Genomic DNA, 53938 nt, shown 5'->3' with positions numbered 1-53938 from the left:
AGGGCCCCAAGGGCACCCTGGCCCTCCAGATGCGCGACGAGATCAGCTACACGCTGGAAAATGACGGCATCTCCATTCAGCCCGCTAACAAGACCAAGGCGGCGCGCGCCTTCTGGGGCATGCAGCGGACGCTGGTGCAGAACCTGATCACCGGCGTGACGGAGGGCTTCTCCAAGAAGCTGCTGATCACCGGTGTCGGCTACCGCGCCAACTCGCAGGGCAAGAACCTGAAGTTGCAGCTCGGCTATTCGCACGACGTCGATTACGCGATTCCGGAAGGCATCGAGATCAAGACCCCGGATAACACCACGGTCGAGATCAGCGGCATCGACAAGCAGAAGGTCGGTCAGGTAGCGGCCGAGATCCGTCGCTGGCGTAAGCCCGAACCCTATAAGGGCAAGGGCATCAAATACGCCGGCGAATTCATCTTCCGCAAGGAAGGGAAGAAGAAGTAAGATGGCAAAGCTTTCCCTCTTCGCGCGGCGTCGTCGCCGCGTCCGCACCGCGCTCAAGGCTGTTTCGGGTCACAAGCCCCGTCTGAGCGTCCACCGTTCGGGCCGTCACATCTACGCCCAGGTCATCGACGATGCGCAGGGCAAGACCCTGGCCGCCGCGTCGACCCTGGACAAGGATGTCGGCTCCAAGGCTCTGGGCAAGACTGGCGCCAGTGCTGAAGCCGCTGCCGAAGTCGGCAAGCGCGTCGCCGCTGCGGCGACCGCTGCCGGCGTCACCCGCGTCGTGTTCGACCGTGGTGGCTTCCTGTTCCATGGCCGCGTCAAGGCGCTGGCCGACGCGGCTCGTGAAGCCGGGCTGGAGTTCTGATCATGGCTGACGAAAACACCAACGAAGTCGTCGCACCCGTCGAGGGTGCCGAAGCGACTGCACCGACCGAAGGTCGTGGTCCCGCGCGTGGCCGTGGCAACCGCGGCGGCGGTGGCGGCAATCGTAACGATCGTGGAGGCGGCCGTGGCGGTCGTCGCGACGATCGTCGGGGCGGCAACCGTGACGAAGATCAGGGCGAAGAACTGATCGAGAAGCTGGTTCACATCAACCGCGTCTCCAAGACCGTCAAGGGCGGCAAGCGCTTCGGTTTCGCGGCGCTGGTCGTCGTGGGCGATGGCAAGGGCCGTGCAGGCTTTGGCCATGGCAAGGCGCGCGAAGTGCCTGAAGCCATCAGCAAGGCGACCGCCGCTGCCAAGAAGGCGATGGTCCGCGTTCCGCTGAAGGAAGGCCGTACGCTGCATCATGATGGCCTGGGCCATTTCGGTGCTGGCAAGGTGACGGTTCGTTCGGCCCCGGCCGGTACGGGCATCATCGCGGGCGGTCCGATGCGCGCCGTGTTCGAAAGCCTCGGCGTCGCTGACGTCGTGACCAAGTCGAACGGCACGTCCAACCCTTATAACATGATCCGTGCGACCTTCGCGGCGCTGGTCGAACAGACCAGCCCCAAGTCGGTGGCGCAGCGCCGTGGCAAGAAGGTCGCCGACCTTCTGCGTCGTGGTGGTGCGTCCGCTGACGTCGCGCAGGCTGATGCCGAAGCGATTGCGGAGTAACTGATATGGCGAAGATCAAGATCAAGCAGATCGGTTCGCCGATCCGCCGCCCCGCCGACCAGAAGAAGATTCTGATCGGTCTGGGCCTTGGCAAGATGCACCGCGTGGTGGAACTTGAAGACACGGCGGAAGTCCGCGGTGCGATCAAGAAGCTGCCGCATATGGTGGCGGTCGTCGAAGGCTGAGCCTTCCGACCCGATGAAAAGAGGCGAAGGAGGGGGCGACCCCTCTTTCGTTTTTTTCAGAGGCGCGCTAAAGGCGCGCTTCTGAAAATCCCAGCATAGGCTGGGATCTCATGCCGGATGGCGCGTCCTTGCAAGAGGAAACCCCCGGTTCTCACTGGCTGGCAGCATCCGCAAGGGGGCGTCCAGATCAACCCGGCCCCAGCCTCCGCTGGGGCATCGGCATGATTGTCCCAAGGGCAATCATGCCTCGCGCGAACCAAGCGAAAGCGAGTGCACGATATGACTTTCAGATTGAACGACATCCGCGACAATGATGGCGCCCGCAAGGGCCGTATGCGCGTTGGACGCGGCATCGGCTCTGGCAAGGGCAAGACCGCCGGTCGCGGCCAGAAGGGCGCCAAGGCGCGTTCGGGCGTCGCCATCAACGGCTTCGAGGGTGGCCAGATGCCGCTCCACATGCGTATCCCGAAGCGTGGCTTCAACAACATCTTCGCGAACGATTATGCGATCGTGAACCTGGGCGCCATCCAGAAGGCGATCGATGCCGGCAAGCTAGACGCCGCCGCGACCATCGACCAGGCCGCGCTGAACGCCGCCAACCTGACCCGCGGTGGCAAGGACGGCGTCCGTCTGCTCGCCAAGGGTGAACTGACCGCCAAGGTCAGCTTCCTGGTCGCCGGCGCGTCGCAGAGCGCAATCGACGCCGTGGCGAAGGCCGGTGGCAATGTCGACGTGATCGAAGTCGTTCCGGCCGCCGACAAGGCGAAGGCCAAGAAGGGCACCACCCTGGCCGCCAAGAAGGCCGCCCATAAGGGCTGATCTGCCTTTCGCAGGCTTGCAAGCCCAGACTTGCAACAACGGCCCCGCTGCCCGATATGGGTTGGCGGGGTCATGCGTATCGGGGGACATCCATTTGTCGCACTGGCGGCAACTCCCCGTTCGACACGCTGAACCCGTCCCGCTAAGGGATGAGCGATTCCGCTCCGGGGCTTGATGCCTCGGCCAGAGTGATTTGAAGGGCAGCCACCATGGCATCGAGAGCCGACCAGCTCGCATCCAATCTCAGCCTCGCAAAGTTCAGCCAGGCGACCGACCTCAAGAAGCGCCTGTGGTTCACGCTGGGCGCCTTGATCGTGTTCCGTTTCCTCAGTTTCGTGCCGCTGCCCGGCGTCGATCCGACTGCGTTGTCGCAGCTGTATAGCCAGACGAACGGCGGCATCCTCGACATCTTCAACACCTTTTCGGGTGGGTCGCTGTCGCGCATGAGTCTGATCGCGCTGGGCGTCATGCCCTATATCACCGCGTCGATCGTGGTACAGTTGGGCGCCAGCCTCTCGCCGCAACTTGCGGCGATCAAGAAGGAAGGCGAAAGCGGGCGCAAGAAGCTGAACCAGTGGACCCGCTACGGCACGGTCGGCCTGACCGCGGTGCAGGGCTATTTCATTGCCGTTGGGCTTGAAAGCTTTGGTGCCCAGTCGGGCGTCGCGGCGGTGATCGAGCCTGGTGTGCTGTTCCGTCTGACCGCGGTCGTATCGCTGATCGGCGGCACCATGTTCCTGATGTGGCTGGGTGAGCAGATCACCTCGCGCGGGATCGGCAATGGTGTCTCGCTCATCATCATGGCGGGCATCGTCGCCCAGCTGCCGGTGACGCTCAGCAACCTGTTCAAGTCGGGTAGCGAAGGGTCGATTTCCGGCCTGCTCATCATGTTCGTCCTGGTGATGGCCGTCGGCCTTATCCTGTTGATCTGTTTCATGGAGCGCGCGCAGCGTCGGGTGCTGATCCAATATCCCAAGCGCCAGACCCGCCAGGGTTTGATGCAGGCCGATCGCAGCCATCTCCCGCTCAAGGTCAACACCGCCGGCGTCATCCCGCCGATCTTCGCGTCGTCGTTGCTGTTGATGCCGCTGACCATCTCGCAATTTGCGGGGCAGACGGTCGCGGGCGAAAGCAAGTGGGGCGATTTCGTCCTGACGCTGAACCAGTATCTGTCGCATGGCAGCCCGGTCTATATGGGGCTTTACGGCCTGGGCATCGTCTTCTTCTGCTTCTTCTATACCGCCGTGGTGTTCAACCCGGAAGAGACGGCCGATAATCTCAAGCGCAATGGCGGCTTCATTCCGGGCATCCGTCCGGGCAAGAATACCGAACATTATCTGGATTATGTGCTGACGCGCATCACCGTCATCGGCGCGGCCTATCTGGCGTTCATCTGCCTGGTGCCGGAATTTGCCATCGCGCGGGCGGGCATTCCCTTCTACCTTGGTGGGACTAGCTTGTTGATCGTCGTCAATGTTACGGTCGATACCGTGACCCAGATTCAAAGCCATCTGCTGGCTCACCAATATGGCGATCTGATCAAGAAGGCGAAGCTCAAGGGTCGCCTGCGCTAAGGCGACCACCAACAAGGGCGCACAACAGGGGAGTATGCGCGCAATGAACATCATTCTGCTTGGCCCGCCGGGGGCGGGCAAGGGAACGCAGGCGAGTCGACTGGTCGAACAGCGCGGCATGGTGCAGCTGTCCACGGGCGACATGCTGCGCGCCGCGGTGAAGGCGGGAACGCCGGTCGGGCTGCAGGCCAAGGCGCTGATGGAATCGGGCGCGCTGGTCCCCGATGAAGTGGTGTCGGGCATCATCGGCGAAGCGCTCGACGCGCTGGCACCGGAGACGGGCGTCATTTTCGACGGCTATCCGCGGACGGAGGCCCAGGCCCATTCGCTCGACACCATCCTGTCGGACCGCAGCCGCACGCTGGACCATGTGATCGAGCTGGAAGTGGACGAGGACGCGCTGGTCGAGCGCATCACCGGCCGCTTCACCTGCGGCACCTGTGGTGCGGGCTATCATGACCTGTTCCACAAGCCCAAGGTCGAGAATACGTGCGACAAATGCGGCGGTCACGAGTTCAAGCGCCGGCCGGACGATAATGAGGACACCGTGCGCACGCGCATGGCCGAATATCGCGCCAAGACCGCGCCGATCCTGCCGATCTACGAAGCGCGCGCTATCGTGTCGCGGGTCGATGGCATGGCCGACATGGGCGATGTGAGCGCGGCGATCGCGGCCATATTGGACGGCGAGCCGGCTTGAGCTAATCTTCTCCCTTCGAACGAGGGGAGGGGACAGACATGCGCATGATCGGACTATTGGGATGGGCTGGTGCGGCGATGGCCGCGCCGGCCCATTCTGCCGTTACGGCGACCAGCGACGTCGGTTTCGTCACCGAAAGCGAAGTCGAGATCGCAGCGGACGCCGACGCCGTATATGCGCTGTTAGTGACGCCGGGGCGCTGGTGGGCCGAAGCCCAAAGCTATAGCGGCGATACGGCAAATATGACGATCGATGCCCGCGCCGGCTGCTTCTTCTGCGAAACGCTTCCGGGCAAAAGCGAGGCGGCCGGCTCGGTCGAGCATGGGCGCGTCGTCTATGTGGTTCCGGGCCGACAATTGCGCCTATCGGGCGCGCTGGGGCCTTTGCAGGCCGATGCGGCGATCCGCACCCTCGACCTTGTGCTCACGCCGTCTGGGAAGGGGACGAAGGTCCGCATCACCTATGTCGTCGGTGGCTATCTGCGCACCCGGCCCGCCCAGATCGCGCCGCTGGTCGATCAGGTGCTGGACGAACAGTTGCAGGGCCTGAAACGGGCGGCCGAGGCGCCGCCGCCCTGATCCGGCGCGGGTCGGCAGGGTGGCGCATCGAACCGATCACAACCCTCTGGAAAAGAAACAGCAAAGAAAAGCGTATCCGCCGCCGCCATTAACCACGATCTTAACGGATTCATTGCTCCGTTGTTGCTAATAGGCGCCATGGACGGATCGCTGCGCGCTCGTGGCCGCTTGACGGAATTGGATGCCTTGCGCGGGGTCGGGGCACTGTGCGTGCTGATTTTCCATTATTCGACCCGCTTCCACGAACTGTTTCCGCAAGCGTCGCATGTGCCGTTCAGCTTTCCGGGCGGCAATTATCGCGTGCTGCTGTTCTTCACCATTTCCGGTTTCGCGATCTTCTTCACGCTAGATCGCATCCGCACTGTCGCCGACTTCATCGTCAACCGCTTCGCGCGGCTTTATCCCGCCTATCTGGTGGCGATGCTGATGACGCTGGGCATCGAATATCTGGCGCACGCGACGCAATTGCTGGTCGGGCCGGTCGCGATCCTCGCCAATTTCACCATGCTACAGGGCTTCGCCTTCATGCCGGAGGTGGACGGCGCTTATTGGACGCTGACGGTCGAGATCGCCTTTTACGCCTGCATGGTCGCGATCTGGAAGTTTGTCGGTATCCGGCGGCTGGAGCCAGTGCTGGCGCTGTGGCTGGCGGTGCGCTGGCTGTTCTGGCTGTGGCCGGAAATGCCGGAACGGATTATCATGCTGCTGGTGCTGCGCTACACCCCGTTCTTCGTCATCGGGATGCTGGCCTACCGCCTATGGTCGGGGCAGCGCAGCCTGATGCAGCAGGCCCCCTATGCGGCGCTCGCGCTGCTGTCGATCGCGACCATGGAGACATGGGACGTGACGATCGTGGGCGGCGTGCTGATGGCCGCCTTCCTCGCGCTGATCCATGGACGGCTGCGCTTCCTCAGCGTGCAACCGCTGATATGGCTGGGGGGGATCAGCTACAGCTTCTACCTCATTCACCAGCATGTCGGCTTCGTGGTGATGCTGGAATTCGCCAAGGCGGGCTATAGTCCCTGGCTGGGCTTCGCTGCAGCCTTCACCGTGGCGCTGACATTGGGCACGGTCATCAACCGGATGGTGGAACGGCCCGCCGGCGAGGCGATCATCGCCTGGTGGAAGCGCCGCCGCGAGGCCCGATTGGCGATAACGAGCGCGGCGACCAGTCAGGGCTGAATGAGAAGGGCGCCGCCGTCTCCGGCCGCGCCCTTCCCGATAGCTGCACTGTGGCCTTATTGCGCGAGGGGCGCCGCGGCGGCCGCATTTTCGGGCAGGCCGCCCATCTGCGTCACCATCTTGGTATAGGCGTCCAGATAGGCCAGCACGATCACCTGGCCGATATCGGTATTCTGGTAGCCCCCGCCACCGACCGCGGCGAGGCCGCCCATCCAGCCCAAACCGCCGCCGCCGCCGAAGCTGAGATCGGATTTACGGAAATAGCCCTCGGCCATCACCTCTTCTTCGGTGGTGCGGGCGTTGACGACGGAGAGCATGACATTGGCCTCGCTCTTCTTGATCGAGATGCCGCCCAGCAGCGCGCCACCCACGCGACCGCCCAGCATTCCGCCCAGCATCCCGCCAATGGCGTTGCCGCCGCTATTCTTGTTGGTGGTGACGATGTCAGGCTGGATGAAATAATCCGCCGCCTTCACCTGGCCCTTGCCCAGATTCGATCCGGCCTGCAATTCGCCCGAATCCGCCATGGCGCGTTCCAGATTGCGGCTCGCCATGGAGCGGCCACGATTGACCAGGCCAAAGCAGCCCGATTGCTGGACGAACAGCTTGATGATCGCTTCGGGGCTGCCCAGGCTGAGTTCCCGCCACCATTGATTGTCTGGCTCGACGATCGCGACCGTGCCCAACCGCTTGGTGCAGCGGGGAATTTCCATTTGCTTCTTGGTCTGGGCCTGACGGCCGGACGACCCTTTTTTATCTTCCGCCATCGCCTGCGGCATCGCCAGCGTCAGGCACAGCGACGCAGCGGCCAGCATCTTCAATCCACGCATTTCAACAACCCCGTTCCTAGACTGAGAGAATGTCATGCGGCCCCGATTATTTTGTCGATAGCCTATCACAGCCGCCTGCCGCTTCCAAGCAAGGCGGTTGTGGATGACGGCGCTTGTCATCGACGCGCGCGATCCTGCTGACAGCGCAGAGAATCGCTGCTATCGGCGCGCAATGACCGATCTCAGCCATATTCGCAATTTTTCCATCATCGCCCATATCGACCATGGCAAGTCCACGCTCGCCGACCGCCTGATCCAGCGCACGGGCGGCCTCACCGACCGTGAGATGAGCGCGCAAGTCCTTGATAATATGGACATTGAAAAAGAACGCGGGATCACCATCAAAGCGCAGACGGTGCGTCTGGACTATGTCGCGCAGGATGGGCAGCTGTATGAGCTGAACCTGATGGACACGCCGGGCCATGTCGACTTCGCTTATGAAGTGTCGCGGTCGCTCGCCGCGTGCGAAGGCGCTCTGCTGGTCGTGGACGCGGCGCAGGGCGTGGAAGCGCAAACGCTGGCGAACGTCTATCAGTCGATCGAGCATGATCATGAGATCGTGCCGGTGCTCAACAAGATCGACCTGCCCGCCGCCGAACCGGAAAAGGTGCGCAAGGAAATCGAGGACGTCATCGGCCTCGACGCATCCGAAGCGGTCCTGGCCAGCGCCAAGTCGGGCATCGGCATCGACGAAATCCTCGAAGCCATCGTCAAGAAAATCCCGCCGCCCAAGGGGGACCGCGACGCGCCGCTGGAAGCGATGCTGGTCGATAGCTGGTATGACCCCTATCTGGGCGTCGTCATCCTGGTCCGCGTGGTCAATGGCGTCATCAGGAAGGGCCAGGCGATCAAGTTCATGATCGGCGGCACCGAACATCTGATCGACCGGGTGGGCTGCATGCGGCCCAAGATCGAAACGCTGCCCGAACTGGCGGCGGGCGAGATCGGTTTCATCACCGCGCAGATCAAGGACATTACCGAAACCCGCGTCGGCGACACTATCACCACGGTCAAGAATGGCGCGGCCAAGCCGCTGCCGGGCTTCAAGGAAGTGCAGCCGGTGGTCTTTTGCGGACTGTTCCCGGTGGACGCGAATGATTTCGACAAGCTGCGCGATTCGATCAGCAAGCTGCGCCTGAACGACGCCAGCTTTTCGTTTGAGATGGAAAGCAGCGCGGCGCTGGGCTTCGGCTTCCGCTGCGGGTTCTTAGGGTTGCTCCATCTGGAGATCATTCAGGAGCGGCTGACCCGCGAATATGACCTGGACCTTATCACCACCGCGCCGTCGGTGGTGTACAAGATCCAGCTGACCTATGGTGCGGGCGAGATCGAGTTGCACAATCCGGCCGACATGCCCGATCCGACCAAGATCGCTGACATAGAGGAGCCATGGATCGAGGCGATCATCTATTGCCCCGACGAATATCTCGGCTCCATCCTGAAACTGTGTCAGGATCGGCGCGGCATCCAGAAGAACCTGACCTATGTCGGCGGCCGCGCGCAGGTGACCTATGAACTGCCGCTCAACGAAGTGGTGTTCGATTTTTACGATCGGCTCAAATCCATCAGCCGCGGCTATGCCAGCTTCGACTATCACCAGATCGGTTATCGCGAGGGCGACCTGGTCAAGATGAGCATCATGGTCAATTCAGAGCCGGTCGATGCGCTCTCCATGATCGTCCATCGCGGCACCGCCGAATCGCGCGGCCGTGGCATGTGCGAGCGCTTGAAAGACCTGATCCCCCGCCACCTGTTCAAGATCCCGATCCAGGCAGCGATCGGCGGCAAGGTGATCGCGCGCGAAACGATCGCCGCGATGCGCAAGGATGTGACCGCCAAATGCTATGGCGGCGACATCAGCCGCAAGAAGAAGCTGCTCGACAAGCAGAAGGAAGGCAAGAAGCGGATGCGCGAATATGGCTCCGTCCAGATTCCGCAGGAAGCCTTCATCGCCGCGCTGCGCATGGGCGACGAGAACTGATAGACCCGCACGCCGCCATCGCCGGGCAAGTCGCCCGGATCGAACGGGCGGCGGCGTTTCTGGCCAATGGCATGTCATTGGGCGTGTGTCCGCAAGCGGCTGGGCGACGGCGTGACGCCATGCCCGCCAAGCTGATCGGCAATGGCTTGCGCGAACTCGACCTGTTCCTGACCGACCTGATCGTGGAGGCGGGACGGGTGCACCGGCTGGGCGCGGCCGCGGGGCGCGATCCGGGCATTCATCCGGGCCGCCGCATCTACAGCGCGGCCGAAGCCTGGCGTCGCACCGGGCCGCAACTGGGGCTGGGGGAGGACGCGCAGGCGCGGTTGCGCCAAATGCGCGCGGCGCAGAACCGCCATTGTTTTGGACGCCTGCGCGGCGAAGGGGCCGAGGCCGCGATGCAGCGCGCCTGCGCCGACTATGCGCGGCTGGCGGGCGATGTGCTGGCGGCGATCAGGGCGCGTGGGGGGTAGGACCTTATATGCGGACCGGCGACATTTCCCGGTCCGTGCGGCGATCAGCCGGCGCACCAGTCGATAGGCTTGCGCGACCAGGCTTTGGCCTGGCCCTTGAGGATCATCAACTGACCGATCGACACGCCGTCGCGGAGCAGCAGCCGGGCGGACGGGTCGGTATCAGCGGTATCGGGCCGGGCCTCGAACGCGCCGCCGTTCAGCATGGCGGCCAGCACGGCGCGACCCTTTTGCGCGCGGTCGGCTTCGGCCGGGCAGCGGGCGTCGGTTGCGCTGGGAACGCTGATGTCGGCGATATGATAGCGGCGGCCGCGCCAGGCATAGGCGTTGGCGGACAGGACGCAGGCGTCGCCCGTAGCATCGTCGCACAGCGCGAACTGGTCGTTGATGGTCATGGGCGCGGCGGATGCCTTCATGGGGTCGCCGGGGGCGGGCAGGATCTTGGCGAGCAGCAACGCCACGGCCGCGGCGAGCCCCAGTGCGACCAGCAGCATGCCAAGCGGCACGACGCGCGTGCGCGTTTCCTGCTTGTCGTTCAGCCAGGCGCCGCTCTCGTCCGGGTGGCGATCGCCGACGTCGTACAGATTGCGTGCCATGATTCGTCCCAAATGGAGCAGCCGCTTTACCATCGCTTATGGAAAATTTCGGTTAACCAGTTGCAGCGTCGATTGGGGGCCGCGTGCGCCTTTGTCGGACTGGCCGGTTGACTGGCCAGTTGACGGAACCGCCGGGCCATGGTCAAGTCGCGGGCTGTAGCGACGGAGGCGGCGTGAGCGATACCTGGTTGTATGACGAGCATCCCGCGATGTTCCGGGCGCATCCTTTCCTGTTCCTGCTGCTGCTGGTTTCGGTGGTCGGCATCGTCGCGATCGCGATCTGGTGGGTGCTGCACAAGGGCGAGCGGCTGGCGCTGAGCGAGCGGGACGTGCTGCTGGAGCGCGGGTTGCTGGCCAAGCAGCGGACCGAGATTGCGCTGTCCTCCATCCGGTCGGTGCGCATCACCCAAAGCCTGGGCCAGCGCCTCTTCGGCGTCGGCCATGTCGAGTTGTTCAGCGCCGGGGACATGGCGGAAATCGCGATCAAGAACATGCCGCGGCCCGACCGTATCCGCGCGATCGCGGCCGCGCGCAACGTCGATCTGCTGCCGCAAAGATAGACTATTTCGTCCAGCCCCTTGACTTGAGCCGATTTATTTCAACGATAGGGTAATAAAAGAGGGGCCGCAGAGCCTCAATTCGCAAGAGGACGCCATGTCAGGAACGTCCGTTCACAAAGGGGTGAACGGCGGGATAAGGGGTCGTCTTCCATGGTTGGCTTGCGAGTGATGCCGTCTTTGCCGGATCTTACGGCCGAGCAGCGCGCCGAAATCCGCCACGCTTGCGGCTTCGCCTGCGTGCGGTGCGGCGTCACCATCTATCGCTATTTGGGGCTGCCGGACGGGCCTGGGGCGACGTTGCTGTGCCCGACCTGCCATGGGCTAGTGGAGGAGGGGCGCTTGACCGCGACCCAGGTGCAAAGCTTCCACGCCAATCCGGTCGTGCGCCAGCGGCATTTCGCGCGCGATCGACTGCCCTTTTCCGCGGAACTGCCGCAACTGATAGTGGGCGGATCGCGGTTGCTGCGCGACACGCCGATCCCGATCACGCTGGAGGGCGAACCGATCCTGATCTTCGCGCCGCCGCGCCGGACCAATGGCGCGACGCGGATCAGCGTGCGGCTGGGGTCGCCCGAGGGCGTGGCGACGCAGATCATCGACGGCAATGAATGGAAGCCGACCGATGGCAGCTGGCATTTCCTGCTGCGCGGCGACCGATACAGCATGATGGCGGCGCGGGGCGACGGGCTGGCGGTGCTGCGGATCGTGGCGCGCAATCGGATCGCGGTGGAACATCTGCGCACCACGATCAAAGGCCGCCGGCTGGAGGTGACGCCCGACTGGCTGGAGATTGACGGCAAGCGCCATGTCGACCGGATCGGCAGCGGGACGCTGATCGGGCTGGAGCTTTAGGGCGCAGCCTGCGCTTTCGGGCGCGGGCGGAAGTCCAGTGCGACCGGCCGCATGACGCCGTCGGCGCGGACCCGGACGCGGACCAGCCCTTGCAGGCGCGGGTCGGCCAGCTTGCGGGAAAGGGCGATCGCCTGGGCCTGCGAGGCGTAGAAGATGCCGCTCTCCAGGCCGCGGACTTCCTGTCGCGTGCCCAATGTCGCGCGCAGGATGATGGCGCAGCCCTTCGTCTCGCTGGGCAGGAATCGGTCCGCTATGTGCGTCAAAGGCCGCACCGATTGGATATGCGGGGTAGCGCCGATTACGCACAGCGCGTCCATCATGCGCGGATAGGATTGGTCAGGCTCCAGCGCCATCGGCCAAGCATAGCGATATTGCACATAATGGCCGCGCAGCAGGTCGCGTGGGTCATAGCCCTCGATCGGGATCAGCCAGTCCTGCCCCTGCTGCGCCTGCTGGTGGGTCACGGCCCAGCTGGCGGCCAGGGCGGCGAGCGGCAGCAGCAGCGCGGCGGCGAGGATAAGGTGGTGGCGGGTTGGCGTCATGGATCCTCTCCGCGCGTCGGGGCGTAGCGGCGAGAAAGGCGGATCGTGGCCCAGGCGACGGCCATGGCGAACAGGCCCGACAGGATCAGCCCCACGCCGCTGCCCAGCAAATCGTCATTCAGTTCGAAGCTGAGGATGATGATGCGCAGCGCGACCAGCGCGACGGCCGCCTGGAAGATGCGCCGCCAGCGGGCATGGATCGCGCCGGCGGCGACCGCGCCCCAGAGCGCGAGGAAGAACAGGCTGGCGATCCAGGCGCGGGCGGTGCCGTGCAGGTCGGGCAGCAGCGCCTGGCCCAGATGCAGCACGGCCGCGACCACCAGCAGCCCTGCGGTCGCCCGGCCCGACGCAGTGCGCCGCGCATAAGCGATCGCCGCACCGGCGCAGAGCAGGGCGAGGCTTTGGATCGCGGCGCTGCCGGGCAGGACCGCGCTGTCGCTGTCCCAGCCACGCAGCAGCAGGACGATGCTGATGCCCGCGAAGATCGTCGCGACGGCCATCTGTTCGATCAGCCGCCAGAAAGGGGGGCGATCGCTCCTGTTGCGGATCAGTGCGGCTGCGCCAGCGACCAGGATCGGTGGGCAGGCGATCAGCCCCCAATAGAGCGACGGATAGGGTGGATCGGTCCGCCAGAATAGCCACCCAAGACGCCCATGATCGTCGGCGTGCGCCCATAGCGTGCCGAGCAGCCCCGCCATCCACAGGCCCGCAACCGGCCAGCCGCGCCCGAACAATAGTAGCAGCGGCGAGAAGAGTAGCAGCCAGGCGAGCAGCGGCTGCCATAGCGGCGAACTGGTCTGGTAGACCTGCCCCAGATGGCCGAAAAAGGTGAGGCCCAGCATCGAAGCGACGAAGAGCAGCGCGTCGCTGACCATGGCGTTCATGCCGCCATTGGGCAATCGCCAGCCGATCCATGCGGCGAGTGCGGCCAGGATCGCGCCGTGGATCGCCAGCCGCGCCGTGCCGGGGATGGCATCCCAATTGGCGGCGACGATCGACACCAGCCCCAGCCCGATCGTCAATGCCCCCAGCCCGACGATCGCCCAGACGCCGATCGGCCGGCTATGCGCGGTTTCCCACGCGCCGATCGCGCTGGCGGTATCGGCATCGATCAGCCCCGCCGCCTGCCATGCCCTGAGTTTCCGTTCCGACATGGCGGGGAGAGTAGGGCCGCTGGCGCGGAGGGCAATGGGGTTGTTGGGGGCGGGGAGCGACAACGAGGCGGTTGCTTATGGGGCCAGTCTGTGAGCCGCCAGAAGCGGGCGCTCAGCAGACGGTTTGCATGACTGACAGGCGGGTGCCCCCTACCGGCACCCCAGCGACGGCTGGGGTCTCAGGCGACGATGCGATGCGGTTGGGTCAGTACCAAGCCGAGCCGCCGCGTGCCCCCGCACGAGACCCCAGCGTTGGCCTACGGCCGCCCTTCGGGTCGCTGGGGTGACGGGATTTTTACGTCGCCTTTCGCTTGAAGTCGCGCGAAGCGGAATGCCAGTAAACCAATCTCGATCGTCATACGCTCGACCAATTTGCGCCCCAAACTCACCTCTCACGGTATCACCAACTCCATCCCCGCCTTCACCCGATCAAGCGCCAGGAAGCTGTGGAAGCTGGCGACAAAGTCCGTGTCTGACAGCAGGCGGCGGGTGGTCGCGTCGTAATGGCGCATGTCGGGCGACACGATCAGCAGGATGAAACTGCAACCGCCCGTCACATAATAGCATTGTTGCACCGCCGGATCGGCGCGGAACAGGGCCTTGGCGCGGTCGACCGTGGCGGAGCGTTCGTCGGTCAGATGGACCTCCACGATCGCGGTGATGTCCAGGCTTACCGCGTCGGGATCGACGATCGCGGCGTTGCGGGCGATGATCCCGGCCTTTTCCATGGCGGCGATGCGGCGCTGGACCGCTGCGGTGGACAGGTTCACCGCTTGCGCAATGGCGCGCTGGGGCGTGCGATTGTCCCGCTGGATGATTCGCAGGATCGCGCGGTCGAACGGGTCGGGTGAGCGAGTATCGGGCATCAGCGAGTAATTGTTGCATTTGCAGGGTCAATCAAGAGCATTTTTCCCGCAGCCATGATGATAATATTCGGGACGGACTAATAGTAGGGCGGCAAAGACGGAAGATGATGACCAGGGGATCAGGCGGGATGCTGGCGGGCATTGCGTGCGGCGTGGGCGCGGGCGCGCTGTGGGGGCTGGTGTTCCTGGCACCCGAAGTGGTGCGCGGCTTCACCCCGTTGCAGCAGGCGGTCGGCCGCTATCTGGCCTATGGCGCGCTGTCGCTGATCCTGATCGCGCCGCGCTGGCGGATGTTGGCCGCGCGGATGACGCCGCGCATCCTGTGGGCGCTGGCCTGGCTCGCGCTGGCGGGCAACCTTTTCTACTATGTGCTGCTGGCGAGTGCGGTGCAGATGGGCGGCATCGCCATGACCTCGCTGGTGGTCGGCTTCCTGCCGGTGGCAGTGACGATCATCGGCAGCCGGGAGGCGGGCGCGGTGCCGCTGCGCCAGCTCGGGCCCTCTCTGCTGCTATGCGTCGCGGGCGCGCTGTGCATCGGCTGGCAGGCGGTGGTGATGCCCGGACCGGGGCCGGTCGCGACGCGGCTGGTGGGCTTTGCCTGCGCGGTCGGAGCGCTGGTGTCGTGGACCGCCTTTGCCATCGGCAATAATCACTGGCTGCGGCGGCAGGGCGATATGCCGGCGCAGGACTGGAACCTGCTGATCGGCCTGGCGACGGGATGCCAGGCGCTGCTGTTCCTGCCCGTCGTGCTGTGGCTGGGCCTGGGGCGGCATGACGCGGCTGCCTGGACGCAGTTTTTAACTGTCTCGGTCGCTGTCGCTTTGTTGGCCTCGATCGTCGGCAATGCGCTGTGGAACCGGGCGAGCCGGTTGTTGCCGCTGACCATGGTGGGGCAGATGATCCTGTTCGAAACAGCCTTTGCGTTGCTCTACGGCTTTGCGTGGGAAGGGCGCTGGCCGACCGGGCTGGAGAGCGCGGCGTTCCTGCTGGTGGTGCTGAGCGTCGTCAGTTGCATCGCGGCGCATCGGCGGCCATTGGCAAAGCTTGTCACAACCGCCTGATTGCGCGCTTTCCCCTTTGACGGATTCGCTATAGGGCGCTTTCCATGACCAATATGTTTCTTGTGATGGGCGGGGGTGCCGTGGGCGCCGCCTTGCGCTATCAGTTGGGGCGCTTTGCCGGGCAGATGGCGCCCGGTACGGCCTGGCCCTGGGGTACTTTTTCCGCCAATCTGATCGGCGGGTTCGCCATGGGGCTACTCGCGGGATGGCTGGCGCGTGGCGGCGGCGTGTCGGGCGAACCGATCCGCCTGTTGCTGGGCGTGGGCGTGCTGGGCGGCTTCACCACCTTTTCCGCGTTCAGCCTGGAAACCATGCTGATGATCCAGCGCGGCGATATCGTGCTGGCGAGCGGCTATGCGCTGGCGTCGGTGATCGGCGCGATCGTGGCGCTGGGTGTGGGCCTGGCCGTGATGCGGAGTGCCCTGGCATGAAGGGGCGTCCTCCCGCCAAGCCGGGCGCTGGCGCGACCGGTGGCAAAGGACCGCGCGACGGCAAGCCTGCGGGCCGATCCGCCAGCGGCAAGCCTTCCGACAAGCGCTTCGGCGACAAGAAGCCCGGTGACAAGAAGACCGGTGACCGCAAGTTCGACCGGAAATCCGCCGACGGCAAGCCCGGCGCGCTCGGTCGCGCCCGCGGCGGCGCAAAAGCGGCGACCGCACGCAAGGGGGAGGGCGGCAAGCCCCCGTTCAAGCCCCGCGCGAAATCCGCCGCCCCCGCCGCGGCCAAGGCTGCGCCAGCCGTGGCCAAGCCCGTCGCCGCCAAGAGCAGCGCCGGCAAGGGCGTCTCGCTCGACGTGCGCCAGTTCCGCGTGGCGGCCGACGATGACGGCATCCGTCTCGATCGCTGGTTCCAGCGGCATCTGCCCGATGTTGGCTTCAATATCGTGTCGCGCTGGTCGCGCACCGGCCAGTTGCGGGTCGATGGCGCGCGCGCCGCGCCGGGCGACCGCGTCGTCGAGGGGCAGACGATCCGCGTCCCCCCCGCCGAAGCCCGCCCGGATCTGCCTGAAAAGGTGAAGCGCGTGCGCGTCATCGATCTGACGCCCGACGAGATCGCCTATGCGCAGGAGATGGTGATCCATCGCGACGCCCAAGCGATCGTCATCAACAAGCCGCCGGGCCTGGCCACGCAGGGCGGCACCAAGACCGACGAGCATGTCGACAAGCTGCTCGACGCGCTGCTGTTCGATTCCGAGCAGCGGCCCAAGCTGGTCCACCGGCTGGACAAGGACACGTCGGGCGCGCTGCTGCTGGCGCGCACCAGCCGGTCCGCCGCGCATTTCGCCAAGGCCTTTTCCAGCCGCACCGCGCGCAAAGTCTATTGGGCGCTGGTGATCGGCGTGCCGTCGATCAATGACGGCATGATCGAACTGCCGCTCGCCAAGCAGCCAGGCACCGGCGGCGAAAAGATGCATGTGGACGAGGAAGAGGGGATGCCCGCCCGGACACGCTATCGCGTGATCGAACGCGCCGGCAACCGCGCCGCCTGGGTCGAGCTGCAACCCTATACCGGGCGCACGCATCAGTTGCGCGTTCATCTGGCGGCGATCGGCCATCCGATCGTGGGCGACGGCAAATATGGCGGCAAGGATAGCTTCCTGACCGGATCGATCAGCCGCAAGATGCATCTGCATGCGCGGCGCATCCGGGTGGATCATCCCGATGGCGGGCGGGTGGACGTGATGGCGGAATTGCCGACCCACTTCGCCAACAGCCTGGAGGATATGGGTTTCGACCTGGCCCTGGGCGACATGCCGCTGGACGACGAGATCGATCGCACCCCGACGCGCGAGGACGAGAAGAAGTTTGCGCGCCAGCACGCCAAGCAGGTGCGCAAGGATCGCAAGGGCGAGCGCCGGTCGCGGGGTGGCGGCCGGGGCGAATGACGCCGGGGGCGCCCTATCGCTGGACGGACGAGGCGGCGATGCGCGACTTCGTGGGGCAGGCGGGCTTTGGCCTGCTCTTCGTCGCTGCGCCAGACCGAGTGCATGTGGTGCATCTGCCTGTCGTCTGGCTGGACGATCGGCGGATCGGCCTGCACATCCATCGCGCCAATCCGATCGTGCGGCATCTGGACGGCAGCGATGCGCTGATCGTCGTCACGGGACCACATGGCTATGTCAGCCCGGACTGGTATGGCCTGCCCGACAAGGTGCCGACCTGGAATTATCAGTCGGTCGAACTGCGCGGGACTATCGCGCGGCTGGACCGGGACGCGACCATCGCGCAGATCGATGCGCTGAGCCATGAACAGGAGCGGCGGCTGGCCCCCAAGCCGGTCTGGACTCGCGACAAGATGGGGGCGGGCCAGTTCGACCGGCTGCTGACGGGCCTTGTCGGATTCGAAATGCGCGTGGACTCTCAGCACGGCACCGCCAAACTGGGGCAGGATAAGCCGGCGGCGGCGCGGATCGGCGTGGCCGATGCGCTGGACGCCGGTGGCAATGCTGCGCTGGCCGCACTGATGCGGGCGACCCTCGACGGACCGGGGGCGGCATGAGCAATCGCCTGGTCGTCTTCGATTGCGACGGCACGCTGGTCGATAGCCAGCACAGCATCTGCACCGCCATGACCCGTGCCTTCGAGGATGTTAAGCTGACGCCGCCCGATCGGCTCGCGATCCTGTCGGCGGTCGGCCTGTCGCTGCCTGTCGCGATGGCGCGGCTGCTGCCGGATGCGGAGGCGGACTTCCACGATCATCTGGCGGGTCGCTACAAGCTGGCGTTCCAGGCGATGCGCCGCGAACAGGGGGTACAGGAACCGCTCTATCCCGGCATGGCAGATCTGGTGGCGGATCTGGACGCGGCGGGATGGCTGTTGGGCGTGGCGACCGGCAAGTCGGACCGCGGCCTTAACCTCTGCCTCACCCATCATGGCATAATCGATCGGTTCGTGACGCTGCAAACCGCCGATCGCCATCCGTCCAAGCCGCACCCCTCGATGCTGCTGACCGCAATGGCGGACGCAGGGGCGTCGCCCGCAACCACGGTGATGATCGGCGACACTAGTTTCGACATCGCGATGGGGCTGGCCGCAGGCGTGCGCAGCATCGGCGTGGCGTGGGGCTATCATCTGCCGGGTGAACTGATCGCCGCGGGCGCCCATGTGGTGGCGATGGACAGCGCGGAATTACGCGGCCATATCGGCGCGCCATGACCGATCTTCCTCCAGCGACCCCGCCCCCACCACCGCCTTCTCCGGCCAACGCCGATTCTGTCGCGCGCCAGCGCCATTTCGCCATCGGCCTGTTCCGCCTGTCGGGCGCGTTCATCGTCATGTTCGGCTTCGTCGCGATCATGCAGCGCTTTTCTTGGGTGCAGGGCAACAGTGCCAAGGCGTTCGGCGCGATCATGGTCGTCACCGGCCTGTTTCAGTTCATCGTCGTGCCGCGCCTGCTGCTGGCGCTGTTCCGGCAGAAGCCACCGCAATGAAGCGTTTCTACAAGGATGTAACCGTCGTGGCGGACGATGGCGGTTTCGCAATCCGGCTGGATGGCCGCGCGGTCCGCACCCCGGCCCGCGCGCTTCTGGCGCTGCCCACGCCCGCGCTGGCCGATGCGGTCGCGCAGGAATGGCGGGCGCAGGGGGAGACGGTCGATCCCGCGTCCATGCCGATGACCGGCCTAGCCAACGCAGCGATCGACCATGTCGCGCCCAAGCCTGCGGTCTTTGCCGACGGGATCGCGCATTATGCGCAAACCGACCTGCTCTGCTATCGCGCCGAAGCGCCCGCGCCGCTGGTCGCGCGGCAGGCGGCGGCGTGGGAGCCGCTGCTCGACTGGGCGCGCGCGCGCTATGATGTGACATTTGCGGTGACGCAGGGGATCATCCCGGTGCCGCAGCCGCCCGAAACGCTCGCCCGGCTGGGCGCGGCGGTTGTGGCTTGCGATCCCTTCATGCTGGTTGGCCTGTCGACCCTGGTGTCGCTCAGCGGATCACTCATCTGCGGCCTGGCCATCGTGGAGGGCGGACATAACATCGACCGGGTGTGGCAGGCGGCGGAAATCGATGAGGCCTGGCAAGTCGAACTATGGGGCGAAGATACGCTGGCCGCCGCAGCCAGCGCACGCCGTACCGCCGATTTTTCCATGGCCGGCGCCTTCTGCGCGATGAGCCGTCGCTGAATTTGGCGGAACCGGGACGCAGTTTCGTTCATTCTGCCGCTATCACCGGTCCTGTATGACCGGCCGCTCATCCAACGCCCCGACCAAGGAGATTATAGCTTGGCCCCGACGTTCAAGAAACCTGTCCTGACCGCGTTGCTGGCGCTTTCCGCTGCTTTGGCATCTCCGGCGCTGGCGCAGCAGGCACCCGACGCCGCTCCGCCCGAAGCACCGCCGGAAGAGGCTGCGCCTGCCGTTGCCGAGGCACCCGTGGCACGCGATCTGACTCCGGCCGAAATCGCCGCCTTCAACAAGGCCGTGAGCGACTTCACCGCCGGGCAATCGGCCCAGCAAAAGGGCGACAATGCCACCGCCGTTGCCAAATATGACGCTGCGATCCCGGCGATCCGTACCGCGGTGGAGGCTGACCCGGCGAAGGGCGACAATGTCAATTTCCTTGCCAACGCGCTCTATGCCGATGCCGCCGCCTATGGCGCGCTGGGTCAGATGGACAAGGTGATCGCGCTGTACGGCGAATCGCTGCCGTACTGGCGCAAGGTGGTGGAGGCCAAGCCCGCCGACGCCGCGAGCCGCAACATCCTGGCCGGTATCCTGGTCCAGATGGGTAACCAGCAATTGCGCGATCATGACCGGGGCGCGGCGGACAGCTATTTTGAGGAAGCGCTGACCCTGGCCCGCCAGACCGTGACGGACCAGCCAAGCGACGCGGTGAGCAGAAATGTGCTGCTGTCCGCCTTGGTCGGTGCGAGCCAGACCTCAACCGAAGAAGGGCTGCGCGACGAAGCCATCAGCATGGGCAAGGCGATGATAGCCGACGGATCGATCGACGCGATGAACAAGCCATCGATCGAGACGATGACCGGGCCTGCATCGACGGTGGGGTGACAGTCGCACGGCTGGATTGTGGGAAAGGGCCGGGGCCATGCTCCGGCTTTTTTCGTGGTCGATTGGTCAGGGCAGGGTGTCGGACTTTTTCAAACGTCATGCCAGCCTTCGCCAGGATGATGGTGGCTCGGCCGCGACCGCGCCGTCAGCCATTCCCGATCTTGTCAGCGTAGAGCATCCGCCCCGGTCCCAACATGCCCAGTACGTGCGGCACGATATGCGGGGCGACGGCGAAGCAGCCTTCGGAACGGCCGCATTTGCCCCAGGCGGCAACATGGTCCTCGCTCACATAATCCGCGCCATGGATGACGATGGCGCGCGGTTCGGCATTGTTGTTCTGCGGGTCGAGGCCCAGCAGGCGCATCGACCGGCCATGCTGGCCGAAATACATGTCGCCCGTCTTGAACGCGCCGGACGAACTGGCGAGCGAGTTAAATTCGTTCGAGAAGCTGCGCAGCCAGCCGGAATGTTCGGGGTCCGATCCCCGACCGTGCGACACCAGATAGCTGCTGGTCTGCCCGCCGATCAGGTCGACGATATGCATCCGCGGATTTTTCGACGGGGCGTCGAAATCGACGATCGCCAGACGGTCGCGCAAAGCGAAGGCGTCAGCATGATGGTCGAGCGCTGCCCTGGCGCGTTCCAGCAGGGCGGCATAGGGCTTCTGCGCCACTGCACGCGGCGTTGCAGGTACGGTGGGGGGTGGTGGAACCGGAGCCGGACTCAGCGGTTCAGGCCCTGACGAGTACAGCGCGGCGCGACCCATGCTGTCCGACAGAAACGAAAAGGCGAGTCCGCTTAAAGCGAACTTCGTAAAATTGCGGCGATCCATATGTCGCTATATAGCAAAGCCGACGCCCCGGTCCAAGACCGGGGCGCGGCGCTTTACTCGCCCGTCTTGCTCGCTTCGTCCGCGGGCTGGCTCTGTTCGCCGCCTTCGGGCAGGCGCGACGTCATGCCGGTCGCTTCCGCATCATCCTGAATCTGCTGCAATTCCGACACCGAAGGCGGCGGTGCGGCCGGAGTCGCGACGGCATTGTTTTGCGGTTCGGGCAGGGGTGCCTCTGGCTCCTCCACGATCACATTTTCGACCGGCGGTTCGACCAGGTTATTGGTGACGCTGGCGTCGTCCTCTTCCTTCTTGCCGCAGGCGGAGAGGAGAAGGGCGCCGGCGAGGGCGGCTAAAGCAAGTTTGCGCATGGATCAGTCCTTCGATGCGATAGCAGGAGAGGGGGCAGCGGTGGGATCGGCGCGGCGGCTGGACGCTTCGATTTTCTGCGCGAGCAGCTTGTCCCAGCCATAGGGGTCGGTGCGGAAGCTGACAGTGCCGTTATTGCCGGCGAACGCGGTCCAGTAGAGCAGATAGACCGCAACCTGACTGGGCAGCGACACGCGCTGGGTCTTGCCTTCGTCGATCAGCGTCTGGATCTGGCCGTTCAAATTGGGGTCGGCCGCGACCATCAGTTCGGCCAGCGCCACCGGCTTTTCCAGGCGGATGCAGCCATGGCTGGCCAGCCGGTCATAGCTGGAGAATTTGCCCCGCGAGGGGGTGTCGTGCAGATAGACGGCGAAGGGATTGTTGAAGTCGAACTTCAGGCGGCCCAGCGCGCTGTTCGGCCCGGCGGGCTGGACGATGCGCTCGCCGCCTTCGGGCGTCTTTACGATCTTGTAACCCTGCCGCGCCAGCGCCGCCCGTCCCTTGGGGAACAACTCCCGCTTGGCGATCGACATCGGCACGTTCCACGGCGGATTGACGACGATCGAATGGATGCTGGAGGTCAGCATCGGCGTCTGGTTGGTCGGGCTGCCGGTGACGGCGCGCATCGAACTGACCGGCTGGTCGCCTTCGAACACGGTCAGCACGGCGGCGGCGATGTTCACCTGCACGCGGTTGACCGGCAGGCTGCGCGGCATCCAGCGCCAGCGTTCCATATTCGCCATGATCGCGGCGATGCGGTCATCGACGCCAACATTGAGCGCTTCCAGCGTGCGCGCGCCAAGATTGCCTGTGGGTTCCAGGCCATAGCGGCGCTGGGCGCGCTGAATCACGTCGACCAGTTTCTCGTTCGGCGTGACGGCGGGGTCTTCCAGCGCGATGCGCGCGCGCACTACATCGGGCGCTGTGGAGGCGGTCAGCGTCGGCCAGCCGCCCTTGTCGCGGATCGCCTCATATCGGGCGAGCCCCTTGCGCAGCGTGTCATAGCCCGACCATGGCGGGGTCAGGCCGGTGGACCATTGGGCCAGCCGATCCTCGCCCACCGCCTTGGCAAGGCCAGGGCGCGGATCGAAGGCGGCCGGGCGCAGCGCCCAGATTTGCAGGAAGTCTGCGGTATCGACCCGGCCGGTGCTGAGCGCCTTGGCCCGGTCAAGCAGGGCGCTGACCAGCGCATCGCCGCGTAGCGGGCCGCTCGCCTTCTGCCGGGCCATCAGGCCCTGCGCCGCGCCATTCTTCAGCCAGTCATTGGCCCATGCCTCCTGCGCCGGGGACAGCGCCGGGATCAGCACCGGGGGCGGTGGAACCGGGATGGGCTGGACAGTCGGGGCGGAGAGCGTGGGCGCGATGGCGGGGGGTGGCGTTTGCGCAACGGCGGGGAAAGCGGCAGCGCCAAGCAGCGCCAGCAGCGGGATACGGATCAGATCGGGACGGTTCATGCTGGACCAGATAGCGCAAAGCCGTCACGGTTCAAATCGCGATAGCGGAAAAGATCATGCTGCACGTTGTTCACCATCCTGCCTATGTCTCCCCTGCAACAGATGGCGGTCGCTTTCGTTTCGACAAATATGGCCTGGTGATGGACGCGCTGCGCGAAAGTGGCGTCGATTTCCAGACGGTTGAGCCTGTGCCCATGCCGCGCGCCTGGATCGAGGCGGTGCATGACCCCGCTTATGTTGCGGAGGTGATGACCCTGACGGTGCCGCCCGAAAAGGCGCGGCGGATCGGCTTTCCGGTGACGGAGCGAGTGATGCGCCGGTCGGTGCTCTCGCCTGGCGGCACTTGGGCGGCGGCGAAGCTGGCGATGGTGCATGGTTATGCCGCCAATGCCGCGGGGGGCAGTCATCATGCGCTGCACGATACCGGGGCCGGTTATTGCGTGTTCAACGATCTGGCCATCGCCGCCAACCGGTTGATTGCGGAGGGGGATGCGGCGCGCATCCTGATCCTCGACCTCGACGTGCATCAGGGGGATGGCACCGCGTCGCTGATGGCGGGGCGCGGCGACATCTTCACTCTGTCGATCCACGCCGAAAAGAATTTCCCGGTCAGGAAGGCGCGATCGACGCTCGATATCGGTCTGGACGATGGAACGGACGACGCCGCTTATCTGGCGGTGCTGGCTGATGTGCTGCCGCGCGTGCTGGACGATTTCGTACCGGACCTGATTCTCTATCAGGCGGGCGTCGATCCGCATACAGAGGACCGGTTGGGCCGGCTGGCGCTGACCGACGCGGGACTGGATGCGCGTGACCGCTATGTCATGCAGCAGGCGCGGGCACGGGGCGTGCCGATCGCCAGCACCATGGGCGGCGGCTATGGCGAAGATCGCATGGCGATCGCCCGTCGCCACGCCGCCTGCATGATCCGGCTGGCGGCGGAAGCGGCTTAGTGGAAGGTGCCGGGGTCGGCCGCGACCGCCGCGGCCTCGGCTTTCGTCTCCATCAGTTTCGCAGCGATCAGTCCGGCAAGCGCCAGCGCCACGAAGTCGCTGAAGGCGAGGTAGAGGATGTAGCCCCAGGGCGCATGATTGAACACGGCTTGGCCGATATGCAGCCATAACACGGCCGCCAGCGCGAACAGGATGGTCGCGCGCGCGCGGTCCGCAAAACCGGTCGTCACGAACCGCAGCGCCAGCGCAATCACCACGCCCACGATCAGCGCCAGGATCAGCCCGCCGATCAGCGCGCCACTGTCCATCACCGGGAAGCCGCTTTCGTTGTAAAAGATCTGCGCCACCGGCCCCTTGCCATAGAGAATGGTGCCTTGCGCGGTTGCGGGGTCGGGGATGACATAGACGCCGGTTCCGGTGGACGTCAGCGCCTGTGCCATTGCGGCCTGCAAATTGGCGCTGGCCTGTTCGTCGGTGCGGCTGAGCGCCAACGCGGACAAAGGCGTGCCCCAGAAGATGAAGCCGGTGATGAACATGGCAAGGCCGCCCAAAAGGCCGCCGATCAGAGCGCGAACCATAATGCCTCCCCCTTTTCCTGATATGAAGCTGACGCATCAACGCAGGGCGAGCAACATCTTTCCCGTTAGTCTTTCGGCCGCGCGGCCTTTTCGGCGATGCCTGACAGCCCTTCGCGGCGATCGAGTTCGTCCAGCACCGCGTCGAGCGGTATGTCGAGATCGGCCAGCAGCATAAGCAAGTGAAAGAACAAGTCGGCGCTTTCGCCGATCACCTCGCCGCGATCGCCCGCCATGGCGGCGATCACCGTCTCGACCGCTTCCTCGCCGACTTTCTGGGCGATCTTGGCGCGGCCTTTGCCACTGAGTTTGGCCACATAGGAGACCGACGGGTCGGCGCTACGCCGCCGACGGATGGTCTGTTCGAGGGTGTGAAGGGTCGCGCGCATGGCCTGCATGAAGCGGTCCGCGCGCGACCCGTCAATCGATTATTTGCGCTTGCGGCTCGCAAGGAACATGCGGCCGGCCAGGACTGCGGCGCCCATGCCGAACAGCGCCATCTGTTCCGGCTCCGGCACCGGCGTCGGCGTGCCGCCGCCCGACGAGCTGGTGGTGCCGCCCGTGCTGCTGGTCGTGGTGCCGCCACTGGACGATCCGCCGCACTTGCCGAACCAGCACCAGAAGCTGGCGTTGGCGGGCGCCGGTACGGCAGCGCCCATGAGGCCGGCAGCGCCGGCCATGAGAAGTATTTTAGGAAGTTTCATATTTCTGCACCCCGTTTGCGTTGAACCTGTGATGGTTGAACGCGACCCGCATATGGTTAAGCAGGGTTCATGCCATGGGGCGAAAATCTCAGCATTTTTGGGAATATCATGGTTAACGCCGAGGGCTGATACAGGCTTAATGTAAAGTGGATCGACGCTTCAGGCCGACCGAACCGCCACACCCGCAGCCGCAAGCGCGCGATGGGCTTCACCGATCGTGTGCTGGCCGAAATGGAAGATGGAGGCGGCCAGGACTGCGCTGGCATGGCCCCGCACCACGCCTTCGACCAAATGGTCGAGCGTGCCGACGCCGCCGCTGGCGATGACGGGAATCGATACCGCGTCGGCGATGGCGCGGGTCAGCGCCAGGTCATAGCCCTGCTTTGTGCCGTCGCCGTCCATCGATGTGACGAGCAGTTCGCCCGCGCCCAGCTCGGCCAGGCGCAGCGCATGTTCCAACGCGTCGATGCCGGTGGGCTGGCGGCCGCCATGGGTGAAGATTTCCCAGCGGCCTTCGCCTGTTTTGCGGGCATCGACCGATCCGACGATGCACTGGCTGCCGAAACGGTCGGCAATGTCGGCCACCAGTTCAGGCCGGGCCACCGCCGCGCTGTTGACCGCGACCTTGTCCGCGCCCGCAAGCAGCAGCGCGCGCGCATCGTCCGGCGTGCGCACCCCGCCGCCCACGGTGACGGGCATGAAGCAGACTTCGGCGGTGCGGCGCACGACGTCGAGGATGGTGCCGCGCGCTTCATGGGTGGCGGTGATGTCGAGGAAGCAGAGTTCGTCCGCCCCGGCCGCATCATAAAGTTTCGCTTGTTCGACCGGATCGCCGGCATCCTTCAGATCGACGAAATTGACGCCCTTGACCACGCGCCCATTGGCGACGTCCAGGCAGGGAATGACGCGGGTGCGGACGGTCATGAGACTGGTTTCCAATATCCGTTCGTTTCGAGCGAAGTCGAGAAACGCAGACGCAGCGCCAGCCGCTTCTCGACTTCGCTGGAAGCGAACGGATGGGGTTTCATGTTACTCAAGCCGCCGCCTTGGCGACCGCCAGGGCGGACTTGAGGTCCAGCCGCCCGTCATAGAGTGCGCGGCCGGTGATTACGCCCTCTATCCCTTCGTCGGCATGCAGGCTCAAGATACGGATGTCCGCGATGCCCGCCACGCCGCCGCTGGCGATCACGGGAATCGCGGTGGCGCGGGCGAGTTCGACGGTCGCGTCGATATTGCAGCCCTTCAGCATCCCATCGCGCCCGACATCGGTGAAGAGCAGGCTGGCGACGCCCGCATCCTCGAACCGGCGGGCCAGGTCGATCACCGGCATGTCGGACTTTTCCGCCCAGCCATCGGTCGCGACGAAGCCGTCGCGCGCATCTACGGCGACGACGATGCCGCCAGGAAAGTCGCGCGCCGCGGCCTTGACGAAAGCGGGGTCTTTCAGAGCCGCGGTGCCGATGACGATGCGCGAGACGCCGAGGTCGAACCAGCGCTCCACCGACTCGCGGTTGCGGATGCCGCCGCCCAACTGGACATGGCCGGGAAAGGCCTCGACGATCTTCTCGACCGCATCGGCATTGACCGCATGGCCCGCAAAGCTGCCGTCGAGGTCCACGACATGCAGATGCTGCGCGCCTGCGCCTGCGAACAACAGCGCCTGCGCGGCGGGATCGTCGCCATAAACGGTGGCGCGGTCCATGTCGCCTTCGGCCAGGCGCACGACCTGCCCGTTCTTCAGGTCGATGGCAGGAAAGACGATCAGGGACATGCAATCACCTTTGCGCGTGGGTCAGGGACGCCATGCGAGGAAACGGGACAGGAAGGAAAGGCCGTAACGCTGGCTCTTTTCCGGGTGGAACTGGCAACCGATGATGGTGTCGCGCGCGACCGCGGCCACGAGAGGTCCGCCATGGTCGGTCGTCGCGGCGATATGGGCCGGGTCGGTGGCTTCGTAATGATAGCTGTGCAGGAAATAGGCCTCGCCTGATTCCAGCAGGGGCGGTGCGCCATTCAGCACGACATCGTTCCAGCCCATATGCGGCACTTTCACGGCGGCGTCGGCTGGCTCGATCCGGCGGACGGTGCCGGGAATCCAGCCCAGCCCCGCATGTCGGCCGAACTCTTCGCCCGCATCAGCCAGCAACTGCATGCCCACGCACACGCCCAGGAAAGGCGCACCGCGCCCGTTCACGGCCTCTGTCATGGCGTCCACCATGCCGGGAATCGCCACCAGCGCGTCGCGGCAGGCCCGAAACGCGCCCACGCCCGGCAGCACGATGCGATCGGCCCTGGCCACGACATCGGCGTCGGCGGTGATGGTGACATCGTCCGCGCCTGCCTTGCGCAGCGCATTATGGACCGAATGGAGATTGCCCGCGCCATAGTCGATCAGGGCGATCATGCGAGCAGGCTATCCAGATCGACGCCCGCCGCCGCGCGCACCGGATGGAATTCGATGACTTCGGCCCTGGCGGCGCCGTTGACGACGAATGGATCGGTCGCGGCCTTCGCCTCGATCGCCGCCCGATCGCCCCGCGCCAGCAATATCCCGCCAGTGCGCGGCTCGCGGCGGCCGGCCAGCAGCAGCCAGCCATCGGCTATGCCCTGATCCAGCCAAGCCCGATGATCCGCCAGATGGCCGTCCAGCACATCGACCGGCGCCGTATAGGTCAGCGATATGATGAACATGGGTCCGGCCTTTCGTGACGCTGTTAAAGCATGCCCTTGGTCGAAGGGATCGCGTCCGCCTTGCGCGGGTCGATCTCCACCGCCTGGCGCAACGCGCGGGCCAGGCCCTTGAACGCGCTTTCGACGATATGATGATTGTTGCTGCCATAGAGCAGCTCGATATGCAGCGTGATGCCGGCGGCCTGGGCAAAGCTGTGGAAGAAATGCTCCACCATCTCCGTATCCCATTCGCCGACCTTGGTGACGGTGAAGGGCAGCTTGCACACTAGCCAGGGGCGACCCGAAATGTCGAGCGCGACGCGGCTCAGCGTCTCGTCCATCGGCGAATAGACGCTGCCGTACCGGCTGATGCCCCGCTTGTCGCCCAGCGCCTTGCCCAGCGCTTCGCCGATCGCGATCGCCGTGTCCTCGGTCGTGTGATGCTGGTCGATATGCAGGTCGCCGACCGTCTTGACGGTCATGTCGATCAGCGAATGGCGCGACAGCTGCTCGATCATATGGTCGAGGAAGCCGATGCCTGTCGATACCGTATAGAGGCCAGTCCCGTCGAGGTTGACGGTGACGTCGATTTGGGTTTCCGCCGTGTGGCGATGAATCTCGGCCGTGCGCATGGCCGCCCTATAGCGTGTAGCGCCAGCCTTGCAATCTGCTCATGCAATCTGCCGATGCAGGGTTGACCGCATGTTTCGGGCCGTTAGGACATTGCGCCATGAGTGAAGATCTGCCCGACAGCCTGATTCCCTATGACGAAATCGTGCAGGAGGCCCTGCGCGCGGTCGTCGGCCGCGTGCTGGGCGAGGTGCAGCAGTCCGGCGGCCTGCCGGGCGCGCATCATTTCTACATCACTTTCAAGACGAACGCGCCGGGCGTCGACATCCCCAAACATCTGGTCGAGCGCTTTCCGGACGAGATGACGATCGTGCTCCAGAATAAATATTGGGACTTGAAGGTCAGCGACCATCATTTCGAAGTCAGCCTGACCTTCAACCAGGTCGCGGCCCATCTCAACATCCCCTTCAGCGCGATCACCGCCTTCGTCGATCCCGCGGTCAATTTCGCGCTCCAGTTCCAGGTCGCGGCGGACGAACTGCCCGAACTGCACGAGGAAGCCGAAAATGACGGGCCTCAGGTGACGGCCGAGGATGGCTCCAACGTCGTCACGGTGGACTTCGGGAAGAAGAAATAAGGCGGCCCGTCGGCGGGGCATGCTGCGTCGTCGGCCATTGGAATTTTGCAGCCCTGCCTTACATGACAGTCTCTTGAGATTCCTTCTCAAAAGGAGACTGTCTGCATGCCCGCCACCCGCACCGAGACTGACAGCATTGGCGCTATAGAAGTTCCGGCCGACGCTTATTGGGGCGCGCAGACGCAGCGGAGCATCGAGAATTTTCCCTTCGGAGAACCTGAACGGATGCCGATCGGCATCGTCCATGCGCAGGCGATCGTGAAGCAGGCGGCGGCGCGGGTGAACGGCAAGCATGGGCTGGACGCCAGCCTCGTCGCCGGAATCGAAGATGCGGCGCAGCAGATCGTGTCAGGCGCGCTGGACGACCAGTTCCCGCTCGTCATCTGGCAGACCGGGTCGGGCACCCAGACCAACATGAATGTCAACGAGGTGATCGCCGGTTTTGCCAATGAGAAGCTGGCGGGGACGCGCGGCGGCAAGAACCCGGTCCATCCCAACGATCATGTGAATATGAGCCAGTCGTCCAACGACAGCTTCCCAACCGCGCTGCATGTCGCGACCGTGATCGCGACGCGCGACCGGCTGATCCCCGCGATCGAGAAGCTGACCGGCGCGCTGACCGCCAAGGCGCAGGCCTGGCGCCATATCGTCAAGATCGGCCGCACCCATACGCAGGATGCGACGCCGCTGACGCTGGGGCAGGAATTTTCCGGCTATGCCGCGCAATTGATCAGCGGACGGGCACGGATCGAAGGGGCGCTTAATGGCAATATCCGCAAGCTGGCGATCGGTGGCACGGCGGTCGGCACCGGCCTCAATGCGCCCGAAGGCTGGGCGGAGGACATGGTCGCGGCGATCAGCGACATTGCCGGCACGTCGTTCGAAAGCGCGCCCAATAAGTTTGAACAACTCGCCGCCAAGGATGGGCTGGTTTTCTTCGCGGGCGCTCTCAGCACGCTGGCGGTGTCGCTGACCAAGATCGCCAACGATATCCGCTTTCTGGGGTCGGGGCCGCGATCGGGGCTGGGCGAACTGGACCTGCCCGCCAACGAACCGGGCAGTTCGATCATGCCGGGCAAGGTCAACCCGACCCAGTGCGAATCGCTGACGATGGTGGCCGCGCAGGTCATCGGCAACGCGCAGGCGGTAACGATCGGGGGCATGCAGGGGCATTTCGAACTCAATGTCTTCATGCCGCTGATCGGTGCCAATGTGTTGCGCACCATCCATTTGTTGAGCGTTGGCATGGAGAGTTTTGCTGAGCGCTGCGTCGAGGGTCTGGTAGCGAACGAGACGCGGATCGCCGAGCTGGTCGATCGCTCGCTGATGCTGGTGACCGCGCTGGCACCGGAGATCGGCTATGATAGCGCTGCCGCCATCGCCAAACACGCCCACAAGACGGGGCAGACGCTGAAAGAGGCGGGGCTGGAATTGGGGCTGGTGGACGAGGCGACGTTCGACCGCCTGGTGCGGCCGGAAAATATGGTCTGATCCAGATCAACATGGCGGAACCGGCGGGCGTTCGATACATTAACCCTCTATGAAGAAAAAAGCCCTCACCCCCTCCGCCCCGCTGGTGACGATCCGTCCGCCGAAAAAGGCGGGCCTGCTGCGAAAAGCGGCGCGGGTCGGGGCCACGGTGGTCGCCGCGCGAGTGGCGGCGGGAACGGGCAAGAAGGGCGTGTTCGGCCTGATCGCGGGCGCGGGTGCCAAGCGGATCATCATGCGCTATCCCGCGGGCGCGCTGTTCGTGACCGGTGCCTATATGGTGGGCAAGCTGTATGAGGCCAAGCGCGAGGCCGAGCGCAAGAAGAACCTCAAACTGCTGCCCGACAAGAGCGGCGAGCCGATTCCGATCGAAAGCGCGCGCAAAGTCGGCCAAGCCTAAGGCCCCGCCTGCCAGTCGCGCACCGCGTCGATCGGCCAGGTGAGCATCAGGACGTTGAGCGTCAGATTGTCGCGAATGACCGACAACGCCAGCAATTCCATCGTAATGGCGAGCGCGACCGTCACCCGTACCGGCGCGCGGGCGGCGAACAGGAAGCCCAGCGTCATCATGCCGATATCGCTCATCGAATTGAGAATCGTGTCGCCCGAATAGCCGAGCGCGATCGTTGCGGTGCGATAGCGGTCGATGATGATTGGCGAATTTTCCAATAGCTCCCACGCCGATTCGATCAGCACGGAGAGGGCCAGCCGCGGTCCCAGCGGGCGATGGCGCAGTATCACGCGCGCGCCTGCATAAAAGAGGAAGCCGTGGATGATATGGCTGAGGCTGTACCAGTCGGCGATATGCTGGCTGTTGCCGCTGTCGAGCGCGGCGTGCCACAGTTCGATCCGACCGCAGGTGCAGATGGGCGGGCGGTGCATCAGGAACAGGATGATGCAGGCGGCCAGTGCGATCAGGGCGGCGGCAATGAAGCCGCGCCGGTTGGTCCTTTGTCTATGTCGCATCGTCTCTCCCCACCGCCCCCTTGCAAAATCGCGTCTCAGGCGTCACTAGCGGCCATGGCCGACACCCTTCCTTCAGAGACTCCCGATTTCAAGCGGCGGGGCGTCCTTTTCGTCCTTTCCTCCCCTTCGGGCGCGGGCAAATCCACCATCGCGCGCAAGCTGCTTGCCGCCGAACCGGACCTGTCCATGTCGGTATCCGCGACGACGCGGCCGATGCGGCCGGGGGAGGTCGATGGAAAGGATTATCATTTCGTCGATCTGGAAGAGTTTCGCCGGATGACGAGCGACCATGAATTTCTGGAATGGGCGCATGTGTTCGGCCAGCGTTACGGCACGCCGCGCGGCCCGGTCGAGGCAATGCTGAAGGCTGGCCAGGACGTGTTGTTCGACATCGACTGGCAGGGCGCGCAGCAGTTGCACCAGATTGCCGGTGGCGACGTCGTCCGCATCTTCATCCTGCCGCCCTCCATGGAGGAACTGGAGCGTCGCCTGCGTGGGCGGGCGACCGACAGCGAGGCGGTGATCGAGGGCCGCATGGCGCGCGCCGCTGGGGAGATCGCGCATTGGGACGGCTATGATTATGTGCTGTGCAATGTCGATGCCGATGATTGCTTCGCGCGGGTGCAGACCATATTGCACGCCGAACGTATGAAGCGCAGTCGGCAGACCGGGCTGATCGGGTTCATCCGCAAGCTGGGCCGTTACCACCAGGACGATTAAGCCCGATCGAACCCGGCCGGGTCCGCCCAGTCGGGATGGGTCCAGGCCATCGTCTTGAACAATGTGCCCATCTCCGCCTCGTCGGTCAGGCGGTGGCGGGCAGCCTCCACCTCCGCCACGCGGGCGGGGGCGGTGCGGGCAAGTTGGTCGGCGCGGGCGTCGATGCCCAGCTGGCGCAGATAATCGCCCTGGCCAACCGGGCCATGGACCCGCAGGCCTGCCTGGCGCGCCATATTGCCCAGCACGGTGAAATCGACATGGGTGGTGAGGTCGACTTCGCCCGGATCGGTGAAGGGATCGGCGAACTGATGCGCCTTCACCGCCTGCAATGTGTCGCCCAGCGCCGGGCCTTCATAGCCATAGTCGATGAGGATGACGGCACCGCCCTGCTTGGCGATGCGGTGGGCCAGGGCATAGGCGATGCCCGCGCCGACGATGGGCGATTCCAGGATTGCGCCTTCTGGCGCTTCGACGGCCAGCGGGGGCAGGCCCGATTCGATGCGGCGATAGCCGGGGACGGGGAGGAAGCGGCCCTCCGCCTCCCGGCTGACGACGACGCGTTCGCGCCATTCGTCCCCCACGCGGATGCACTGGCGGACCGGCAGCGCATCGAAAAATTCATTGGCGACCACCAGCAGCGGGCCGGTGTCGGGCAGGCTGTCGATGCTGTCATGATGGACGGCGTGGGGCAGCAGCGCCAACTGGCGGCCGCGCAGCGCAGGGCTGGTTTCGACCAGATGCACTTTGGGGGCGAGCGCCGCGCGCTCCATCGCCCGCAGCGCGTCGGCCGCCAGCGTGCCGCGGCCTGGACCCAGTTCGGCATAGGTGGCGTCCGGGCGGCGGCCCGACCGCATCCAGACATCGGCCAGCGCCAGGCCGACCAGTTCGCCGAACATCTGGCTGATTTCCGGCGCGGTGGTGAAATCGCCATCCGCGCCCAGGGGATCGCGGGTGGCGTAATAATGCTGGTTCGCTTCGGCGATATAATGGGCGACCGAGATCGGTCCGCCCGATGCGATCTGCCGCGCCAACCGATTCGCCAGCGGCAGATCGGTTGGCATGGAGGGTTCAGGCGACACTGTTCGCCCCGGCGATCGGTTCCACCCGCACGCGGCGGCGGCCCGAAGTGACGATGAGGTAGAGGCCGCCCAGGATCATCGGCACGCACAGCCATTGGCCCATATGCAGGCCGGTGCGGTCCGCAAATTCCATCAGCTGCGCGTCGGCCTCGCGGAAATATTCCACGCCGAAGCGGAAGCAGCCATAGCCCAGGATGAAGATGCCGACGAGCATGCCCGGCTTGTAGCGGGCGCGGGTCTTCCAGAAGGCGAAGGCAAGGATGAGGAAGAGTAGGACGCCCTCCAGCCCGGCTTCGTAGAGCTGGCTGGGATGGCGCGGCAGGTCGCCGCCGGTGGGGAAAATCATGCCCCAAGGGACGTCGGTTTCCTTGCCCCACAATTCCCCGTTCACGAAATTGGCGAGTCGGCCGAAGAACAGGCCGAAGGGCACGACGCAGGCGACATAATCATGGATGCGCAGCCAGCTGAGCTTTTCCTTCCATGCCATGTAGAGGATGCCGAGCGACACGCCGACCGCCCCGCCATGAAAGGACATGCCGCCATTCCACAGCTTGAAGATGTCGAGCGGGTGGAGAAGGATTTCGGGCTGGTAGAAGATCACATAAGCCAGCCGCCCGCCGATGATGATGCCCAGCGTCGCATAGAAGATCATGTCGTCGGCATGGCGGCGGCCCATTGGCGACCCCGGCTGCGCGACCAGTTTGAGCAGATACCAATAGCCGATCAGGATGCCCGACAGATAGGCGAGACTGTACCATTTGAGCGTAAAGAAGCCCAAGTTCAGGGCGACGGGGTCCAGCCCCAGATCTTCAAAGCGAATGGCGCCCGAAGCGGCGGCGGCAAGGTCCAGGATCAAAACGACGTCCCCTTGGGAATTGGATTGCGGGCATAGAACAAGCGGCGGCCAAGATGAAGGGGGAAGGCGGATTTGATGGCGTCGGTGCGTCGCGAAGGCGTGAGCTGGGCGTCGCGGCCGAAGTTCACACCGTTGTCGGGCTTTTGTGGGCAAAAGTACCGGCGAGGCCATCGCGACGCTATCGTGAAGCCACAGGCGGGTAACGGGGACGTCATGATCGGGGCACGCCGACGCGACGGGGACGCGCCGGGTTCGCGCCATCCGCGCGCCACGGACGCGATGGCAACGCGGCTGGCAGGCGTGGGGGGTGCCGAGGGGAAGGACTGGTCCATCGGTGAGGGTAAACCAGAGAATGGGCGAATAGGAAAGAGCGTGGCACCGACAGCGAATCTAAAGCCGCTCCATGACAGGGGGATGGTCGGAAAGCGACCCATAAGCGGCGATGTTCCCCCTCCCGCTGGCGGGCTAGGGGGTGGGCTGGACGGCGCGAAAGCCCACCCCGCTGCGACTGCGCGCGCAAGTCTCGCTGCCCCTCCCGCAAGCGGGCGGGGAAGAGAGTATTCAGTCCCCTCCCCACCCAAATCAGTCGCTCGCGCCTGCATCCTCCAGCCCCTTCGCCGCGCGCACACCCTGCCGGCCGCGCTCGGCCAGTGTGCGTTTCAGCGTATTGGGGTGCGGGGCGATCAGGAAGCCGAAGCTGACGGTGCCGGCCTTCGTTTCGACCGCGTGGTGCAGGCGGTGGGCCTGGACGATGCGCTTCATATAGGTCGAGCGGGCGACGTAGCGGTGCTTGACCCGCTGATGCACGATGATGTCGTGGAAGCCGAGATAGATGGCACCATAGGCGGCGATCCCGGCACCCATCGCGGTAGCCCAATGGCCCCAGTCCCATTGCACCCCGCCCAGCAGCAGCAGGATGGAAGGCAGGGCGAAGATCACGAAATAAAGGTCATTGGCTTCCCACAGGCCGTTGCGCGGGCGGTGGTGGCTGGCGTGGAGGAACCAGCCGGGGCCGTGCATCACCCAGCGGTGCATGACATAGGCGAACCCCTCCATCACAGCGACGGTGGCGAGGAAGATGAGGAGGAGGGCGAGGGGGGACATGGCGGCAATATAGGGGCGGCGAAGGGCGGTGGCGACCCCGTAATGATGCGGATAGTTGCCCGTTGGTGCACGGGATAAGCCGAGGAAGGCCGGCACCCGGCTTAACCGGCGGGACGGGCGCTCAGGACTGCCGCATGTCCGGGGCGTAGTGGATGACGCGCTGCGGGTAGGGAATGGCGATATTGTTGTCGCGGAACAACTGCCACACGCGGCCCAATACGTCCGACTTCACATTGCCGACGCCCCCTTCGGGATCGCTGATCCAGACGAGGATTTCATGGTCGACGCGGCTGTCGCCAAAGGCGGTGAGCCAGACATTGGGCTGGGGATTGCGCAAGACGCGGGGGCTGTCGAGGGCGGCCTGGAGCATCAGTTGCTGGGCGAGTTGCAGATCGCTGTCAAAGGCGATGCCGACGGGGATGCGCACGCGGACGTTGCGATCGGAATAGGACCAGTTCTCCACCTCCTGCGTCATCAGATTTTCGTTGGGGATCAGATGTTCCTTGCCCTCGCGCGTGATGACGGAGACGGCGCGCACGCCGATCTTGTTCACCCAGCCGAAACTGTCGCCCACGACGATGACGTCGCCCGGCTTGATCGATCGGTCCATCAGCAGGATGATGCCCGCGATCAGATTGCCGACCGTCTTTTGTAGGCCAAAGCCGATCGCGAGGCCGAACGCGCCGGAAAAGACGGCGAAGGCGGTCAGGTCGATCGCCAGCATGTCGACGCCCACGAAGAAGGCGGCGACCACGACGGCGATGGTGGCGAGTTTTTGCGCCAGCAATTTCTGGGTCGGATCGAATCCGTCGGTCTTCTGGATCGAGCGGCCGATGAGCCGGTTGGCGAGGCGGACTGCGGCGAAGAGCGCGACGCAGGTGGCCGCAATCGACAGCAGGCCGAGCAGGGTGATGCGCCGTTTGCCCAGGTCCACGCCGACCCGGTCGAGCATGTCGCCGACAGGGGCAATGCCCCCGCCGCTGCCCGACACGATGAGGATGAAGAGGATCAGGGCGAGCGGCGCGACCGCCCAGCGCGGGATGGCGAGGCCACGCAGGATGTGGATGGCGAGCAGGGCGACGGCCGCCCCCAGCACGATGCCGACGACAAGATGGGCGATCGTGCCGACCGGGAAGAGGACGAAGGCCAGCGGCAGCAGCAGCGCCGCGACGCCATGGCGCAATATGGCCCTGACATGGCCCGCTAATATATCGTTGAGCGGGGGCAGGCGCTGGCGCAGTTGCGGGGCCAGGGTGCGGCCGATGGCCCAGGCGGCGACGTAGAGAATGATGGCGATCGCCAGCGCTACGACGGGCTGGACGATGTCCGGGTCGCCCGGCAGGCGTGCGAGCAGGTGGGACAGGTCCGGGGTCATCCCCTCAGCCACCGTCGCGCACGGCGCGGAAGCGGGCAAGGCCGGCGGCGATGTCCGCGATCAGATCGGCCGGGTCTTCCAGGCCGATATGGAGGCGGATGGCGGGGCCTTGGGCGCTCCATTGCGTCGCGCTGCGATAGCGGGCGGGATCGACGGGCAGGGCCAGGCTTTCGAAGCCGCCCCAGCTATAGCCGATGCCGAAATGGGCGAGGCCGTCGATCAGGGCGGCGCGGGCCGTGTCGTCTCCGCCGTTCAGGACGAAGGTGAAGAGGCCGGTCGAGCCTGAAAAATCCCGCTGCCACAGGGCGTGGCCGGGGCAGTCGGGCAGCGCCGGGTGGAGGACGCGGGCGACGTCTGGCTGGTCTTTCAGCCATTGGGCGATGGCGATGGCGCTGTCCTGATGCTGTTGCAGCCGCAGCCCCAGCGTGCGCAGGCCGCGGCTGGCGAGCCAGGCGTCGTCGGGGCTGACCATCTGGCCGAAGACATAGGCGGTCTGGCGGATCTTCGCGAACCAGTCGGGGGTGGCGGTGACGCTGCCCATCATCACGTCGCTATGGCCGACGATATATTTGGTGCAGGCGAGGATGGATATGTCGACGCCATGGCTGAGCGCCGGGAAGTAGAGCGGCGTCGCCCAGGTATTGTCGAGCAGGGTGACGATGCCGTTCGCCTTTGCCCAGGCGGTCAGGGCGGGGACGTCCTGCACCTCGAAGGTCAGGCTGCCGGGGCTTTCAAGGAATAGGGCGCGGATCGGGCCGCCTTCAAGATAGACATCGAGTGAGACGGCTGTGGGATCATAATAGATCGTTTCGATACCGTAATTATCGAGCAATTGGGTGCAGAAATTACGGGTCGGGTCATATGCGCTGTCCACCATCAGCAGCCGGTCGCCGGGCTTCAATACCGCCATCAGCGCGCAGGCGATCGCCGCGACGCCCGACGGGTAGAGCATCGTGCCTTCCGCGCCCGGTTCCATTTCGGTGAGTGCGTCGGCGAGGCTCCAAGCCGTCGGCGTGCCCTTGCGCCCGTAGAAGAGGCGTTCGTGGGTGCTGCTGCCCGCGGCTTTGCGCAGATGGGCGACATCGTCATAGAGGATGGTCGAAGCGCGCCAGACCGGCGGGCTGACGATCGCGCCGGGCTGGCCGGGCATGCCGGTCCATTCCGGCTTGCGGCCCGCTTGCGCGAGTTTGGTCAGGGGCTTGCGTCCATCCTGCTCCGAAGCGTCGTCGCTCATGCTGCGCCGGTCGCCTTGGGCGTGGCGGGGTCGAATCCCCATTCCGACCAGCTGCCGTCATAGAGGGTGACGTCTGTGTTGCCGAGCGTTTCGAGGCCCGCGAGCAGGATGGCGGCGGTGACGCCGCTGCCGCAGGTGGTGATGACGGGGGCGGCCGGGTCGATGCCTGCGCTTTCAACCAATGTTCGCAATTCTTCGCCCGATTTCATGCTGTTGTCCGGGTTGAACAGGGCGGAGGAGGGGAGGTTGCGCGATCCGGGGATATGGCCTGACGCCATGCCGGGGCGCGGTTCGGCCTCTTGCCCGGTGAAGCGGCCCGCGCCGCGCGCGTCCAGCACCTGTTCCGCGCCGCTGGCGACATTGGCGATCAGGTCGGCCTTGGTGCGGACCTGGCCTGCGGCACGGCGCGCGACGGCGGTGCCGGGGGCCGGGGTTGCCACGCCGCTCTCCGTCGGGCGTTCCTCCGCCAGCCATTTGGGGAGGCCGCCGTCGAGGATCGCGACGGATGCCCCCAGGCCGTAGAGGCGCATCATCCACCAGCCGCGCGCGGCGCTGTGGACCGGGCTGTTGTCGTAGACGATGATGCGGCTGTCGGGATTGATCCCGAGCGCCTGGGCACGCTGCGTCATGACATCGTCGGGGGGCAACATGCCAGGGGTCGGGTCCGCCGGATCGTTCAGCGTCGGCAGGTCGAGAAAGACCGCGCCGGGGATGTGGGCGGCTTCAAACTCGGCGCGGGGGTCGCGCGGGGTGCCGGGCAGAAACAGGCTGGCGTCGAGGATGACGAGGTCGGGCTGGCCCAGCTGCGCGGCGAGCTGTGCGGTGGACAGGAAAATGGTCATGCGGCGTCCTTGCCTTCTCTTATTTTACCCATGCAATCACAGACCGTTCGCTTCGAGCGAAGTCGAGAAGCGGCTGGCGCTGTGTCGGCGTTCAGCTTCGCGGGACTTGGCCCTGCCATGTTTCTCGACTTCGTTCGAAACGAACGGGTTGCTGTTCTTTTAGGCACGGTTGCCTAAGCTGGGAAGAGGCATCAGGCCGGGGTGAGTTCCGCCGCGGCGCGGGCGGCGGGGCGGCGATATTGGCGCGGCCCCTGATCCAGGCGGAGCGGGGCGAGGCGCTGCGCGGGCGGTTCCTGTTCCTGCCCGACGATGAAGGCGCGCGCGGTGCGGCCCTGCGCCGTCGCCTCATCCTCATCCGGCCCCCAGCGATAGGCGGCGTCGAAGGCGGCGAGCGGGATCAGCAGGCTGCGCTGGCCCATCGTCACCGGTACGATCTGGTCGGGCGGCAGGCGCAATTCGCCCGCCAGCTGGAGCGTTTCGCCCGATGCGATCGATACCGCGCTATGCAGCGGCAGGCCATCCTCGCCGGTGAAGAAGCCGTTGAGCAACGCCTGCTGCTGCGCCCCGCCGGTGCCCAACAGGCCGCGCACCAGCACGTCGCGCGCCGGGCGATCGCCGCGATTGTGCAGGATCAGGCTGTAGCTGATCGTCACGCCCATCAGCGAATAGCGCGCCTGGGACACGATCAGGTCCATGGCGAGCCAGGGGCGATCGGACGCCTGCGGTGCCGGGGTGCGCGCGGTGGCCGGCGCGGCGGGCGTGACGCGGACAGTGTCGGCGGGCGCAGCAGGCGCAGCGGAAGCTTTGGGCGTGGCGACTGGCGCGGGTTCTGACGCTGGTTCGGCCAGCGGCGTTGCGGTCAGGCGGCGACGACGCAGCAGGAAGGCGGCGGCCAACACGGCCAGGGCAAGCGCGCCGCCGACGATCCATGGCCAGGACAGGGGGCTGGCGTCTTCTGTCGTGGGGGCGGTGGGGGCGGCCGGTTCCGGGTTTTCCACGGCATTGGCGGCGGGCGCGGGGAGCGGCTGCGGCGTCGGTGCAACCGGGGCACTGGCGTTGGCGGGTGCGTCGTTGGTCGCAGGCTGCGTTGGCGTGGTCGCGGCGGGCGCGGTTTCAGGCGCGCGGGCTGGTTGCGCGGGCGGCGGCGTCGCGCGGTCGGTCCGGCGTGGCGAGCGCGGCGTTTCGGCGGGCGTCGCGGACGGCGCGGGGCGCGGACGGCTGGGCTGTGGCGTCGGCTGCACAGTGGCGGGTGGCCGCGTCACCGTGGGCGCGATGACTGGGGGCGTGACCGGCTGGGTCGCGCTGGGCGTGACGGGATCGCGATAGACGTTGAGTTCCGGTCCCTGCCGGTTCGTGTTGGGCGCGGGCGTGCTGTTGGCGGGCGGCAGCTGGAAGCCGGGGGTGGTTTCCTGCGCCTGCTGCGCATGGACGGGCACGGCGGACAGTGCGGCAATGGCCAGCATGGGCGCCAGCAGCGGCGCGGCGAACGACAACGGACGAATAGGATACCCCATGGCCCTGCCAAGGCACAAGAATCGCTGAACCGCAAGTGAACAATGCGGGACGATGACATCAGGCGTGCAATCGCGTAGATGGCCGGGCATGACAGACCTTCCCACCGCGCCCCTGCATCTGGGGCAGAGCAGCGCCCTTCCCGCCAGCCCGGAAGCGGCCGTGCTGGATTATGTGGCCAATCCGCGCCCCGGCAAACCCTATCTGGTGCGATTCACCGCGCCGGAATTCACATCGCTCTGCCCGGTGACCGGCCAGCCCGACTTCGCCCATCTGGTGATCGATTATGCGCCGGGCGCGACGATCGTCGAATCGAAATCGCTCAAGCTGTTCCTGGGCGCGTTCCGCAACCATGCCGCCTTCCATGAGGATTGCACCGTGGGGATTGGCGAGCGGCTGTTCGCCGAAATGGACCCGATCTGGCTGCGCATCGGCGGATACTGGTATCCGCGCGGCGGCATCCCGATCGACGTCTTCTGGCAGTCGGGCGAGCCGCCGGCGGGGATGTGGCTGCCGGCGCAGGATGTGCCGGGGTATCGGGGGCGCGGGTAAACCTGACCTCCGTTCGTTTCGAGCGAAGTCGAGAAACGCGGCAAAGCTGCGTTCAGCGACGCTAAACGCCAGAACAGCGCTATTCGCTTCTCGACTTCGCTCGAAGCGAACGGCTGTGGCTGGGTTGGTCCTGTTTGACGAACGGGCAACAGGGTTCGACCAACGACAGTGCGACCGCGCGCCATCGCTTGACCGATGCAGCGAAACGGGTGATCCCGCGTTTATCGCGCGCGTGATAGGATATCATGCGCCCCAAGACGTGTCGGAGTCTGTTAGTCCTATGTCGCTCAAGAAAGTCCTGCCGCTGCTGATCGCGGCCGCCCCCGTCGCCCTGTTGTCGCCTGCGCTGGCCCAGACCGCGCCGACCGGCCCCGCCGCGGGCATCACCACCCAGTTGCCGCGCGGCGCTGCGCCCAGCCATTATGCGATTGAGGTGACGCCCGATGCGGCGAAGCTGACATTCACAGGCAAGGTGACGATCGACGTCAACGTCGCGACCGCGCTGCCGGCGCTGGTGCTGAATGCGGCGGACCTAACCGTCTCCACTGTCACGCTGACGCCCGTAAAGGGCAAGGCGATCAAGGGCGTGGCGAAGGTAGATGCGGATGCGCAGACCGTGAGCCTGGATTTTGGCAAGCCGATCCAGCCTGGCAGCTACAAGGTCGATATCGTTTATGCCGGCATCATCAACCAACAGGCCAACGGCCTGTTCGCGCTCGATTATACCGACAATGCAGGGGCGGCGAAGCGCGCGCTCTTCACCCAGTTCGAGGCGCCCGACGCCCGCCGGTTCGTGCCGAGCTGGGACGAGCCGAGCTATAAGGCGACGTTCGATCTGTCGGCGGTCATCCCGACGGGACAGTTGGCAGTCGGCAACATGCCGGTCAAAGCGACCAGGGATCTGGGCGGCGGCAAGAGCCTGGTGACGTTCGGCACCAGCCCGAAAATGTCCTCCTACCTGCTGTTCTTCGGCCTGGGCGAACTGGACCGCGCGACCAAGATGGCGGGCAATACCGAAGTCGGCGTGATCGTCGGCAAGGGCAATACCGGCAAGGCGCAACTGGCGCTTGATGCGTCGGCCAGCATCCTGCCCTATTTCAACGATTATTTCGGCGTCCCCTATCCGCTGCCCAAGCTGGATAATGTCGCTGGGCCGGGCCAGAGCCAGTTTTTCAGCGCGATGGAGAATTGGGGCGCGATCTTCACCTTCGAGCGCGCTTTGCTGGTCGATCCGCGCTTCACGTCGGAAGCGACCAAGCGCCGCATCTATGAAACCGTCGCGCATGAAATGGCGCATCAATGGTTCGGCGACCTCGTCACCATGGCCTGGTGGGACGATCTGTGGCTGAATGAGGGCTTCGCAAGCTGGATGGCGACCAAGGTGACCGACAAGCTGCAACCCGACTGGGAAATGCTGCTGACCCGCGTGGACGGGCGTGAGGCGGCGATGAGCCTCGATTCGCTCGCGACGACTCATGCCGTCGTGCAGAAGATCACCACCGTCGATCAGGTGAACCAGGCGTTCGACGCCATCACCTATCAAAAGGGCGAAGCGGTCATCACCATGCTGGAAGGCTATGCCGGCGAAGATGCGTGGAAGGCGGGCATCCAATCCTATATGAAGGCCCATGCTTATGGGAACACCGTGACCGACGACCTGTGGAAGGCGGTCGAGGGCGCGGGGGCCAAGGGGCTGGTGTCGATCGCGCATGATTTCACGTCGAAGCCCGGCATCCCGCTGGTCACGGTGGACAGCGCGGTCTGCAAGGGCGGATCGACCGTCCTGACACTGAGCCAGGGAGAATTTAGCCGCGACCAGAAGGGCAAGACGCCGCTGAGCTGGAACGTGCCGGTCAAGGCGCAGACCGTCGGTGGCGAAGCGCAGCGGCTGATTTTGCAGGGCAAGGGGACGGTGACGCTGCCGGGCTGCGGTGCCTATGTCGTCAATGCGGGGCAGACGGGCTATTATCGCTCGCTCTATCCGGCGGCCAATGTGAAGGCGCTGGCGAAGGATTTCACCAAGCTGGCGAGCATCGACCAGACCGGGCTGCTCGCCGACAATTTCCAGCTGGGGATGGGCGGCTATCAGCCGATCGGATTGGCGCTGGACCTGGTGGACGCTGTGCCCGCGACCGCCAGCCCCGCCGTGCTGGCGGAGGTGCCGGACTATATCAGCAGCGCCCATGCGATGCTGGAAAGCGACAAGGCGGCGCAGGCGCGGGTTGCCGCCTATGGATCGGCCAAGCTGGGACCAGTGCTGGCGGGGATCGGCTATGACGCCAAGCCGGGCGAGGCGGCGCAGGCGCCGGTGCTGCGTCAGGCGCTGGTATCCACGCTGGGCGACATGGGCGACAAGGCGGTGGTGGCGGAAGCCAATCGCCGCTTCGCCCAGCCAGCTTTGCTCGACGGGCCGCTGCGCAACACATGGCTGTCGATCATAGCGAAGAACGCCGATCAGGCGACCTGGGACAAGCTGCGCGCCATGGCCAAGGGCGCGAAGACCGACCTGGAGAAGAGCAGCACCTATGCGCTGCTGGGCGGGGCGAAGGACGAGAAGCTGGCCGCGCAGGCGCTGGACCTCGCCATGACCGACGAGCCGGGCAAGACGACGAGCGCGGCGATCATCAGCGCGGTCGGTTATGAGCATCCGATGATGGCGGTCGATTATGTGCTGGCGCACCGGACGCAATATGAGGCGATGATCGACGTGTCGGCGCGCAGCCAGGCGCTCGCCCGGTTGGGCGGCGGATCGGCCGATCCGGCGATGGCGACCAAGCTGGACGCCTATGCCACCCAATATCTGACGCCCGAATCGCGCAAGGTGGTGGATCGTTCCATCTCCGCGATCAAGACGCGGATCGAGACGCGGAGCCGGTTGCAGGCGCCGCTGACCGCCTGGTTCGCGGCCAGGAAATAAGCAGGAGGGGCGGTGGCGCGATCCACCGCCCTTTTTGACTCAGAGGATGCGGCGTTCCCGCGCGGCGCGTTCCAGATCGTCGCGGAAGGCGGGGTGGGCGATGGCGATGAGCGCGCGGGCGCGATCGGCCAGGCTCTTGCCCTTCATGTCGGCAGAGCCAAATTCGGTGACGACGATATGGGTGTCGGTGCGCGGCGTCGTGACCGGGCCGTCGAGCCAGGGGACGATGCGCGATACCGTGCCCTTGGCGGCGGTGGAGTGGCAGGCGATGATCGACCGGCCGCCCCTTGACGCATAGGCACCGCGCACGAAATCGAGCTGGCCGCCGGTGCCGCTATATTGGCGGCCGTTGACGAATTCCGAATTACAGGCGCCCGCCAGGTCCAGCTGCAGCGTAGCGTTGACCGAGAGCATGGCGTCGTTCTGCGCGATGATGTGGGGCGCATTCACATAATCGACCGGGCGGGCTTCGAGCGTCACATTGTCGTGCAGGAAATCATAGAGCGGCTGGTCGCCCATGGCGAAGGCGAAGACCGACTTGCCGGGGTGGAGGCTCTTGGCGCTGTTGTCGACCACCCCGGCCTGGATCAGGCTGACGAGGCCGGGCGAAAGAAGTTCGGTATGGATGCCAAGGCGGCGATGGCCCATCAACGCGGCGCAGACCGCGTCGGGCACCGCGCCGATGCCCATTTGCAGGCAGGCACCGTCCTCCACCATGGCGGCGATGATCGCACCGATCGCTTCGTCGGTGGCGTTGCGGGGGAGGGACGGGATCTGACAGAGCGGGACATGATGTTCGACCAGCGCCGCGACGTCCGACACATGGACCAGACAGTCGCCATGGACATAGGGCATGGCGGGATTGACCTCCACGATCAGCCGCGCGCCGCTGCGCGCTACCGCCAGCGCATAATCGGTGTCGGTGCCGAGGCTGAAATAGCCGTTGGCGTCCATCGGCGAGACGGTTGTGATGAAGCTGTCCACGCCGATATGCTCGGTCAGGGCGCGGGGTATCTGGTGGAAGGGGACCGGCAGCAATTCGGTGAGAGGTTCAACGCCGCTTGCCAACAGCGCGTCGTTGGCGCGCTCCACGCCGCCATGGAACAGGCTGATTCGGCGGATCCGGTCAGTGAGGTCGGGGGCGAGGATGGCGGCAGCGGACGCGGCGGGCGCGAGCATGGCGTAGAGGGTGGCGTCGCGCAGCGCGCCGGCGCGGACCCGGTCGGCCAGCGCCGCCGCCAGCGCTGGCGGGAAGCTGACGGCCAGGCCCGCGACGATCTTTGCGCCGTGCGGGATCAGCGCGACGGCCTGGTCCGCCGTCATCCGCTTGCCGTCATATATGCCCTTGATCGTCATGCCCTCTCCCCGGATCGTTGTGGCCTTGTCGGCTGGAGCGGGGGAGAGAGCAATCCACCATTAGTGGGAGGTCAGCGCGGCAACCCCAGCGCCTTGACGATATCGTCCCAGGCGACCAGCTTGAAATTCTGGGCCGCGGCCGCATTATGGCCGTCCTGCGCGATGAACAGCCCGCCGGGATAGGCCGGCCCGAAATCGCCCAGCATCAGTTCAATGCCGTCGGTTTCCTCCGACCCGCCAATGGTTCCATCGACCACGCGAAAGCGGCCGACATAGGAGTCGTCGCTCAGCTTGTAGACGACATAGGCATTGTCGCCCTGGCTGGAGACGAGGACATAGCCGTCCTTGTCGCCCACGGGCGCGATGGCGACGCCTTCGGCATCCATGACCAGATTCTTGCCGTCCGCTGCGGCGATTTTGGTCGGGGTGGTCGATCCGGTTGCGCGCGCGTCGAAGCGCCAGAGGCCGACATCCTCCTCCGCCACATAGAGGATGCCGGTGCGGTCATCGACAGCGCAGCCCTCCGACTGGGTGCCCAGTTTCATGGTGCGGACGATCTTGCTACTGGGCGTCGCGCCTGATGCGTCGATCGCCACCTGGTTGATCGTGCCGTCCTTCAGCACGATGAAGGCGGACAGGACGCCCGCGTCACGGCCAAGGCAGATGCCATAGGCTTCGCCCGCGCCGCCATCGGCCTTGCCCAGCGCGGTCAGCTTGGCGGTGGCGGGGTCGAGGCGGAAGAGCGCGATCCTGGCATGGGCGATGTCGTTGCGGTCGCTGGCGGCGACCAGGATGCCCGGCGCGCCGCCGATCGCCACGCCGTCCTTCAGATCGACATTATTGACTCGGCCGGCGTCGATGAAGCTGCGGGTCTTGCCGTCCAGGCCATAGACATACAGCCCGGCCTTCTTGTCGGTGCCCACGATCAGGCTTTGCGCGGGGTCGGCGGCGTTGCGCCAGATCGCCGGATCGTCGGCCGCGTCGGCGTTCGCGGTGCCGACCGGGGTGGTTTCGCCGCGCGCGGTGACCGACACGGCAGGGGTTGCATTGGCGATGCGAACGGCGACCGGGACTTCGACTTCGGCGGTAGTGCAAGCGGACAATGTAATAAAAGTGAAACAGGAAATCATTGAACTGTAATATTTATTACGCGATCCGGTCATGTTTAACTCCTAGCGGCCCAATGCGACGGGCCAATACAAGAAAGCGCCCGATGGTCAATTAAACTCTTTAAGACATAGGGGGCACATATGGTCGCGAATAAGTGGCTGATGCTTGGTTGCGCATCTTTGGCGATGATTTCTTCTCAGGCTTTTGCTCAGGCGCCCGCCGCGGCGGACGACGTCGCCAGGACCGATGGGCCGATCACCCAGGCGAGCGACATCGTCGTCATCGCCGGCATCGGCTATCGCGACCGTACCGACACCCCCGAACCGGTGCTGAAATATGGCACCGACTATTTCCAGCGTTTCGAGCCGCTGACCGCCGGTGATGCGCTCAAGCGCGTGCCGTCCGTCACCTTCCTGTCCGACGTGCTGGAAAGCGACGCGCCGCAGATGCGCGGCCTGCCGCCCGGCTATACCCAGATCCTGATCAACGGCGAGCGCGTCCCCGGCGCGGCCGCCGATCGCAGCTTCTTCATGGACCGCATCCCGGCCGAGCTGATTTCCAGCGTCGAAATCGTCCGCTCCTCGTCCGCGCGCCGGACCGGCGACGCGATCGCGGGCACGCTCAACATCAACCTGCGCGACGGCTATGAACTGAACGGCGGCTATGTCCGCGCCGGTGGCCTGGTCTATGACGATAATGAGCTGGAACCGAGCCTGGGCCTGGTCTGGGGCGGCGCAGTCGGTCCCGGCCGTTTGCTGTTGGGCGCGAACCTTCAGGGTCGTCACAATCCCAAGCAGAAGAAGAGCCTGCGCTACGGCGATTCGCCGGAGAATAACCCGGATTACGCCAGCGACGATTTCGACAATCGCGAGGACCAGACCGACACGCGCGACGGCAAGGATTACAGCTTCAACGGCACCTATGAGATCGACGCGGGCGACACCAATTTCAAGCTGAACGGCTTCTATGTAAAGACCGACCGGACCGAGACGGAGCGCAGCTTCGAATATGACGACGCCACCGCCGTCACCGGCCCGGTGCCGACCGGCAATTTGCTGAGCGATAATGCCAATGTCGCCAAGATCGACCAGGAGAATTTCTCGATCGACGGCAAGCTGACCCAGAATTGGTCGGCGGGCAAGACGTCGCTGCGCGTGGGCTATGCCAAGTTCATCGAGGATCGCCGTGAAACCGAATATGAAATCGGCTTCGACGTGGACGAGGGCGACGCGCCGGAGTTCGAGGGCGCGCTGACCCAGACCGACATCAAGGACCAGGAATTTTCGGTCAAGCTGGAGCATGAAGTGCCACTCGGCGAGACGATGAAGTTCGTGTTCGGCGGCTTTTATCAGGACAAGACCCGCCGCACCGGCATTTTCGAGGCCGAATCAGACGATAATGGCACGGCCGGGTTCGACTGGAACCAGTTCGATCGCAATCCGACCGAACTGGCCGGTCCGTTCGGCGATCTGGAAGCGACCGACGGCGGCGACAACCGTATCAAGGAAAAGCGTCGCGACGCCTTCGCCCTGATCGAAGGCGATATGGGCGGCCTGAAGTGGGAAGCGGGCGTGCGGTACGAACATACCAAGGTGCGCGTGACCGATTATACGGTCGATGCGGACATCGCCAGCCAGAGCAACAGCTATGGCAAGCTGCTGCCGTCGGCGTCGTTCAAATATGCGCTGACCGACCATGACCGGATCATCGGTTCGGTCGCCCGCACACTGCGCCGGCCGCAGTTCGACTATATCACGCCCGCCACGTTGCAGGAGGAAGTGGGCGACAGCGACCTGCTGGGCAATCCGGCGATCGATCCCGAAACCGCCTGGGGCTTCGACGTCGGCTATGAACATCGCATGGGCAGCCGCGGCATCGTGGGCGTCAATGTCTTCTATCGCAAGGTGAAGGATCTGATCGAACTGACCAACACCGGGGCCGAAGGGTCCGAAGGCGAAGGGACGTTCGTCTATCAGCCGATGAACATCGGCAACGGCAAGGTCTATGGCGTCGAATTCGACCTGTCGACCGACCTGGGCTTTATCGGCCTGCCCAATACCGGCCTGTTCGGCAACGCATCCTGGCTGGACAGCGAAGTCACCGACGAGATGGGCCAGCGCCGGTTCAACAACCAGTCGAAATATGTCTATAATTTCGGGTTCATTCAGGATTTCCCGACGTTCGGCGCGGCGTTCGGCGCGACCTATCGCAAGCAGGGCAGCGCCTATAGCCGGGTGATCTCCGAAGAGGTAACCACCACCTATGGCGCGGACTTGGAAATATTCGTGGAGAAGCGGTTCGGCAAGACGTTCACCATTCGCGCGGTCGGCTCCAACCTGCTGAATGGCGCCAAGCGCGAAGTGTTCAACAAGTTCGATAATCTGGCCGACCAGATGGATCGCGACTTCGACGAATATGAGCTGGAAAGCGAAAAGGCGGGGCCGGTGTTTCAGATCATGGCGCGCATGGCGTTCTGATCCGGCGGCAGGAGCATGAGGAAAGGGCCGCGCGATGCGCGGCCCCTTTTCGTTTAGCGGCCGGTATTGAGGTAAGCGGCGACGGCATCGACGCTGTCGCCGACGACATCGACGGCCTCCGCCAACTCTTCGGGCGATACGTCGAAGCGATAGGTCCAGTAGAGGATCGCCGCCTCATTATCCAACGTGACGCGGTCTGCATCCATATAGGGATCGCTGGTCTTTGGTGCCTGTCTCATACGACCGGTACAAACGCATAAATGGCGACGCTTTTCCGCTTCCCTTTAGGACAGGTTGCTTATGCCGGTGGTCCGATTCTGACATTCGATACCGTTTGAAGCCAAACCGCGCCCGAATGTCAGAATCCTTTCGGACCAATGGAAGGCCCTAAATCAATCCACTAACGGGCTGCTCGCCCAGTTTTTGAGCTTGGCGTAGAGCGCGGCGATCCCGCCTGCGAAGACCAGGATGGCGAGCGGCACAGCCCAGGGATTTTCCGCCACCAGCGCGAGCGGCGCGTCGCTGTCGGTGCTGGCGACGATGCCGGCGAAGGCGACGCCGAACAGGCTTTCGCCGACGATGAAGCCGGTCGCCATCAGCACGCCCATGCGTTCGGCAAATTCCGGGTTCGCCTGACGCAGCGACCAGCGATTATAGATATGGCCGATCACCGCGCCGACCGGGATCAGCAGGGTGAGCGCCATCGGCAGGTAGATGCCCATGCCGACCGCGAGCGGCGGCAGGCGCAGCTTGCCCGACTTGCCCAGCAGTTCATCGACCAGCACCACGACCGCGCCGATGCCCGCGCCGATGCCGATCAGCCCCCAGTCGAGATCGCCGCCCAGCACGCCCTTGGCCAGGGCAGAGATGAGCGCGGCCTGCGGCGCAGGCAGGGCGTTTGGCCCGGCGCCGGGCGCGCCAGCGAAACCGAAGGCGCTGTTCAGGAGGTCGAGCACCGGCGGGATCACCAGCGCGCCGAACAGCACGCCCAGGATCAGGGCGATCTGCTGCTTCCACGGCGTCGCGCCGACCAGCTGGCCGGTCTTGAGGTCTTGCAGATTATCGTTGGAGATGGTGGCGATGCCGAAGACGATGGCGGTGGTGAACAGGGCATAGGCGATCAGCGCCTGCGTTTGTTGGGGGTTGTCGCCGCCCGATCCGTAGATGGCGGCGAGCATCAGCGACGCGCCCAGCACGGCGAGGATGCCGACACCCGAAATCGGGCTGTTCGACGCGCCGATCAGGCCCGCCATATAGCCGCAGACCGAGGCGATGATGATGCCCGCGACCAGAACATAGGCCAGCGTCAGGCCGATGATCGGCACCGGATTATCGGCGATCGGCCCACCCTGGGCGAAGACCCATAGCAGGAAGCCGATCGGCACCAGCGCGGCAAGGATGGTGCCGCCGACGATGGAGATGGGCAGGTCGCGCTCGGTAATGTCGAGGTCGGCAGCATTGCCCGCCTTGCGCTTGGCGTTGGCGACCAGGGCGGATCGGATGCCGCTGACGATCGGGCCGAGGATCTTGAGCAGGGTCCAGATCGCCGCGACGCCGATCGTGCCCGCGCCGATGAAGCGCGCCTTCATGCGGAAGGTGGTGCCGACCAGGTCGGCCAGGTCAGCGCCGGCGGGGACGGGGGTGGTCAGATAAGGCACGATGCCGACCCAGCTGATGAGCAGGCCGATGAACATGGCGACGCCTACGGAAAGCCCGACGAGATGGCCGACGCCTATCAGCGCCATCGAAAAGCTGGTGGAGACAGAGGTCGCGCCCGCGCCGAATGTGAAGAAGGTGGCGGCTTCTTCGGCCAGGATTTTCGTCTTGGCGATGATCGAGAAGCTGGCGGCGGCAATCGCGCTGGCGACGATGGCGGCCAGGCCCCGGCGGTTTTCCTCCAGCCCCTCGCGCGAGCCCGCGCCGACTTTCAGCACTTCGGCGGCCGCGACCCCTTCGGGATAGGGCAGGTCGGAGCCGGTGACGAGCGCGCGGCGCAGCGGCACCGAATACATGACGCCCAATATGCCGCCCAGCGCGATGGTGCAGGCGCTCAGCCAATAGGGGAAGCCCTGCCACCAGCCGATAATGACCAGGCCCGGCAGCACGAAGATGATCGCCGAGAGCGTACCGGCGGCGGACGCGATCGTCTGGACGATGTTGTTTTCCAGAATGGTGCCGGTCGAAAACAGCCGCAGCACCGCCATGGAGATGACCGCCGCGGGGATGGAGGTGGCGAAGGTCAGGCCGATCTTGAGGCCCAGATAGACGTTCGCGGCGGTGAAGATGAGGGTGATGAGCGCGCCCAGGATCACGCCCCTGATCGTCAGCTCCGCCATCGGCGTTGCCTTGCTATCCGTCGTCACCCGCATGTCCCCTTGGCTTTTCTGGCATCCTTGATCTGGCTGGTAATAATGTTGCTTGGCCGTGGATCAATCGGAAAGTGATATGCGGGGGACTATGGACCCGCGCTGCGTATGAGGACAGCGCAAAAAAGCGGCGCTGTTTATGAACTTTTGCCGCTGCCTGTACCGACCGGCACGGACTGATCGAGCCAGGCGTCGACCAGCCCCGTCCAGCGCTGATAGCCGCGCGCATTCATGTGCAACCCGTCGGGGCGGAAGAGCGAGGCGTCGGGCAGGCCGTCGCGCGCCAGCAGCACGGTGCCGACGTCGAGATAGTCGAACTTTTCCGCCTTGGCGCGCGCGGCGACAGTGGCGTTGACCTGCGCCATTTTGGGCCAGAGCGTCCAGCGGATCGGGCTGGGCTTGAGCGAGAGCCAGACGATGGCGGCGCGGGGATAATCGGCGCGCAGCCGCTTGAGCAGGGCGAGGATGTCCCGCGACACGGCGTCGGGCGTCGTCCCGGCGGCCAGGTCGTTTTCCCCCACATAGACGACCACCGAGCGGGGCGGGACGGGCGGCAGCAGCCGCTTGTAATAATGGAGGACATGGGCGGTGGTCGCGCCGCCGAAACCGCGATTCACGGTGCCGATATCGGTGAAGCTGCCCGCTATGTCCCACAGCCGGATGCTGGAACTGCCCAGGAAGAGGGTGGCGTCGCGTACTGGAGGGCCAGCGCTGTTGGCCTTGGCGAAGGCCTCCACTTCATTGGAGAAGGGGAAGGTCGGGTCGGCATTGGGCGCGGGGTTGGCGCGGCCAGGCGCGGGCGGCGGCACCGCGGCGGCGGGGGCCGCCAGCGCGCAGGCGAGCAGGGCCAGCAACGCCGCCCGGCGGAGGCCCGCGCCCGGCATTGCGCCCTTAATGGCGGTGGAGCGGACGCAGGCGATATTTGCCGTCCGCATAGGGGCCGAACATGCCGGTGATGGCGGGGTGATCGACCGGCTCGTCGCTGTCGTCATTGACCAGATTTTGCTGGCTGACATAGGCGACATAGCTGGATTCGCCATTTTCGGCGAGCAGATGATAGAAGGGCTGGTCCTTGTCGGGCCGCGCGGTTTCAGGGATAGCCTCATACCATTCCTCGCTATTGGCGAAGACCGGATCAATATCGAACACGACGCCGCGAAAGCCGAACATGCGATGCTTGAGCACATCGCCGATATTGAAGCGGGCATGGACGATCGGCGGGGCGGTGACGCCAGCGCCGAAAATCTGAATCGTGTCTTTCATACCTCCAATTTAGGATGCTGCTGCGCGGACACAAGAAAAATACCGGAAAGGCTGCTTGGCAAGGACGATTTCATTCGCTAATGGCCGCCCCTCGACCGGGACGGCGCAAGTCGGACCATCTGCGGAGAGGTGGCAGAGTGGTCGAATGCACCGCACTCGAAATGCGGCGTGCCCGAGAGGGTACCGTGGGTTCGAATCCCACCCTCTCCGCCATTTACCCAGCCCGATCGATACCAATCAGTCCCTGAGGGGCTGATTTCTGCCGTTTATTGCGCTATGGCAAATCCCGAATGGTCCCGATTTGTTCTAATTGAGCAGGGGACGGAAGGGGGTATCGAGTGGGGTATCAGTTTCGGGGAGGGGTATCGTACCCCACTTGCCCATGCTGACGGTCGCAGCAGTCGAGAAAGCGGTGAAGCGCGATAAGCCATACAAGATGGCGGACTCGGGCGGGCTGTTCCTGTACGTCTCAACCACCGGGCAGCGCTCATGGCGCATGAAGTTTAAGCTGCACGGTAAAGAGAAGCTGCTGACGTTCGGGCCCTATCCCGACGTGAAGCTGTCCGAGGCGCGCGATCGACGCGACGAAGCCCGGCGCCAGATCCGCGACAACGTCGACCCGTCGGGCGCGCGCAAGCGAGCGCAGGAGGCGACCGTTCAGGCGGCGGCCGAAGAGGCTAAGCTGATGACGTTCGAGACGGCGGCGCGGATCTGGCTTGATCAGCAGAAGGGCCGGTGGGTTTCCGAATGCCACCGGCGTCGATGGCGCATTCATTCGGAATACAACTTACAGCAGTATCAAAATTATCGCGGATAGTTTCCATTCTGCTGATCCCGTACCGTTTCTTCAGGCGCGGCCCTTAGTCATTGCGGCCGACGCTGGACAATCTCTGGTCGGCCTCAACGTCGAAGTGATATGGCATAATCAAACTGCCGGGCTGACCTACCAGATCGACGCTGCGGCATCGGTCGACGGCATGAATGTTAATGATAATGGAACGGTGCGGGCTTTCGGCTCCGCAAACGTGAGCGTCCGACAGCTCGTGCCGGGCGGAGCTGCGTTCACGGATAAGCTTCGCGGAACCGGTCCAGACCGCGCATTCGATGTAAGCAGCCCGGGTGGTCAACATAACATGTTGAACTGGCGAGATAGCATAAAGCCAGGTGGCGGCGGCTTTGCCGAAATTTGGTACAAAGGAGACGGTACAAATACGAAGAGCCATCAGCTTGACGCGGGCGGAAACGCGCAATTTGCGCTCGGTGGGATGTCTTGGGACGGCGAGCACCTTGTCCTCGGTTCATCCCATTTTTGGTTTGACGCATTGTAACCGTCCGATTGTTACCGCGGCTTATGGGCCTTGAAGCGCGCGGCGAGTTCGGGATCGTCGATAAAGTCATCGAGGAATTGGTGCCAGGCCTTGGTCGTGAGACGTCCATCGCTGAGCAT

61 protein-coding genes and 1 tRNA gene (1 of these 62 cut by a window edge) are annotated in these 53938 nt (G+C 65.0%); 32 read left to right on the top strand and 30 right to left on the bottom strand.

Annotation, left to right across the window (positions count from 1 at the left end; genetic code table 11):
• The 9 genes from rplF to HHL08_RS12615 all read left to right on the top strand — a co-directional run.
• Positions 1 to 455, top strand: the 3' portion of a protein-coding gene (gene rplF / locus HHL08_RS12655; protein WP_169573535.1) for a 50S ribosomal protein L6. It extends 79 nt beyond the left edge of the window; only the last 455 of its 534 coding nucleotides appear in the window; the start codon falls outside the window, past its left edge; the stop codon is at positions 453 to 455.
• A 1-nt stretch (position 456) separates the two neighbouring features.
• Positions 457 to 822, top strand: coding sequence for a 50S ribosomal protein L18 (gene rplR, locus HHL08_RS12650; protein ID WP_088184264.1), 366 nt, complete (start codon positions 457 to 459; stop codon positions 820 to 822).
• Between the two features lie 2 nt (positions 823 to 824).
• A complete protein-coding gene (gene rpsE / locus HHL08_RS12645; protein WP_169573534.1) occupies positions 825 to 1553 on the top strand; it encodes a 30S ribosomal protein S5 in 729 nt (242 codons plus the stop codon).
• 5 nt (positions 1554 to 1558) lie between these two features.
• Positions 1559 to 1738: a 50S ribosomal protein L30 gene (gene rpmD / locus HHL08_RS12640; RefSeq protein ID WP_066560520.1), complete on the top strand. Its 180-nt coding sequence runs from the start codon at positions 1559 to 1561 to the stop codon at positions 1736 to 1738.
• Positions 1739 to 2017: 279 nt separating this feature from the next.
• Positions 2018 to 2557: a 50S ribosomal protein L15 gene (rplO, locus tag HHL08_RS12635; RefSeq protein ID WP_169573533.1), complete on the top strand. Its 540-nt coding sequence runs from the start codon at positions 2018 to 2020 to the stop codon at positions 2555 to 2557.
• A 209-nt stretch (positions 2558 to 2766) separates the two neighbouring features.
• Positions 2767 to 4131: a preprotein translocase subunit SecY gene (secY, locus tag HHL08_RS12630; RefSeq protein WP_088184267.1), complete on the top strand. Its 1365-nt coding sequence runs from the start codon at positions 2767 to 2769 to the stop codon at positions 4129 to 4131.
• A gap of 43 nt (positions 4132 to 4174) precedes the next feature.
• Positions 4175 to 4831, top strand: coding sequence for an adenylate kinase (locus tag HHL08_RS12625; protein WP_169573532.1), 657 nt, complete (start codon positions 4175 to 4177; stop codon positions 4829 to 4831).
• Between the two features lie 38 nt (positions 4832 to 4869).
• The gene (locus HHL08_RS12620) at positions 4870 to 5409 is read left to right on the top strand and encodes an SRPBCC family protein (RefSeq protein ID WP_169573531.1); all 540 of its coding nucleotides are present in this window, start codon (positions 4870 to 4872) and stop codon (positions 5407 to 5409) included.
• Positions 5410 to 5547: 138 nt separating this feature from the next.
• Entirely contained in the window at positions 5548 to 6591 is a 1044-nt protein-coding gene (locus HHL08_RS12615; RefSeq protein WP_169573530.1) for an acyltransferase family protein, read from the top strand.
• 56 nt (positions 6592 to 6647) lie between these two features.
• On the opposite strand, the gene HHL08_RS12610 is transcribed toward HHL08_RS12615, so the two are convergent.
• Positions 6648 to 7421 carry a CsgG/HfaB family protein gene (locus tag HHL08_RS12610; RefSeq protein WP_206377864.1) on the bottom strand — a complete coding sequence of 258 codons (774 nt, stop codon included), beginning with the start codon at positions 7419 to 7421 and terminating at the stop codon, positions 6648 to 6650.
• 172 nt (positions 7422 to 7593) lie between these two features.
• On the opposite strand from HHL08_RS12610, the gene lepA reads away from it, so the two are divergent.
• Both lepA and HHL08_RS12600 read left to right on the top strand, forming a co-directional pair.
• Positions 7594 to 9402, top strand: coding sequence for a translation elongation factor 4 (gene lepA, locus HHL08_RS12605; RefSeq protein WP_169573658.1), 1809 nt, complete (start codon positions 7594 to 7596; stop codon positions 9400 to 9402).
• 119 nt (positions 9403 to 9521) lie between these two features.
• Positions 9522 to 9875: a hypothetical protein gene (locus HHL08_RS12600; RefSeq protein WP_235955046.1), complete on the top strand. Its 354-nt coding sequence runs from the start codon at positions 9522 to 9524 to the stop codon at positions 9873 to 9875.
• A gap of 44 nt (positions 9876 to 9919) precedes the next feature.
• Here HHL08_RS12600 and HHL08_RS12595 read toward each other — a convergent pair whose 3' ends face one another.
• On the bottom strand, positions 9920 to 10471 hold the full coding sequence (locus HHL08_RS12595; protein ID WP_169573528.1) for a nuclease: 552 nt from the start codon (positions 10469 to 10471) through the stop codon (positions 9920 to 9922).
• A 173-nt stretch (positions 10472 to 10644) separates the two neighbouring features.
• On the opposite strand from HHL08_RS12595, the gene HHL08_RS12590 reads away from it, so the two are divergent.
• Complete coding sequence (locus tag HHL08_RS12590) at positions 10645 to 11031, top strand: PH domain-containing protein (RefSeq protein WP_169573527.1); 387 nt, start codon at positions 10645 to 10647, stop codon at positions 11029 to 11031.
• Between the two features lie 168 nt (positions 11032 to 11199).
• On the top strand, positions 11200 to 11883 hold the full coding sequence (locus HHL08_RS12585) for a hypothetical protein (protein ID WP_206377872.1): 684 nt from the start codon (positions 11200 to 11202) through the stop codon (positions 11881 to 11883).
• Here HHL08_RS12585 and HHL08_RS12580 read toward each other — a convergent pair.
• From HHL08_RS12580 to HHL08_RS12570, 3 genes are all read right to left on the bottom strand, one after another.
• Entirely contained in the window at positions 11880 to 12425 is a 546-nt protein-coding gene (locus tag HHL08_RS12580; protein ID WP_169573525.1) for a GDYXXLXY domain-containing protein, read from the bottom strand. The two genes, HHL08_RS12585 and HHL08_RS12580, sit on opposite strands and share 4 nt — an antisense overlap.
• Complete coding sequence (locus HHL08_RS12575) at positions 12422 to 13579, bottom strand: DUF2157 domain-containing protein (protein WP_169573524.1); 1158 nt, start codon at positions 13577 to 13579, stop codon at positions 12422 to 12424. Before HHL08_RS12575 ends, HHL08_RS12580 begins: the two co-directional genes overlap by 4 nt.
• A 392-nt stretch (positions 13580 to 13971) precedes the next feature.
• Positions 13972 to 14445, bottom strand: a complete 474-nt coding sequence (locus tag HHL08_RS12570; RefSeq protein ID WP_169573523.1) for an Lrp/AsnC family transcriptional regulator — start codon at positions 14443 to 14445, stop codon at positions 13972 to 13974.
• Positions 14446 to 14549: 104 nt separating this feature from the next.
• Between HHL08_RS12570 and HHL08_RS12565 the strand changes: the two genes are divergently transcribed.
• From HHL08_RS12565 to HHL08_RS12530, 8 genes are all read left to right on the top strand, one after another.
• Positions 14550 to 15506 (top strand): DMT family transporter, encoded by a 957-nt coding sequence (locus HHL08_RS12565; protein ID WP_169573522.1) that lies wholly within the window; start codon positions 14550 to 14552, stop codon positions 15504 to 15506.
• Between the two features lie 44 nt (positions 15507 to 15550).
• Entirely contained in the window at positions 15551 to 15937 is a 387-nt protein-coding gene (gene crcB, locus HHL08_RS12560; RefSeq protein ID WP_169573521.1) for a fluoride efflux transporter CrcB, read from the top strand.
• Positions 15934 to 17391, top strand: a complete 1458-nt coding sequence (locus tag HHL08_RS12555; RefSeq protein WP_169573520.1) for an RluA family pseudouridine synthase — start codon at positions 15934 to 15936, stop codon at positions 17389 to 17391. The genes crcB and HHL08_RS12555 overlap by 4 nt, the downstream gene beginning before the upstream one ends.
• Positions 17388 to 18005 (top strand): FMN-binding negative transcriptional regulator, encoded by a 618-nt coding sequence (locus HHL08_RS12550; RefSeq protein WP_169573519.1) that lies wholly within the window; start codon positions 17388 to 17390, stop codon positions 18003 to 18005. Before HHL08_RS12555 ends, HHL08_RS12550 begins: the two co-directional genes overlap by 4 nt.
• Positions 18002 to 18661 (top strand): HAD-IA family hydrolase, encoded by a 660-nt coding sequence (locus HHL08_RS12545; protein ID WP_169573518.1) that lies wholly within the window; start codon positions 18002 to 18004, stop codon positions 18659 to 18661. The genes HHL08_RS12550 and HHL08_RS12545 overlap by 4 nt, the downstream gene beginning before the upstream one ends.
• Positions 18658 to 18936, top strand: a complete 279-nt coding sequence (locus HHL08_RS12540) for a hypothetical protein (RefSeq protein ID WP_169573517.1) — start codon at positions 18658 to 18660, stop codon at positions 18934 to 18936. Before HHL08_RS12545 ends, HHL08_RS12540 begins: the two co-directional genes overlap by 4 nt.
• Positions 18933 to 19628, top strand: a complete 696-nt coding sequence (locus HHL08_RS12535) for an ATP12 family chaperone protein (protein ID WP_169573516.1) — start codon at positions 18933 to 18935, stop codon at positions 19626 to 19628. The genes HHL08_RS12540 and HHL08_RS12535 overlap by 4 nt, the downstream gene beginning before the upstream one ends.
• A gap of 99 nt (positions 19629 to 19727) precedes the next feature.
• A complete protein-coding gene (locus HHL08_RS12530; protein WP_169573515.1) occupies positions 19728 to 20513 on the top strand; it encodes a hypothetical protein in 786 nt (261 codons plus the stop codon).
• A 145-nt stretch (positions 20514 to 20658) separates the two neighbouring features.
• Here the strand turns inward: HHL08_RS12530 and HHL08_RS12525 are convergent, their stop codons facing one another.
• From HHL08_RS12525 to HHL08_RS12515, 3 genes are read right to left on the bottom strand one after another with little or no spacing between them, the layout of a single operon-like run.
• Entirely contained in the window at positions 20659 to 21345 is a 687-nt protein-coding gene (locus HHL08_RS12525) for a murein L,D-transpeptidase catalytic domain family protein (RefSeq protein WP_169573514.1), read from the bottom strand.
• 53 nt (positions 21346 to 21398) lie between these two features.
• On the bottom strand, positions 21399 to 21713 hold the full coding sequence (locus tag HHL08_RS12520) for a hypothetical protein (protein ID WP_169573513.1): 315 nt from the start codon (positions 21711 to 21713) through the stop codon (positions 21399 to 21401).
• A gap of 3 nt (positions 21714 to 21716) precedes the next feature.
• Positions 21717 to 23165 carry a L,D-transpeptidase family protein gene (locus HHL08_RS12515; RefSeq protein WP_169573512.1) on the bottom strand — a complete coding sequence of 483 codons (1449 nt, stop codon included), beginning with the start codon at positions 23163 to 23165 and terminating at the stop codon, positions 21717 to 21719.
• 56 nt (positions 23166 to 23221) lie between these two features.
• On the opposite strand from HHL08_RS12515, the gene HHL08_RS12510 reads away from it, so the two are divergent.
• Entirely contained in the window at positions 23222 to 24118 is an 897-nt protein-coding gene (locus tag HHL08_RS12510; RefSeq protein ID WP_169573511.1) for a histone deacetylase family protein, read from the top strand.
• On the opposite strand, the gene HHL08_RS12505 is transcribed toward HHL08_RS12510, so the two are convergent.
• From HHL08_RS12505 to hisB, 8 genes are all read right to left on the bottom strand, one after another.
• Positions 24115 to 24696 carry a hypothetical protein gene (locus tag HHL08_RS12505; protein ID WP_206377863.1) on the bottom strand — a complete coding sequence of 194 codons (582 nt, stop codon included), beginning with the start codon at positions 24694 to 24696 and terminating at the stop codon, positions 24115 to 24117. The genes HHL08_RS12510 and HHL08_RS12505 overlap by 4 nt on opposite strands.
• A 65-nt stretch (positions 24697 to 24761) precedes the next feature.
• On the bottom strand, positions 24762 to 25082 hold the full coding sequence (locus HHL08_RS12500; protein WP_169573510.1) for a phosphoribosyl-ATP diphosphatase: 321 nt from the start codon (positions 25080 to 25082) through the stop codon (positions 24762 to 24764).
• A 39-nt stretch (positions 25083 to 25121) separates the two neighbouring features.
• Positions 25122 to 25397, bottom strand: a complete 276-nt coding sequence (locus HHL08_RS12495) for a PEP-CTERM sorting domain-containing protein (protein ID WP_169573509.1) — start codon at positions 25395 to 25397, stop codon at positions 25122 to 25124.
• 159 nt (positions 25398 to 25556) lie between these two features.
• Positions 25557 to 26321, bottom strand: a complete 765-nt coding sequence (gene hisF, locus HHL08_RS12490) for an imidazole glycerol phosphate synthase subunit HisF (RefSeq protein WP_169573508.1) — start codon at positions 26319 to 26321, stop codon at positions 25557 to 25559.
• 109 nt (positions 26322 to 26430) lie between these two features.
• The gene (hisA, locus tag HHL08_RS12485) at positions 26431 to 27168 is read right to left on the bottom strand and encodes a 1-(5-phosphoribosyl)-5-[(5-phosphoribosylamino)methylideneamino]imidazole-4-carboxamide isomerase (RefSeq protein ID WP_169573507.1); all 738 of its coding nucleotides are present in this window, start codon (positions 27166 to 27168) and stop codon (positions 26431 to 26433) included.
• Positions 27169 to 27189: 21 nt separating this feature from the next.
• Positions 27190 to 27801 carry an imidazole glycerol phosphate synthase subunit HisH gene (gene hisH, locus HHL08_RS12480; protein ID WP_169573506.1) on the bottom strand — a complete coding sequence of 204 codons (612 nt, stop codon included), beginning with the start codon at positions 27799 to 27801 and terminating at the stop codon, positions 27190 to 27192.
• On the bottom strand, positions 27798 to 28088 hold the full coding sequence (locus tag HHL08_RS12475) for a YciI family protein (protein WP_169573505.1): 291 nt from the start codon (positions 28086 to 28088) through the stop codon (positions 27798 to 27800). Before HHL08_RS12475 ends, hisH begins: the two co-directional genes overlap by 4 nt.
• A gap of 23 nt (positions 28089 to 28111) precedes the next feature.
• Entirely contained in the window at positions 28112 to 28699 is a 588-nt protein-coding gene (hisB, locus tag HHL08_RS12470; RefSeq protein ID WP_169573504.1) for an imidazoleglycerol-phosphate dehydratase HisB, read from the bottom strand.
• 98 nt (positions 28700 to 28797) lie between these two features.
• Here hisB and HHL08_RS12465 point away from each other — a divergent pair, with 98 nt between their 5' ends.
• The 3 genes from HHL08_RS12465 to HHL08_RS12455 all read left to right on the top strand — a co-directional run bounded on the left by HHL08_RS12465 (position 28798) and on the right by HHL08_RS12455 (position 31162).
• Entirely contained in the window at positions 28798 to 29274 is a 477-nt protein-coding gene (locus HHL08_RS12465) for an SspB family protein (protein WP_169573503.1), read from the top strand.
• 105 nt (positions 29275 to 29379) lie between these two features.
• The gene (gene fumC / locus HHL08_RS12460) at positions 29380 to 30765 is read left to right on the top strand and encodes a class II fumarate hydratase (protein ID WP_169573502.1); all 1386 of its coding nucleotides are present in this window, start codon (positions 29380 to 29382) and stop codon (positions 30763 to 30765) included.
• Positions 30766 to 30814: 49 nt separating this feature from the next.
• On the top strand, positions 30815 to 31162 hold the full coding sequence (locus HHL08_RS12455; RefSeq protein WP_169573501.1) for a hypothetical protein: 348 nt from the start codon (positions 30815 to 30817) through the stop codon (positions 31160 to 31162).
• Here the strand turns inward: HHL08_RS12455 and HHL08_RS12450 are convergent.
• Complete coding sequence (locus tag HHL08_RS12450; protein WP_169573500.1) at positions 31159 to 31728, bottom strand: DUF2585 domain-containing protein; 570 nt, start codon at positions 31726 to 31728, stop codon at positions 31159 to 31161. The genes HHL08_RS12455 and HHL08_RS12450 overlap by 4 nt on opposite strands.
• A gap of 54 nt (positions 31729 to 31782) precedes the next feature.
• Here HHL08_RS12450 and gmk point away from each other — a divergent pair, with 54 nt between their 5' ends.
• Positions 31783 to 32448 (top strand): guanylate kinase, encoded by a 666-nt coding sequence (gmk, locus tag HHL08_RS12445; RefSeq protein WP_169573499.1) that lies wholly within the window; start codon positions 31783 to 31785, stop codon positions 32446 to 32448.
• Here the strand turns inward: gmk and HHL08_RS12440 are convergent.
• The 7 genes from HHL08_RS12440 to HHL08_RS12410 form a co-directional block, all read right to left on the bottom strand.
• The gene (locus tag HHL08_RS12440; RefSeq protein ID WP_169573498.1) at positions 32445 to 33509 is read right to left on the bottom strand and encodes a class I SAM-dependent methyltransferase; all 1065 of its coding nucleotides are present in this window, start codon (positions 33507 to 33509) and stop codon (positions 32445 to 32447) included. The two genes, gmk and HHL08_RS12440, sit on opposite strands and share 4 nt — an antisense overlap.
• Before the next feature lie 7 nt (positions 33510 to 33516).
• Positions 33517 to 34383, bottom strand: coding sequence for a prolipoprotein diacylglyceryl transferase (gene lgt / locus HHL08_RS12435; RefSeq protein WP_169573497.1), 867 nt, complete (start codon positions 34381 to 34383; stop codon positions 33517 to 33519).
• A gap of 582 nt (positions 34384 to 34965) precedes the next feature.
• Positions 34966 to 35487 (bottom strand): sterol desaturase family protein, encoded by a 522-nt coding sequence (locus HHL08_RS12430; RefSeq protein WP_169573496.1) that lies wholly within the window; start codon positions 35485 to 35487, stop codon positions 34966 to 34968.
• Positions 35488 to 35608: 121 nt separating this feature from the next.
• Positions 35609 to 36862, bottom strand: coding sequence for a mechanosensitive ion channel family protein (locus HHL08_RS12425; protein ID WP_169573656.1), 1254 nt, complete (start codon positions 36860 to 36862; stop codon positions 35609 to 35611).
• 4 nt (positions 36863 to 36866) lie between these two features.
• Positions 36867 to 38096: a cystathionine beta-lyase gene (gene metC / locus HHL08_RS12420; protein WP_169573495.1), complete on the bottom strand. Its 1230-nt coding sequence runs from the start codon at positions 38094 to 38096 to the stop codon at positions 36867 to 36869.
• Positions 38093 to 38938, bottom strand: a complete 846-nt coding sequence (locus tag HHL08_RS12415) for a sulfurtransferase (RefSeq protein ID WP_169573494.1) — start codon at positions 38936 to 38938, stop codon at positions 38093 to 38095. Before HHL08_RS12415 ends, metC begins: the two co-directional genes overlap by 4 nt.
• A gap of 191 nt (positions 38939 to 39129) precedes the next feature.
• Positions 39130 to 40452 (bottom strand): hypothetical protein, encoded by a 1323-nt coding sequence (locus HHL08_RS12410; protein ID WP_169573493.1) that lies wholly within the window; start codon positions 40450 to 40452, stop codon positions 39130 to 39132.
• An 88-nt stretch (positions 40453 to 40540) separates the two neighbouring features.
• On the opposite strand from HHL08_RS12410, the gene queF reads away from it, so the two are divergent.
• The gene (gene queF / locus HHL08_RS12405; RefSeq protein WP_169573492.1) at positions 40541 to 41002 is read left to right on the top strand and encodes a preQ(1) synthase; all 462 of its coding nucleotides are present in this window, start codon (positions 40541 to 40543) and stop codon (positions 41000 to 41002) included.
• A 280-nt stretch (positions 41003 to 41282) separates the two neighbouring features.
• The gene (locus tag HHL08_RS12400; RefSeq protein ID WP_169573491.1) at positions 41283 to 43919 is read left to right on the top strand and encodes a M1 family metallopeptidase; all 2637 of its coding nucleotides are present in this window, start codon (positions 41283 to 41285) and stop codon (positions 43917 to 43919) included.
• A gap of 39 nt (positions 43920 to 43958) precedes the next feature.
• On the opposite strand, the gene HHL08_RS12395 is transcribed toward HHL08_RS12400, so the two are convergent.
• Together HHL08_RS12395 and HHL08_RS12390 are read right to left on the bottom strand one after the other, a co-directional pair.
• Positions 43959 to 45275: an acetyl-CoA hydrolase/transferase family protein gene (locus HHL08_RS12395; RefSeq protein WP_169573490.1), complete on the bottom strand. Its 1317-nt coding sequence runs from the start codon at positions 45273 to 45275 to the stop codon at positions 43959 to 43961.
• Between the two features lie 71 nt (positions 45276 to 45346).
• Positions 45347 to 46405, bottom strand: coding sequence for a phytase (locus HHL08_RS12390; RefSeq protein ID WP_169573655.1), 1059 nt, complete (start codon positions 46403 to 46405; stop codon positions 45347 to 45349).
• A gap of 120 nt (positions 46406 to 46525) precedes the next feature.
• Between HHL08_RS12390 and HHL08_RS12385 the strand changes: the two genes are divergently transcribed.
• Complete coding sequence (locus tag HHL08_RS12385; protein WP_169573489.1) at positions 46526 to 48862, top strand: TonB-dependent receptor plug domain-containing protein; 2337 nt, start codon at positions 46526 to 46528, stop codon at positions 48860 to 48862.
• 53 nt (positions 48863 to 48915) lie between these two features.
• On the opposite strand, the gene HHL08_RS12380 is transcribed toward HHL08_RS12385, so the two are convergent.
• The 4 genes from HHL08_RS12380 to hspQ all read right to left on the bottom strand — a co-directional run bounded on the left by HHL08_RS12380 (position 48916) and on the right by hspQ (position 52491).
• A complete protein-coding gene (locus HHL08_RS12380) occupies positions 48916 to 49101 on the bottom strand; it encodes a DUF3606 domain-containing protein (RefSeq protein ID WP_235955044.1) in 186 nt (61 codons plus the stop codon).
• Between the two features lie 153 nt (positions 49102 to 49254).
• Complete coding sequence (locus HHL08_RS12375) at positions 49255 to 51225, bottom strand: OPT family oligopeptide transporter (protein WP_169573488.1); 1971 nt, start codon at positions 51223 to 51225, stop codon at positions 49255 to 49257.
• Between the two features lie 140 nt (positions 51226 to 51365).
• A complete protein-coding gene (locus HHL08_RS12370) occupies positions 51366 to 52163 on the bottom strand; it encodes a GDSL-type esterase/lipase family protein (RefSeq protein ID WP_169573487.1) in 798 nt (265 codons plus the stop codon).
• Entirely contained in the window at positions 52120 to 52491 is a 372-nt protein-coding gene (gene hspQ / locus HHL08_RS12365) for a heat shock protein HspQ (RefSeq protein ID WP_169573486.1), read from the bottom strand. Before hspQ ends, HHL08_RS12370 begins: the two co-directional genes overlap by 44 nt.
• A 123-nt stretch (positions 52492 to 52614) precedes the next feature.
• Between hspQ and HHL08_RS12360 the strand changes: the two genes are divergently transcribed.
• The 3 genes from HHL08_RS12360 to HHL08_RS12350 all read left to right on the top strand — a co-directional run bounded on the left by HHL08_RS12360 (position 52615) and on the right by HHL08_RS12350 (position 53819).
• Positions 52615 to 52704, top strand: a tRNA-Ser gene (locus HHL08_RS12360).
• Positions 52705 to 52873: 169 nt separating this feature from the next.
• Positions 52874 to 53308, top strand: a complete 435-nt coding sequence (locus HHL08_RS12355) for an Arm DNA-binding domain-containing protein (RefSeq protein ID WP_169573485.1) — start codon at positions 52874 to 52876, stop codon at positions 53306 to 53308.
• Entirely contained in the window at positions 53208 to 53819 is a 612-nt protein-coding gene (locus tag HHL08_RS12350; RefSeq protein ID WP_169573484.1) for a hypothetical protein, read from the top strand. Before HHL08_RS12355 ends, HHL08_RS12350 begins: the two co-directional genes overlap by 101 nt.
• Positions 53820 to 53938: the final 119 nt, after the last annotated feature.

This window comes from Sphingobium psychrophilum (assembly GCF_012927105.1).
Taxonomy (GTDB): domain Bacteria; phylum Pseudomonadota; class Alphaproteobacteria; order Sphingomonadales; family Sphingomonadaceae; genus Sphingobium; species Sphingobium psychrophilum.
The sequence above is the reverse complement of the archived record's forward strand: the minus strand, read 5'-3'. Positions and strand labels throughout refer to the sequence as shown.

Bases quoted from the DNA above. Each gene is read 5' to 3' on its own strand.
- hisH (WP_169573506.1), bottom strand. From the start codon at position 27,801: ATGATCGCCCTGATCGACTATGGCGCGGGCAATCTCCATTCGGTCCAT.
- HHL08_RS12410 (WP_169573493.1), bottom strand. From the start codon at position 40,452: ATGGGGTATCCTATTCGTCCGTTGTCGTTCGCCGCGCCGCTGCTGGCG.
- gmk (WP_169573499.1), top strand. From the start codon at position 31,783: ATGGCCGACACCCTTCCTTCAGAGACTCCCGATTTCAAGCGGCGGGGC.
- HHL08_RS12395 (WP_169573490.1), bottom strand. From the start codon at position 45,275: ATGACGATCAAGGGCATATATGACGGCAAGCGGATGACGGCGGACCAG.
- HHL08_RS12575 (WP_169573524.1), bottom strand. From the start codon at position 13,579: ATGTCGGAACGGAAACTCAGGGCATGGCAGGCGGCGGGGCTGATCGAT.
- HHL08_RS12505 (WP_206377863.1), bottom strand. From the start codon at position 24,696: ATGGTTCGCGCTCTGATCGGCGGCCTTTTGGGCGGCCTTGCCATGTTC.
- HHL08_RS12515 (WP_169573512.1), bottom strand. From the start codon at position 23,165: ATGAACCGTCCCGATCTGATCCGTATCCCGCTGCTGGCGCTGCTTGGC.
- HHL08_RS12520 (WP_169573513.1), bottom strand. From the start codon at position 21,713: ATGCGCAAACTTGCTTTAGCCGCCCTCGCCGGCGCCCTTCTCCTCTCC.
- metC (WP_169573495.1), bottom strand. From the start codon at position 38,096: ATGAGCGACGACGCTTCGGAGCAGGATGGACGCAAGCCCCTGACCAAA.
- rplR (WP_088184264.1), top strand. From the start codon at position 457: ATGGCAAAGCTTTCCCTCTTCGCGCGGCGTCGTCGCCGCGTCCGCACC.
- HHL08_RS12415 (WP_169573494.1), bottom strand. From the start codon at position 38,938: ATGACCATTTTCCTGTCCACCGCACAGCTCGCCGCGCAGCTGGGCCAG.
- HHL08_RS12440 (WP_169573498.1), bottom strand. From the start codon at position 33,509: ATGCCAACCGATCTGCCGCTGGCGAATCGGTTGGCGCGGCAGATCGCA.
- rplO (WP_169573533.1), top strand. From the start codon at position 2,018: ATGACTTTCAGATTGAACGACATCCGCGACAATGATGGCGCCCGCAAG.
- HHL08_RS12620 (WP_169573531.1), top strand. From the start codon at position 4,870: ATGCGCATGATCGGACTATTGGGATGGGCTGGTGCGGCGATGGCCGCG.
- HHL08_RS12475 (WP_169573505.1), bottom strand. From the start codon at position 28,088: ATGTTCATCATATCGCTGACCTATACGGCGCCGGTCGATGTGCTGGAC.
- HHL08_RS12625 (WP_169573532.1), top strand. From the start codon at position 4,175: ATGAACATCATTCTGCTTGGCCCGCCGGGGGCGGGCAAGGGAACGCAG.
- HHL08_RS12500 (WP_169573510.1), bottom strand. From the start codon at position 25,082: ATGCGCGCGACCCTTCACACCCTCGAACAGACCATCCGTCGGCGGCGT.
- crcB (WP_169573521.1), top strand. From the start codon at position 15,551: ATGACCAATATGTTTCTTGTGATGGGCGGGGGTGCCGTGGGCGCCGCC.
- secY (WP_088184267.1), top strand. From the start codon at position 2,767: ATGGCATCGAGAGCCGACCAGCTCGCATCCAATCTCAGCCTCGCAAAG.
- HHL08_RS12465 (WP_169573503.1), top strand. From the start codon at position 28,798: ATGAGTGAAGATCTGCCCGACAGCCTGATTCCCTATGACGAAATCGTG.
- HHL08_RS12495 (WP_169573509.1), bottom strand. From the start codon at position 25,397: ATGAAACTTCCTAAAATACTTCTCATGGCCGGCGCTGCCGGCCTCATG.
- lepA (WP_169573658.1), top strand. From the start codon at position 7,594: ATGACCGATCTCAGCCATATTCGCAATTTTTCCATCATCGCCCATATC.
- HHL08_RS12545 (WP_169573518.1), top strand. From the start codon at position 18,002: ATGAGCAATCGCCTGGTCGTCTTCGATTGCGACGGCACGCTGGTCGAT.
- HHL08_RS12565 (WP_169573522.1), top strand. From the start codon at position 14,550: ATGATGACCAGGGGATCAGGCGGGATGCTGGCGGGCATTGCGTGCGGC.
- hspQ (WP_169573486.1), bottom strand. From the start codon at position 52,491: ATGAAAGACACGATTCAGATTTTCGGCGCTGGCGTCACCGCCCCGCCG.
- hisA (WP_169573507.1), bottom strand. From the start codon at position 27,168: ATGTCCCTGATCGTCTTTCCTGCCATCGACCTGAAGAACGGGCAGGTC.
- HHL08_RS12370 (WP_169573487.1), bottom strand. From the start codon at position 52,163: ATGCGGACGGCAAATATCGCCTGCGTCCGCTCCACCGCCATTAAGGGC.
- HHL08_RS12430 (WP_169573496.1), bottom strand. From the start codon at position 35,487: ATGTCCCCCCTCGCCCTCCTCCTCATCTTCCTCGCCACCGTCGCTGTG.
- HHL08_RS12380 (WP_235955044.1), bottom strand. From the start codon at position 49,101: ATGAGACAGGCACCAAAGACCAGCGATCCCTATATGGATGCAGACCGC.
- rpmD (WP_066560520.1), top strand. From the start codon at position 1,559: ATGGCGAAGATCAAGATCAAGCAGATCGGTTCGCCGATCCGCCGCCCC.
- HHL08_RS12610 (WP_206377864.1), bottom strand. From the start codon at position 7,421: ATGCGTGGATTGAAGATGCTGGCCGCTGCGTCGCTGTGCCTGACGCTG.
- HHL08_RS12425 (WP_169573656.1), bottom strand. From the start codon at position 36,862: ATGACCCCGGACCTGTCCCACCTGCTCGCACGCCTGCCGGGCGACCCG.
- HHL08_RS12455 (WP_169573501.1), top strand. From the start codon at position 30,815: ATGAAGAAAAAAGCCCTCACCCCCTCCGCCCCGCTGGTGACGATCCGT.
- rpsE (WP_169573534.1), top strand. From the start codon at position 825: ATGGCTGACGAAAACACCAACGAAGTCGTCGCACCCGTCGAGGGTGCC.
- HHL08_RS12540 (WP_169573517.1), top strand. From the start codon at position 18,658: ATGACCGATCTTCCTCCAGCGACCCCGCCCCCACCACCGCCTTCTCCG.
- HHL08_RS12355 (WP_169573485.1), top strand. From the start codon at position 52,874: ATGCTGACGGTCGCAGCAGTCGAGAAAGCGGTGAAGCGCGATAAGCCA.
- HHL08_RS12385 (WP_169573489.1), top strand. From the start codon at position 46,526: ATGGTCGCGAATAAGTGGCTGATGCTTGGTTGCGCATCTTTGGCGATG.
- hisB (WP_169573504.1), bottom strand. From the start codon at position 28,699: ATGCGCACGGCCGAGATTCATCGCCACACGGCGGAAACCCAAATCGAC.
- HHL08_RS12615 (WP_169573530.1), top strand. From the start codon at position 5,548: ATGGACGGATCGCTGCGCGCTCGTGGCCGCTTGACGGAATTGGATGCC.
- HHL08_RS12525 (WP_169573514.1), bottom strand. From the start codon at position 21,345: ATGGATCGCCGCAATTTTACGAAGTTCGCTTTAAGCGGACTCGCCTTT.
- HHL08_RS12570 (WP_169573523.1), bottom strand. From the start codon at position 14,445: ATGCCCGATACTCGCTCACCCGACCCGTTCGACCGCGCGATCCTGCGA.
- HHL08_RS12535 (WP_169573516.1), top strand. From the start codon at position 18,933: ATGAAGCGTTTCTACAAGGATGTAACCGTCGTGGCGGACGATGGCGGT.
- HHL08_RS12595 (WP_169573528.1), bottom strand. From the start codon at position 10,471: ATGGCACGCAATCTGTACGACGTCGGCGATCGCCACCCGGACGAGAGC.
- HHL08_RS12600 (WP_235955046.1), top strand. From the start codon at position 9,522: ATGCCCGCCAAGCTGATCGGCAATGGCTTGCGCGAACTCGACCTGTTC.
- HHL08_RS12450 (WP_169573500.1), bottom strand. From the start codon at position 31,728: ATGCGACATAGACAAAGGACCAACCGGCGCGGCTTCATTGCCGCCGCC.
- HHL08_RS12510 (WP_169573511.1), top strand. From the start codon at position 23,222: ATGCTGCACGTTGTTCACCATCCTGCCTATGTCTCCCCTGCAACAGAT.
- HHL08_RS12585 (WP_206377872.1), top strand. From the start codon at position 11,200: ATGCCGTCTTTGCCGGATCTTACGGCCGAGCAGCGCGCCGAAATCCGC.
- queF (WP_169573492.1), top strand. From the start codon at position 40,541: ATGACAGACCTTCCCACCGCGCCCCTGCATCTGGGGCAGAGCAGCGCC.
- HHL08_RS12550 (WP_169573519.1), top strand. From the start codon at position 17,388: ATGACGCCGGGGGCGCCCTATCGCTGGACGGACGAGGCGGCGATGCGC.
- HHL08_RS12400 (WP_169573491.1), top strand. From the start codon at position 41,283: ATGTCGCTCAAGAAAGTCCTGCCGCTGCTGATCGCGGCCGCCCCCGTC.
- fumC (WP_169573502.1), top strand. From the start codon at position 29,380: ATGCCCGCCACCCGCACCGAGACTGACAGCATTGGCGCTATAGAAGTT.
- HHL08_RS12390 (WP_169573655.1), bottom strand. From the start codon at position 46,405: ATGATTTCCTGTTTCACTTTTATTACATTGTCCGCTTGCACTACCGCC.
- HHL08_RS12555 (WP_169573520.1), top strand. From the start codon at position 15,934: ATGAAGGGGCGTCCTCCCGCCAAGCCGGGCGCTGGCGCGACCGGTGGC.
- hisF (WP_169573508.1), bottom strand. From the start codon at position 26,321: ATGACCGTCCGCACCCGCGTCATTCCCTGCCTGGACGTCGCCAATGGG.
- HHL08_RS12580 (WP_169573525.1), bottom strand. From the start codon at position 12,425: ATGACGCCAACCCGCCACCACCTTATCCTCGCCGCCGCGCTGCTGCTG.